The organism is Streptomyces sp. CA2R106 (assembly GCF_037034245.1).
GTDB lineage: Bacteria > Actinomycetota > Actinomycetes > Streptomycetales > Streptomycetaceae > Actinacidiphila.
The window spans coordinates 170505-228175 of sequence record NZ_JBAGKC010000006.1; the positions used below are offsets into that span (position 1 = coordinate 170505).

A 57671-nucleotide genomic window follows, 5' to 3' on the forward strand; every position below is an offset into this window, starting at 1 on the left:
CATGACGACTTCCGCGTTGGACGACACGCGAACGGACGACGACCGCACCCCGCGCGCCGGTTCCGAGATCGTGCCGAGCAAGCCGTTCACCTGGCTGCTGCTGATCTCCGGCGCACTCGGCCTGCTCGCCTCCTTCGTGATCACCAACGACAAGTTCGTCCTGCTGCAGAACACCGTGGACGGCAAGCCGACGCACTTCTCGTGCAGCCTCAACCCGGTCATCGCCTGCGGCAGCGTGATGGAGAGCAAGCAGGCCCACGCCTTCGGCTTCCAGAACCCGATCATCGGCCTGGTCGCCTACGGCGTGGTGATCTGCGTGGCCATGGGCGTCTTCGCCGGCGGGCGCTACAAGCCGTGGTTCTGGTACGGGCTCCAGGCCGGCGGCCTCTTCGGCGTCTGCTTCATCTCCTGGCTCCAGTACCAGACGATCTACAACATCCACGCGGTCTGCCTGTGGTGCTGCCTGGCCTGGGTCGTCACGATCCTGATCTTCTGGTACACCGCCGTGCACAACATCCGCAACGGCCTGATCAAGCTCCCCCGCCCGGTCCGCTCGGCCGTGCTGGAGTTCCACTGGGTGGTGCCGGTGATGTGGTACGCGGTGATCGGCCTGCTGATCCTCACCCACTTCTGGTACTACTGGAAGACCGTCATCTGACCTCGTGATCCGGGGTGTGTCACAGCGGTGGCATACCCTTCACGAGTGGAGCCAGATCTGTTCAGTGCGGCCGCGGAGGAGCGGCAGGAGCGGGACCCGGGAAACAGCCCGCTCGCCGTCCGGATGCGGCCGCGCACCCTTGAGGAAGTGGTCGGCCAGCAGCACCTGCTGCGCAAGGGGTCCCCGCTGCGGCGGCTGGTGGGGGAGGGCGGCACCGGACCCGCGGGCGCCTCCTCGGTGATTCTGTGGGGCCCGCCCGGCACCGGGAAGACCACCCTCGCCTACGTCGTCAGCAAGGCCACCAACAAGCGGTTCGTGGAGCTGTCGGCGATCACCGCGGGCGTCAAGGAGGTCCGCGCGGTCATCGAGTCCGCCAAGCGCCAAGCCGGCGGGTATGACCGCGAGACCGTCCTGTTCCTCGACGAGATCCACCGCTTCAGCAAGGCCCAGCAGGACTCGCTGCTGCCCGCGGTCGAGAACCGCTGGGTGACCCTGATCGCGGCGACCACCGAGAACCCGTACTTCTCGGTAATCTCACCGCTGCTGTCCCGCTCCCTGCTGCTCACCCTCGAATCGCTCACCGACGACGACATCCGCGGGGTGCTGCACCGCGCGCTCACCGAGGAGCGCGGGCTCGGCGGCGCCGTCACCCTCCAGCCCGACGCCGAGGAGCACCTGCTGCGGATCGCCGGCGGTGACGCCCGCCGCGCGCTCACCGCGCTGGAGGCGGGCGCCGGCTCCGCGCTCGCCAAGGGCGAGGAGACCATCACGCTGGCCACCGTCGAGGAGGCCGTCGACCGCGCCGCGGTCGCCTACGACCGCGACGGCGACCAGCACTACGACGTGGCCAGCGCCCTGATCAAGTCGATCCGCGGCTCCGACGTCGACGCCGCGCTGCACTACCTGGCCCGGATGATCGTGGCGGGGGAGGACCCGCGCTTCATCGCCCGCCGCCTGATGATCTCCGCGAGCGAGGACATCGGGCTCGCCGACCCCACCGCGCTGCCCACCGCGGTCGCCGCGGCCCAGGCGGTGGCGATGATCGGCTTCCCCGAGGCGTCGCTCATCCTCAGCCACGCCACCATCGCGCTCGCCCTCGCGCCGAAGTCCAACGCGGCGACCACCGCGATCGGTGCCGCCCTCGCCGACGTCCGGGCCGGCAAGGCCGGCCCGGTCCCCGCGCACCTGCGCGACGGCCACTACAAGGGCGCCGCCAAGCTCGGCCACGCGCAGGGCTACGTCTACCCCCACGACGTGCCCGGCGCCATCGCCGCCCAGCGCTACCTCCCGGACGACCTCGCCGACCGCCGCTACTACGAACCCACCCGCTACGGAGCCGAGGCCCGCTACGCGGATGTGCTCGACCGCGTCAGAAGCCGCCTCGCCGGCGACAGCTGAGGTACGGGCCCCGGAGGGTCACGCCCGCGCGGAAGCGAAAAGGTGCCGAAGGGCGCGCCGGGCAGCCGCGGGACCCTCCACCGGCGCCGGAAAGTCGAAGCGGGCGTCGTACGTCCCGGCCGCGCCGGTGAAGCGGACCCGCAGCCCGAACCGGTCCAGCGCCAGCGGCACCGCCTGCGTGGCGCCTGCGACGCACGGTTCGCCGACGAGCCCGCACAGGAGGGCCACCTCCTCCGGGTGCGACCCGGCCAGGTGCTGGAGCACATCCGTCTCGAAGGGCGCGAGCGGATCGGGCCCGGCCGCGGCGAACTCGTCGGGCTCCACGAGCGCCGCACCCCACAGGTCGTCCACGGAGATCTCCCCGGGCTCCAGCCGCAGCAGCTCCGCGTCGGCCTCGAACCCGCCGCCGGGCACGTGGGTCAGCCACCCGGCCACCCAGGCGCGGCCGCGGATGCGGTGCGGCACCGCGACCGGCGCGACATCGGTGACTTCCAGCACAGCGGGCACCTCGTCGTCGCTGGCGTGCCGTGCCGCCCGCACCGCGGGCGCCGCGCGCGGGAAGAGCAGGAAGACGTCCCCGTCGGGCCCGACGGAGCAGCGCAGCGGCACCATCGGTTCGGCCGGTGCGGGGCGCAGCGCGGGAATGGCCAGTGCGAGGGACGGGTTACTCTCGACGAGAGTGCGCGCGCGTTCGGCGGCCGAGGGCTGCCGGGGCGCTTCTTCCTCTTCGGGACGCGGCTGACCGTTCTCCTGCTGCCACGACGGCCGTTCGGGTGCGGGGTTCCCGGGTCGAATCATGCGTACTCCTCAGCTAAGGTAAGCCTTACCTAATCTACACGGAGGTTCGACGCACGTGAATCAGTCGCGTCCCAAGGTCAAGAAGTCGCGGGCGCTCGGCATCGCGCTCACCCCGAAGGCGGTCAAGTACTTCGAGGCCCGCCCCTACCCGCCGGGTGAGCACGGCCGTGGTCGCAAGCAGAACAGCGACTACAAGACCCGGCTGCTGGAGAAGCAGCGGCTGCGCGCGCAGTACGACATCAGCGAGCGGCAGATGCAGCGCGCGTACGACCGCGCGAAGAAGGTCGAGGGCAAGACCGGCGAGGCGCTGATCGTCGAGCTGGAGCGCCGACTTGACGCGCTGGTGCTCCGGTCCGGGCTGGCCCGCACCATCTACCAGGCCCGCCAGATGGTCGTGCACGGCCACATCGAGGTCAACGGCCGCAAGGTCGACAAGCCGTCCTTCCGGGTCCGCCCCGACGACGTCGTGCAGGTCCGGGAGCGCTCGCGGGAGAAGACCCCGTTCCTGGTCGCCCGCGAAGGCGGCTGGGCGCCCGACGGCGAGACCCCCCGCTACCTCCAGGTCAACCTCCAGGCCCTCGCGTTCCGCCTCGACCGCGACCCCAACCGCCGCGAGATCCCGGTGATCTGCGACGAGCAGCTCGTCGTCGAGTACTACGCCCGCTGAGCGGTAGAAGGGTGCGCAGTTCCCCGCACTGAGGGTTCCAAGGGACGCGGGGAACTGCGCGGCACGCCCACCACCGGCAGCCGCTCCCGGGGCCGACAGGACGGGGCGGCCTGGAGGGTCCGGCCCGCGGAGCGCGATAAGCTCGCCTGTGTTCGTGGTCGGGTGGGAGCAAGAGGGGTGCGGCAGCGTGTCCGGTGGAGAGGTGGCGGGCCTCATCGTCGCCGTGTTCTGGGCGATCCTCGTCTCGTTCCTGGCCGTGGCCCTCGCCCGGCTCGCGCAGACCCTGCGCCGCACCACGGAGTTGGTCGCCAGCGTCACCGAACAGGCCGTACCGCTGCTCGGTGAGGCCTCGGACGCGCTGCGCAACGCGAACACCCAGCTGGACCGGGTCGACACCATCACCTCCGACGTCGCCGAGGTGACCGCCAACGCGTCCGCGCTGTCCTCCACGGTGGCTTCGACGTTCGGCGGACCGCTGGTGAAGGTCGCCGCCTTCGGCTACGGCGTGCGGCGCGCGGTCGGCATGCAGGCCGGCGACTCCGGCAAGGCCCGGGCCCGTACCCTCACCGGCCGGGTGCTGCCCACCTCGCGCCGGGACCGCCGCGACCGCCGCACTAAGGACTGAGGCCATGTTCCGCCGTCTGTTCTGGTTCTTCACCGGCGCCGCCACCGGCGCGTGGGCCACCGTCAAGGTGGGACGCGCGGTGCGCCGCCTCAACCCCGACAGCCTCGCGGTGACCGCCGCGGACCGCGCGCTGGAGACCGGCGCGCGGCTGCGGCTGTTCGCCCAGGACGTACGGGTCGGCATGGCCCAGCGCGAGACCGAACTGCACGACGCCCTGGGCCTGCGTACCCAGAGCGCCCCCGACGCACCCCAGCCGCTGCCCGCACCGCGCGCCACCCTGCCCGGGACCACCGCGGACAGCGGCTCCGCCCTGCCCACCCGGGCCGGGCGCGGGGACCGCAAGCACAAGAACCGGAAGGACGAACACTGATGGAGTCGGCAGAAATCCGCCGCCGCTGGCTGCGCTTCTTCGAGGAGCGCGGGCACACCGTGGTGCCGTCGGCCTCCCTCATCGCGGACGACCCGACGCTGCTGCTCATCCCGGCCGGCATGGTCCCCTTCAAGCCGTACTTCCTCGGCGAGGTCAAGCCGCCCTTCGACCGCGCGACCAGTGTGCAGAAGTGCGTGCGCACCCCGGACATCGAAGAGGTCGGCAAGACCACCCGGCACGGCACGTTCTTCCAGATGTGCGGCAACTTCTCCTTCGGCGACTACTTCAAGGAAGGCGCCATCAAGTACGCCTGGGAGCTGCTGACCAGCTCGCAGGCCGACGGCGGCTTCGGCCTGGAGCCGGAGAAGCTGTGGATCACCGTCTACGAGAAGGACGACGAGGCCGAGCGGATCTGGCGCGACGTCGTCGGCGTGCCCGCCGAACGCATCCAACGCCTCGGCATGGGCCCCAACTTCTGGTCCATGGGCGTGCCCGGCCCCTGCGGCCCCTGCTCCGAGATCAACTACGACCGCGGCCCCGAGTTCGGCGAGGAGGGCGGCCCCGCGGTCAACGACGAGCGCTACGTGGAGATCTGGAACCTGGTCTTCATGCAGTACGAGCGCGGCCCGGGCCAGGGCAAGGACGGCTTCCAGATCCTCGGCGACCTGCCCGCCCAGAACATCGACACCGGCCTCGGCCTCGAACGCCTTGCGATGATCCTCCAGGGCGTGCACAACATGTACGAGACCGACACCCTGCGCGTGGTCATCGACACCGCCACCGCGCTGACCGGCGTGCACTACGGCGCCGCCGACGCGTCCGACGTGTCGCTGCGGGTCGTCGCCGACCACATGCGCACCGCCGTCATGCTCATCGGCGACGGCGTCACCCCCGGCAACGAGGGCCGCGGCTACGTCCTGCGCCGCATCATGCGCCGCGCCATCCGCAACATGCGGATGCTGGGCGCGGACCGCCCCGTCGTCGCCGAGCTGGTGGACGTCGTCATCGGCACCATGGGCGAGCAGTACCCGGAGCTGATCACCGACCGCAAGCGGATCGAGTCCGTCGCCCTCGCGGAGGAGTCCCGCTTCCTCAAGACCCTCTCGGCCGGCACCAACATCCTCGACACCGCGGTCACCGAGACCAAGGCCGCCGGCGGCCGGGTGCTCCCCGGCGAGCAGGCGTTCCTGCTCCACGACACCTGGGGCTTCCCGATCGACCTCACCCTGGAGATGGCCTCCGAACAGGGCCTGAGCGTCGACGAGGACGGCTTCCGCCGGCTGATGAAGGAGCAGCGCGACCGGGCCAAGGCCGACGCGCAGAAGAAGAAGACCGGCCACGCGGACCTGTCGGCCTACCGCGAGGTCGCCGACCGCTCCGGCGCCACCGAGTTCACCGGCTACGTCCTCGACCACGGCGAGGCCACCGTCGTCGGGCTGCTGGTCGACGGCGTGCCCTCGCCCGCCGCCACCGAGGGCGACGAGGTCGAGGTCGTCCTCGACCGCACCCCCTTCTACGCCGAGGGCGGCGGCCAGCTCGCCGACACCGGCCGCATCCGGCTGGACAGCGGCGCCGTCATCGAGGTCCGCGACGTGCAGCGCCCGGTGCCCGGCGTCAGCGTGCACAAGGGCGTCGTCCAGGTCGGCGAGGTCACCGTGGGCGCCGCCGCCCACGCCCAGATCGACCTGACCCGGCGCCGCGCCATCGCCCGCGCGCACAGCGCCACCCACCTCACCCACCAGGCGCTGCGCGACGCGCTCGGCCCCACCGCGGCGCAGGCCGGCTCGGAGAACTCGCCCGGCCGCTTCCGCTTCGACTTCGGCTCCCCGGCGGCGGTGCCCGGCACCGTGCTCTCCGACGTCGAGCAGAAGATCAACGAAGTGCTGGCCCGCGAACTCGACGTCACCGCCGAGGTGATGCCCATCGCGGAGGCCAAACGGCAGGGCGCCATCGCGGAGTTCGGCGAGAAGTACGGTGAGCACGTCCGCGTGGTGACCATCGGCGACTTCTCCAAGGAGCTGTGCGGCGGCACCCATGTGGGCAACACCGCCCAACTCGGCCTGGTCAAGCTGCTCGGCGAGTCCTCGATCGGCTCGGGGGTGCGCCGTGTCGAGGCGCTGGTCGGCGTCGACGCGTACAACTTCCTGGCCCGCGAGCACACCGTGGTCGCCCAGCTCACCGAACTGGTCAAGGGCCGCCCGGAGGAGCTGCCCGACCGGATCTCGGGGATGCTCGCCAAGCTCAAGGACGCCGAGAAGGAGATCGAGCGCTTCCGCGCCGAGAAGGTGCTCCAAGCCGCGGCCGGGCTCGCCGCCGGCGCCGAGGACGTCAAGGGCGTCGCTCTGGTCACCGGCACGGTGCCGGACGGCACCGGCGCGGACGACCTGCGCAAGCTGGTGCTCGACGTGCGGCAGCGGATCGGCGGCGGCCGGCCCGCGGTCGTCGCGCTCTTCACCGTGGCGGGCGGCCGCCCGCTGACGGTCATCGCGACCAATGACGCCGGGCGCGACCGCGGCCTGAAGGCCGGCGAGCTGGTCCGCACCGCGGCCAAGACGCTCGGCGGCGGGGGCGGCGGCAAGGACGACGTCGCCCAGGGCGGCGGCCAGAACCCGGCCGCGGTGCCCGAGGCGATCGAGGCCGTGCGGCGGCTCGTCGGCGAGAAGGCGTGACATGACCGAGCGGCGGCGGGGCGCGGAGCGCGGCCGGGAGCGGCCGCGGGCCCGGCGCTCCGCCGCGGGCCGGGGCGCGGCGCGGCCCGGCGCCTTCGGCGCGGACGGCCCGGGCAGCGGGGGCTCCGCAGACGGTACGGGCGGTACGGGCGGTCCGGGCAGCTCGGCGGGCAGCGGCACCGGCGGTGCGGGCGGCACTGGTGGCTCCGGCGGGATCAGGCGCGGCCGCCGGCTCGCCGTGGACGTCGGCGACGCCCGGATCGGCGTGGCCTCCTGCGACCCCGACGGCATCCTCGCCACCCCCGTGGAGACCGTGCCCGGCCGCGACGTGCCCGCCGCGCAGCGCCGGCTGGCGGCCCTCGTCGGCGAGTACGAACCGATCGAGGTCGTCGTCGGCCTGCCCACCTCGCTGAACGGAACAGAAGGCCCGGCCGCCGTCAAGGTCCGCGCCTTTGCGTTCGCTGTGGCGAAAATCATCGCGCCGGTGCCGGTCCGCCTCGTGGACGAGCGGATGAGCACCGTCACGGCGACCCAGGGACTGCGCGCGTCGGGTGTCCGGGCGAAAAAGGGACGCTCCGTGGTCGACCAGGCGGCGGCTGTCGTTATCCTGCAAAGCGCCCTGGAAGCCGAGCGGGTGTCCGGCATCCCTCCGGGCGAGAACGTCGAAGTGGTCATCTGATCGCGATACGGTAACGTTCCGCGCGACACGGCGGTGCCTTCGGGCGCCGCCCGTTTCGCAAGGTCGGTGGACCTGATGCCGACCGCGTACCGACGGGACCGAGGGCCTACGCCCGAGCAGCCGTGGCGGACGACCGGGCACCGGTCCTCCGCAGTGGGTGCGAGCAGGAAGACCGACTGATGGATGCCGATGACTGACTACGGCCGGGGTTCCGGCTCAGAACCGTGGCACCCCGAGGACCCCCTCTTCGGCGACGTGTACGACCAGGGGTACCCCCAGCAGCAGCCCCAGCACTTCCCGCAGCAGGGCGACTGGCAGGACCCGTACGCCACCGGTCAGCAGCACCAGCAGTACCCGCAGCAGCCCCAGCAGCCCCAGCAGGGCGGCTACCCGCAGCAGTACGACCAGCAGCAGTACCAGCAGTACCCGCAGCAGGGGCACGTCCAGCACGGCTACCCGCAGCAGACCGGGTACGCCGGCTACGACGCGTACGAGGGCTACGACACCGGCTCCTACCAACCCGGCCAGGCCGACGGCTACGTCCAGGACCCGTACGGCGGCCACCCGGCCCAGGACCCGTACGGGCAGCAGCAGCCGCAGCCCGGCTACTACGGCCAGCCGCAGCAACAGCCGCAGCAGCCCCAGCAGCAGGGCTACCCCCAGCAGGCCCCGTACCAGGGACAGCCCCAGCAGCAGCAGCCCGAGCAGCCCCACCAGCAGCAACCACCCCAGCCCCAGCAGCCTCAACCGCAGCAGGGCGGCGCCGGCCGGCCGGGCCAACCGGCGCAGCCCGCCGCCCGTACCGCACCGGCCGAGACCGACTGGGACGCCGACACCGCGGACGACCCGCGCGACCACGCCTTCTTCGCCGACCACCGCGACGACGACGAGGACGACGACCGGCATGCGCCCGAGCAGAACCGGTCCGGCGGCCGCAGGTCCGGCCGTACCCAGGGCCAGCCCGCCAAGAAGCGCCGCAGCGGCTGCGCCTGCGTGGTGGTGCTCGCCGTCCTGGTCGGCGGTGTCGGCGGAGTCGGCTACGTCGGCTACAACATGTACGAGAGCCGGTTCGGGCCGCCGCCGGACTTCTCGGGCAACGGCAGCGGGGACGTCCAGGTGAACATCCCCGCCGGCTCCACGACGACGACCATGGGGAACATCCTCAAGCAGGCCGGTGTCGTCAAGAGCGTCGGCGCCTTCACCAAGGCCGCGAACAAGGACCCCAAGGGCAACTTCATCCAGGCCGGCGTCTATGACCTGCACAAGCAGATGTCCGGTACCGCGGCCGTCACGATGATGCTCGACCCCAAGTCGCAGAACACCCTGATCATCGCCGAGGGCATGCGCGACAAGCAGATCTACGCGGCCATCGACGCCAAGCTGAAGCTGGCCGCGGGCACCACCGAGAAGACCGCGCACTCCCAGGCGAAGCAGCTCGGGCTGCCGTCCTGGGCGGACACCGACCCCGACATCTCCGACCCGCTGGAGGGCTTCCTCTTCCCCTCCCGCTACAGCATCGCCAAGGGCGAGAAGCCCGAGGTGCTGCTGAAGCAGATGATCGACGAGGCGACCAAGCAGTACGCCCAGTTCGACATGGCCGCGGAGGCGAAGAAGCAGGGCCTGAAGAACCCGCTCGAACTCGTCACGGTCGCCAGCCTCGTCCAGGCCGAGGGCAAGACCGACGAGGACTTCAAGAAGATGGCCAAGGTCGTCTACAACCGGATGGTGCCGAACAACCCGGAGACGCAGGGGCTGCTGCAGTTCGACTCGACGTACAACTACGTCAAGAACACCAGCAAGACGAACATCTCGACCGCCGAGGTCAACTCGCTGGACAGCCCCTACAACACCTACAAGCACCAGGGCCTGCCCCCCGGCCCGATCGGCAACCCCGGCGTCGACGCCCTCAAGGCGGCGATGGCGCCGGACAGCGGCGACTGGTGGTACTTCATCTCCCTGGACGGCAAGACCACCGACTTCACCCAGACCAAGGCCCAGTTCGACAAGCTCTACGACCAGTACAACTCCCAGTAGCAGGGCACTCTCCTTGGACCGCACCGCACGGCCGCACGACGGCGCCCCGCGCGCCGCCGTGCTCGGTTCCCCGATCGCGCACTCCCTCTCCCCGGTGCTGCACCGCGCCGCGTACGCCGCCCTGGGACTTTCCGAGCGGCGCTACGACCGCTTCGAGGTCGACGAGGTGGCGCTGCCCGGCTTCGTGGCCGGCCTCGACCCGGCGCAGTGGGCCGGGCTGTCGCTGACGATGCCGCTCAAGCGCGCGGTCATCCCGCTGCTCGACGCGGTCAGCGACACCGCCGCCTCGGTGGAGGCGGTCAACACCGTCGTGTTCGGCGCCGACGGGCGGCGGCACGGCGACAACACCGACATCCCCGGCATGGTCGCGGCCCTCGCCGAGCACGGCGTCACCTCGGTGCCGTCGGCCGCTGTGCTCGGCGCGGGCGCCACCGCGTCGTCCGCGCTCGCCGCCCTCGCCCGGATCTGCACCGGCGGGGTCACCGCCTACGTACGCGGCCCGGCCCGCGCCAAGGAGATGATCCGCTGGGGCGAGCGGCTCGGGGTGGACGTGCGCACCGCCGACTGGAGCGCCGCCGCCGACGCGCTGGCCGCGCCGCTGGTCATCGCCACCACCCCCGCGGGCGCCGCCGACCACCTGGCCGCCGCGGTCCCGGCCGCCCCCGGCACCCTCTTCGAGGTGCTCTACGAGCCGTGGCCGACGCCGCTGGCGGCCGCGTGGTCCGCCCGCGGCGGGCAGGTCGCCTCCGGCCTGGACCTGCTGGTCCACCAGGCCGTCCTCCAGGTCGAGCAGCACACCGGCCGCGCGCCCGCCCCGCTCGCGGCGATGCGGGCCGCGGGCGAGGCGGCGCTGGCCGCCCGCGGCGGTCCGCTCCCCGGACAGGCGTCCTGACCCGCGGACGAAACGTGGGAGGATCGGCCCACAGGCACGGCCGTTTTCCAGGGAGCACCGTTGAGCAGATTGCGCTGGCTGACCGCGGGGGAGTCGCACGGACCCGCACTCGTCGCGACGCTGGAAGGACTGCCCGCCGGGGTGCCCGTCACCACCGCGATGGTGGCGGACGCGCTGGCCCGGCGCCGGCTCGGCTACGGCCGCGGCGCCCGGATGAAGTTCGAGCAGGACCAGGTCACCTTCCTCGGCGGCGTACGGCACGGCCGGACCATGGGCAGCCCCGTCGCGATCATGGTCGGCAACACCGAGTGGCCCAAGTGGGAGCAGGTGATGGCCGCCGACCCGGTCGACCCGGAGATCCTGGCCGGCCTGGCCCGCAACGCGCCGCTGACCCGCCCCCGCCCCGGCCACGCCGACCTGGCCGGCATGCAGAAGTACGACCTCGACGAGGCCCGCCCGGTGCTGGAGCGCGCCAGCGCCCGCGAGACCGCGGCCCGGGTCGCGCTCGGCGCCGTCGCCCGCTCCTACCTCAAGGAGACCGCGGGCATCGAGATCGTCTCCCACGTCGTCGAACTGGCCGCGGCGAAGGCCCCGTACGGGGTCGTGCCGGTGCCCGCGGACGAGGCGCGGCTGGACGCCGACCCGGTGCGCTGCCTGGACGCCGACGCGAGCAAGGCGATGGTCGCCGAGATCGACCAGGCCCACAAGGACGGCGACACCCTCGGCGGCGTCGTCGAGGTGCTGGTCTACGGCGCCCCGGTCGGCCTCGGCTCCCATGTGCACTGGGACCGGCGGCTGGACGCCCGCCTGGCCGGCGCGCTCATGGGCATCCAGGCCATCAAGGGCGTCGAGGTCGGCGACGGCTTCGACCTCGCCCGGGTGCCCGGGTCCAAGGCGCACGACGAGATCGTGCCCGGCCCCGACGGCATCCGCCGCGCCAGCGGCCGGTCCGGCGGCACCGAGGGCGGCATGAGCACCGGCGAGGTGCTGCGGGTGCGCGCCGCGATGAAGCCGATCGCCACGGTGCCGCGCGCCCTGGCCACCGTGGACGTCGTCACCGGCGAGCCCGCGCAGGCCCACCACCAGCGCTCCGACGTGTGCGCGGTGCCCGCCGCCGGGATCGTCGCCGAGGCGATGGTCGCGCTGGTGCTCGCCGACGCCGTCGCGGAGAAGTTCGGCGGGGACTCCGTCGCGCAGACGCGGCGCAACGTGCGGGACTTCCTCGACCACCTGGCCATCCGGTGACCGCGCCCGTCGTCGTGCTGGTCGGCCCCCCCGGGGCGGGCAAGACCACCGTCGGCCGCGCCGTGGCCGCGCTGCTCGGCGTCGCCTACCGCGACACGGACGAGGACGTCGTCCAGGCCGCGGGCAAGCCGATCGCGGACATCTTCGTCGACGACGGGGAGCCGCACTTCCGCGCGCTGGAGCGGGCCGCCGTCGCCGCCGCGCTCTCCGAACACGACGGGGTGCTCTCCCTCGGCGGCGGCGCCGTGATGGACGACGGCACCCGCGCGCTGCTCGCCGGGCGGCCCGTCGTCTTCCTCGACGTCAGCCTGCACGACGCGGTGCGACGGGTCGGCCTGGACGCCCCCCGCCCGCTGCTCGCGATCAACCCGCGGCAGCGCTGGCGCGAACTGATGGAACAGCGCCGCCCGCTGTACACCGAGGTGGCCCGCGCGGTGGTCGACACCGCGGACCGCGGCACCGACGAGGTGGCGGCGGCGGTATTGGACGCACTGGAACTGAAGGACGCATGAGTCACGACGAAGCGCGCGAGACCAACGGCGGGGGCGACCAGGAGTGGAGCGGCGCGACACCACCCACCCGTATCCAGGTCGGCGGCACCGCCGGCACCGAACCGTACGAGGTACTGGTCGGCCACCAGCTGCTCGGCGAACTGCCCGGGCTGATCGGGCCGAAGGCGCTGCGCGTGGCGGTGCTGCACCCCGAGGCGCTCGCCGGCACCGGTGAGGCGATCCGGCAGGACCTGGCCGAGCAGGGCTACCAGGCCGTCGCGATCCAGCTGCCGAACGCCGAGGAGGCCAAGACCGCCGAGGTCGCGGCGTACTGCTGGAAGGCGCTCGGCCAGACCGGGTTCACCCGCAGCGACGTGGTGGTGGGCGTCGGCGGCGGCGCCACCACCGACCTCGCCGGGTTCGTCGCCGCGACCTGGCTGCGCGGGGTGCGCTGGATCGCGGTGCCCACCACGGTGCTCGGCATGGTGGACGCGGCCGTGGGCGGCAAGACCGGCATCAACACCGCCGAGGGCAAGAACCTCGTCGGCGCCTTCCACCCGCCGGCCGGCGTGCTGTGCGACCTGTCCGCGCTGACCTCGCTGCCGCGCAACGACTACGTCAGCGGCCTCGCCGAGGTGATCAAGGCCGGCTTCATCGCCGACCCGGCCATCCTCGACCTGGTGGAGTCCGACCCGCAGGCCGCGAGCGACCCGGCCGGCCCGCACACCGCCGAACTCGTCGAGCGCGCCATCCGCGTCAAGGCCGAGGTGGTCTCCGCGGACCTGAAGGAGTCCGGGCTGCGCGAGATCCTCAACTACGGCCACACCCTCGCCCACGCCATCGAGAAGAACGAGCGCTACAACTGGCGGCACGGCGCCGCGGTCTCCGTCGGCATGGTCTTCGCCGCCGAACTCGGCCGCCTGGCCGGGCGGTTGGACGACGCGACCGCCGACCGGCACCGCGCCGTGCTCGGCTCCGTCGGGCTGCCGCTGACCTACCGCGGCGACCAGTGGCCGCGGCTGCTGGAGACCATGAAACTCGACAAGAAGTCCCGCGGCGACCTGCTGCGCTTCATCGTCCTGGACGGCCTGGCCAAGCCCACCGTCCTGGAGGGCCCCGACCCCGCGGTCCTGCTCGCCGCCTACGGTGAGGTGACCGCGTGACCGCCCGCCCCGTGCTGGTGCTCAACGGCCCCAACCTCGGCCGCCTCGGCTCCCGCGAGCCCGACGTCTACGGCTCCACCTCGTACGCCGGCCTCGTCGAGACCTGCCGGCAGCTCGGCGCGGAACTCGGCCTGGACGTCGAGGTCCGCGAGACCAACGACGAGGCCGAACTCATCGGCTGGCTGCACGAAGCGGCCGACGGCAAGGTGCCCGTCGTCATCAACCCGGGCGCGTTCACGCACTACTCGTACGCGATGCGCGACGCCGCGGCGCAGCGCACCGCGCCCCTGATCGAGGTGCACATCTCCAACCCGCACACGCGGGAGGAGTTCCGGCACACGTCGGTGCTCTCCGCGGTCGCCTCCGGGGTCGTCGCCGGGTTCGGCATCGGTTCCTACCGGCTGGCGCTGCGCGCGGTGGCCGAGGAAGCGGCGGGCTGACCGCCCGGGCGGCACCCCCGTCCAGGGGTGCCGCCCCATGAAGGGTTCCCTTGCGGGCAGGGGTGGTTGGGCGAGAGCCGGGGCGCACGGTACCGTTCAAGCGCGGCGCGCCGTGGTCACACAGAGCGAACCGCACAGACCTCGGGTACGGGATGGAGTGGCCGACATGCAGCACGCCGTGGGGGCGCCCCAGCCGCCCGGCCCGGGTCAGGGCCCCCCGCCCCCGCCGGGCCCTGCGCCCGCACCGAGCCAGACCGGCAGCACCGGTCACTTTCCGATGCCGCCGCCCGCCCCCGTGCAGGCGCCCACCGCCCCCGCGGGCGGCTCGCTGCCCGGGGCCGCGCACGGCCCCATAGCGGTGCTGCTCATCGGCGCGGCCGGCGCGGGCAAGACCACGATCGCCCGGCACTGGGCCGACCACCGCGGCGTCCCCACCGCCCACATCAGCCTCGACGACGTACGGGAGTGGGTCCGCTCCGGTTTCGCCGACCCGCAGGCCGGGTGGAACGAGAACTCCGAGGCGCAGTACCGCCTCGCCCGCCGCACCTGCGGCTTCGCCGCGCGCAACTTCCTCGCCAACGGGGTGTCCTGCATCATCGACGACGCGGTCTTCCCCGACCGGCCCACCGTCGGACTCGGCGGCTGGAAGCGGCACGTGGGGCCCGGGCTGCTGCCCGTCGTCCTCCTGCCCGGCCTCGACATCGTTCTCACCCGCAACGCCGAACGCTCCGGCAACCGCCGGCTCTCCGACGAGGAGGTCGCCCGTATCCACGGGCGCATGGCCGGCTGGTACGGCTCCGGCCTCCCCATCATCGACAACTCCCACCTCGACGTCGAAGCGGCCTCCGCGGCCCTCGACCGCGTAGTAACCCGCAGCCTCCAAGGCCCCCCCATCTGGTAACACGGCCCCCCTCCCGGCACGCACTTGCCCCCGGGCCCCTTACGGTGCGTGCCTGTCTGCGGGTGCGCTGTGGTTGTTCGCGCCCCTGGGCATGTGCGGCCTGCACCCGGCGACGGCGAGCAACCGCAACAAGGGGCGCGGGGAACTGCGCGCCCAGCCCACCACCGCCCGGCGCCCGGCGGCCAAGCAGAAACCCCCGCGGCGGGGGCCGGGGACCGTCCCCCCAAGAGAAGGTCCCGGGGGGAGGGGTGGGGCTGGGCGGGGGGTCCTGTTACCCCCGGAGGGACTCGTGGGGAGGCCAAGCCGCGAACCGCGTCGTAGGCTCGCGACATGGCGGAGGTGCATACGGTACGCAGAGCACGACTGCGGGAGCGCTGCGCCGCGGCAGACGCGGCCGCCGCGCTGGTGACGCTGCCCGCGAACGTGCGGTACCTGACCGGCTGCGCCCCGCCCGGCGCGGCCCTCCTGGTCGGCCCGGGCGCCGACGACACCCTCGTCCACCTGCGCCCCCCACCGGACGACACCACGCAGCCCACGGACGATCTGCGCAACGTCGTGCTCCCCTCGCCGGAGGCGGACGCCGCCGTCGCGGCCGCGGACCTCGCCCGCCAGCAGCACGCCGACGGCCTCGCCGTGGAGGAGCACCACCTCACCGTCACCCGCCACCGCGCCCTGCGCTCCGTGGCGCCGCAGGTGCACCTCACCGACCTGGGCGGCGCCGTCGAACAGCTCCGCCTGATCAAGGACGAGCACGAGATCGCCAGCCTGCGCATCGCCGCGGAGATCACCGACCAGGCCCTGGGCGAACTGCTGGAGTCGATCCTGGTCGGCCGCACCGAACGGCACCTCGCGCTGGAGCTGGAGCGCCGCCTCGTCGACCACGGCGCCGACGGCCCGGCCTTCGCCACGTGCATCGGCACCGGCCCGCACTCCGGGGCGGCCCGCCACGTCCCGACCGACCGCCGCGTGGAGGAGGGCGACTTCCTCACCGTACGACTCGGCGCGTGCTACCACGGCTACCGCTGCGAGGTGAGCCGCACCTTCGTGATCGGCAGCGCCCCCGCCTCCTGGCAGATCGAGCTGTACGACCTGGTGTTCGCCGCCCAGCGGGCCGGCCGCGAGGTGCTCGCACCCGGTGTGGCCTGCCGCGACGTGGACCGCGCCACCCGTGATCCGCTGCGCGCGGCGGGCCACGAGGAGGGCCTTGCGGCATGGACCGGACACGGTGTCGGCCTGGAAATCGACGAGGACCCTCAGTTGTCACCCGCGGCCGTGGGTAAACTGGACGCTTGCGTGCCGGTCACCGTCGAACCGGGAGTCCACCTTCCGGGCCGCGGCGGTGTCCGCATCGGCGACACACTCGTCGTACGCCCCACGGCGGACGGCGGACCCGAGCTACTCACCATCACGACCAAGGAACTCCTCGCGCTGTGACCACCCCGTGGTCGGGCCGGGCGGCACGTCCTCGGTCCCGAAGCAGCACTTTCAGGAGATTCCGCAACCGTGGCCACCACGAACGACCTCAAGAACGGCCTCGTGCTCAAGCTCGAGGGCGGCCAGCTCTGGACCGTAGTCGAGTTCCAGCACGTCAAGCCCGGCAAGGGCCCCGCCTTCGTGCGCACCAAGCTGAAGCACGTGCTCTCCGGCAAGGTCGTCGACAAGACCTTCAACGCCGGCCTCAAGGTCGAGACGGCCAACGTCGACAAGCGCGGTATGCAGTTCTCCTACAAGGACGGCGCCGACTTCGTCTTCATGGACACCGAGACGTACGACCAGATCATCGTGAGCCCCGAGGTGGTCGGCGACGCCGCGAACTACCTGCTCGAGGGCTTCGACGCGGTCGTGGCGATGTACGAGGGCTCCGCGCTCTACGTCGAGCTGCCCGCCTCGGTCGAGCTGGTCATCGACTACACCGAGCCCGGTGTGCAGGGCGACCGCTCCACCGGCGGCTCCAAGCCCGCCCGCCTGGAGACCGGCTACGAGATCGCGGTGCCGCTCTTCATCACCACCGGTGAGAAGGTCAAGGTCGACACCCGCACCGGCGACTACCTCGGCCGGGTGAACAGCTAACCGTGGCTGCCCGCAACAAGGCCCGCAAGCGCGCGTTCCAGATCCTCTTCGAGGCCGAGCAGCGGGGCGCGACTCCCACGGTCGTGATGGCGGACTGGATTCGGCTCGCCCGGACCGACGACCGGCAGCCGCCGGTCACCGCGTACACGATGCAGCTCGTCGAGGGCTACACCGCGCACGCCGAGCGGATCGACGAGCTGATCGCCGGGTACGCCGTCGGCTGGACGCTGGACCGGATGCCGACCGTGGACCGCAACGTGCTGCGGCTCGGCACCTACGAGCTGATCTGGGAGGACGACGTGCCCGACGCGGTCGTCCTCGACGAGGCGGTGCAGCTCGCGAAGGAGTTCTCCACGGACGAGTCGCCGTCGTTCGTCAACGGCCTGCTGGGCCGGCTGATGGAGCTGAAGCCCACCCTGAAGCGGTAACCGGACCCGCCGGGGCCGTGCTTTCCGCCGGCTCCGGGACCACCTGCCGGTGGTGGGCCGCCCGCACCGCTCCCCGACGCCCCTCGGGGTGCCGTCCGCCACCTGAGGACGGCACCCCTGAGGGGCGCCGGCGTCTCCCGCGCCCGGAAAACCCGGTGCGGTCGGCGCGACCGCTGCCCTACAGTCGGTCGCGCCAGGAGCCGTTGGAGACGCGAGAGGGGAGCAGGCCGTGCGCCACCGCACTGCTGCCACTGTTCCCCAGGCCGGCCACGAGGTGCTGCTTCTGTCCACCTCCGCCCGGTGCCCGCTGCGCGCCCGGCACCGGAAGTCCGCGACGACGGCCTGACGTCCGTACACCCGACGTCCGCACCACCCCCGGCACCACCCGGCCCGGCCGTGCCGTCCGCGCATCGCGCTGCCCTGTTCAGGACCCGTCCCGAAAGGCCCGACGGCCATGCGCAGCACCCCGCTTCTCCGTACCCCCGTTCCGCGTACGCCTCTTCCCCGCCCCGCCGGCCCCCTCGCCGCCGTACGCAACCTCGGCATCCTCGCCCATGTCGACGCCGGGAAGACCACCGTCACCGAGCGGTTCCTCTTCCTGACCGGCGCCACCCATAGGCGCGGCGAGGTGCACGACGGCACCACCGTCACCGACTTCGACCCGCAGGAACGCGACCGCGGCATCACCATCTTCGCCGCCGCGGCCAGTTGCGACTGGGCCGGCCACCGCATCAACCTGATCGACACCCCCGGGCACGTCGACTTCGCCGACGAGGTCGAACGCTCCCTGCGGGTGCTCGACGGCGCGATCGCGGTGTTCGACGCGGTCGCCGGAGTGGAGCCGCAGAGCGAGTCGGTGTGGCGGCAGGCCGACCGGCACGGCGTGCCGAGGATCGCGTTCGTCAACAAGCTCGACCGGGCCGGCGCCGACCTGGACGCGGCCGTGGCGTCGATCCGGCAGCGGCTGCACCCGGTACCGCTGGCCGTACAGCTGCCGATCGGACGCGAGGACGGCTTCACCGGCGTGGTGGACCTGGTCGCGATGAACGCGCTGACCTGGGACGACGCCGGACGGATGGCCGTGGGCGCGGTACCGGACGGGCTGCTGGTGGAGGCCCGGCGGCGGCGCCGGCTGCTGGAGGAGGCCGTCGCGGAGCTGCACCCGGAAGCGCTGGAGGAGTTCTGCGCGCACACCGCGCTGCGGGACGGGACGCTCGCCGCGGCCCTGCGCGACCTCACCCGCGGGGGCGGGGCCGTGGTGGTGCTGTGCGGCTCGGCGTACCGCAACCGCGGGATCGAGCCGCTGCTCGACGCGGCCGTGGCCTACCTGCCCTCGCCGCTGGACGTACCGCCGGTGCGCGGCACGTCCGCCGGGCGGGGGAGCGCGGCCGGGCCGGAGGGCGCCGAGGAGCGCCCGGCCGACCCCGAAGCGCCGTTCGCGGGACTGGTGTTCAAGGTGAACTCGACCGCCACCGGGCGGCTGACGTTCCTCCGGGTCTACTCGGGCACGCTGCGGAAGGGGGACACGGTGCTGGACGCGGGCGCCGGACGCACCGAGCGGGTCGGGCGCATCCTGCGGGTGCGGGCCGACCGGCACACCGAGTCGGAGCAGGCGGTGGCCGGCGACATCGTGGCCGTCGTCGGCGTGAAGGCCGCGCGCGCCGGGGCGACACTGTGCGCGCCGGCGGCCCCGCTGGTGCTCGAACCGCCCTCGGCGGCCGAGCCGGTGGTGTCCGTCGCGGTCGAGGCATGCCGCAGCGGCGACACCGGGCGGCTGGCGGTGGCGCTGGCCCGGCTGGTCGAGGAGGACCCGTCACTGGTGGTGCGGACCGACCCGGAGAGCGGGCAGACCGTGCTGTCGGGGAGGGGCGAACTCCACCTGGAGGTGGCGGTGGAGAAGATCCGCCGCGCCCAGGGGCTGGAGGTCGCGGTCGGCCGGCCGCAGGTCGCCTACCGGGAGACGGTCGTCCGCGGGGTGACCGGTGTGGTGTACCGGCACGTCAAACAGGACGGCGGCGCCGGGCAGTTCGCCCATGTCGTGCTCGACGTCGAGCCGCTGCGGCCCGCCGCCGGGCAGGGGGAAGGAGAGCAGGACGGTACGCAGGAGGGGTTCGTGTTCGTCTCGACGGTGGTCGGCGGGCGGGTGCCGCGGGAGTACGTGCGCGCGGTGGAAGACGGCTGCCGCGACGCGCTCGCCGAGGGCCCGGTCGGCGGGCACCCGGTCACGGGGGTGCGGGTCACGCTCACCGACGGGGCGACCCATCCCAAGGACTCCTCCGAGACGGCCTTCCGTGCCGCGGGCCGCTTCGCGCTGCGGGCGGCGCTGCGGGCCTCGGCGGCGGTGGTGCTGGAGCCGCTGGTCGAGGTCACGGTGACCGTGCCGGACGACGCGGTCGGCGGTGTGCTCGGCGACTTCGCGGCCCGGCGCGGCCGGGTCACCGGCTCCACCGCCCGCGCGGGCACCTCCGTGGTCACCGCTGCGGTGCCGCTGGCCGAGCTGTTCGGCTACGCGACGCGCTTGCGCAGCCGTACCCGGGGCCGCGGCACCTTCACCACCTGCCCCGCCGGGTACGCCCCGGCCCCGGCAGGCGCGGCGGGTGCCGGGAGCTGACGGTCAGTACACGGCGGCTCCGCCCGGCCGGGAAAGGCCCAGCCGCCCGGGCGGAGCCGCCGGAAACGCCCGCGCCCGGCGCGGCGGCCCGTGAGGGGCGCCGCGCCGGGCGCGGGGACGTTTCTGCAACGGCGATGCCGCTTGAGCGGTCAGCTCTCCTCGTGCTGCACCGCTCGGCGGGCGTCCGCGTCGAGGACGCCCCACGAGATCAGCTGCTCGGTCAGCACCGAGGGCGACTGGTCGTAGATGACCGCGAGGGTGCGCAGGTCGTCCTGGCGGATCGACAGCACCTTGCCGTTGTAGTCGCCGCGCTGGCTCTGGATGGTGGCCGCGTAGCGCTGGAGGGGGCCGGCCTTCTCCGGCGGGACCTGGGACAGCCGCTCCAGGTCGAGCACCAGCTTCGGCGGCGGCTCGGCGGCACCGCCGGGCGTGGTCCCGGGCAGCAGCTCCTGCACCGGGACGCCGTAGAAGTCGGCGAGCTCGGCGAGGCGCTGCACGGTCACGGCGCGGTCGCCGCGCTCGTACGACCCCACGACCACGGCCTTCCAGCGGCCCTGGGACTTCTCCTCGACGCCGTGCAGGGACAGGCCCTGCTGCGTGCGGATGGCACGGAGTTTTGCTCCGAGCTGTTTGGCGTAATCGCTGGACATATGGCTCCCCGGACGGAAACTCGGTGACTCACTGTGAGGTTACGCAGCGTAATCCGGGCTCGTCAAGCGGAAAGCGTCCGACCGGGCCCTGACCTGGGCCGTCCCGGTCGCCTGGTACGGTGGGGGACGTACTTCCAGACGTCCTTTAAGGCCCGTCCCGTGAGGCGGGGAAGGAGGTCCCCGACCCATGGTCGACGACCGCAGCACCACCACGAGCACGGCACCCGGCGGCAGCGCCAGAGCCGAAAGTGCCGGCACCGCCCGCCCCGTGCTCGAAGCCCCGGACATCGCCCGGGTGCTCACCCGCATCGCCCACGAGATCGTCGAACGCGCCAAGGGCGCCGACGACGTGGTGCTCCTCGGCATCCCCACCCGCGGGGTCTTCCTCGCCCGCCGGCTCGCCGACAAGCTCGCCGAGATCACCGGCCGAGCCGCCGCCGTCGGCTCGCTCGACATCACGATGTACCGCGACGACCTGCGGCTGCACCCGCCGCGCGCGCTCGCCCGCACCGACATCCCCGGCGACGGCGTCGACGGCCGCCTGGTGGTCCTCGTCGACGACGTGCTCTTCTCCGGCCGCACCATCCGCGCCGCCCTCGACGCGCTCGGCGACATCGGCCGCCCGCGCGCGGTCCAGCTCGCGGTGCTGGTCGACCGCGGCCACCGCGAGCTGCCGATCCGCGCGGACTACGTCGGCAAGAACCTGCCCACCTCGCTGCGCGAGACGGTCAAGGTGCTGCTCGCGGAGGAGGACGGCCGCGACAGCGTGCTGCTCGGCCAGAAGGACCCGGGCCCGCGCGCGGGCCACACCGCGGACGGCTAGCGCCCTTCGCACGGCGGCCCGCGCCCGCACCCGCCTGCGGCGCCGCCCGCGCCGGAGCCCGCAGCGCACCGCCGCACCCGGCTGCGGCACGCCCCGGCCGCGCCGCCGGACCGCACGCCGCGCCCCGCCCCGCGCGCCCGCCCCTGCCCGTATCGACCGAGCCCGCACGCCCGGCCGACCGCGCCCGGGTGCGAACCCCCACCGCACCCGCCCGCCCGGCCACCCAGCCCCCGGAGCCCCCTGCATGAAGCGCCACCTGATCTCGGCCGCGGACCTCACCCGCGACGACGCCATCCTCGTCCTGGACACCGCCGAGGAGATGGCCCGCGTCGCCGACCGGCCGATCAAGAAGCTGCCCACCCTGCGCGGCCGCACCGTCGTGAACCTCTTCTTCGAGGACTCGACCCGCACCCGCATCTCCTTCGAGGCCGCCGCGAAACGGCTGTCGGCCGACGTCATCAACTTCTCCGCCAAGGGCTCCTCGGTCTCCAAGGGCGAGTCGCTGAAGGACACCGCGCTCACCCTGGAGGCGATGGGCGCCGACGCGGTCGTCATCCGCCACCACTTCTCCGGCGCCCCGCACCGGCTGGCCACCTCCGGCTGGATCAACGCCTCCGTGGTCAACGCCGGCGACGGCACCCACGAGCACCCCACCCAGGCCCTGCTGGACGCGCTGACCATGCGCCGCCACCTCTCGGGCGTCGGCCGCGGCCTCGACGGCCGCCGGATCACCGTCGTCGGCGACGTGCTGCACAGCCGGGTCGCCCGCTCCAACGTGCAGCTGCTGACCACCCTGGGCGCCGAGGTCACCCTGGTCGCGCCGCCGACGCTGCTGCCGATCGGCGTCGAGACCTGGCCCTGCACGGTCTCCTACGACCTGGACGCGGTGCTCGCGACGTCCGACGCGGTGATGATGCTGCGGGTCCAGCGCGAGCGGATGAACGCCGCGTTCTTCCCCACCGAGCGCGAGTACGCCCGCCGCTACGGCCTGGACGGGCTGCGGATGGCGGCGCTGCCCGAGCACGCGATCGTCATGCACCCCGGCCCGATGAACCGCGGCATGGAGATCACCGCCGAGGTCGCCGACTCGCCCCGCTGCACCGCCGTCGAGCAGGTCGCCAACGGCGTCAGCACCCGGATGGCCGTGCTCTACCTGCTGCTCGGCGGCTCGGAGCCGGCGATCGCCCCGGCCCGTACCGAGCCCGCCCCACCCGCCGAGCCCGCCCGGCCCGCCGTCAGCAGCGCGGCCGGCACCGCCACCGAAGCCGCCCGTACCGAGGAGAGCAAGTGACGATGAGCAAGATCCTGATCCGCGGTGCACGGCTGCTCGGCGGCGAGACCCAGGACGTCCTGATCGACGGCGAGAAGGTCGAGGCGGTCGGCGCCGGCCTGTCCGGGGAGGGCGCCGACGTCGTCGATGTCGTCGACGGCACCGGCCGCATCCTGCTGCCCGGCCTGGTCGACCTCCACACCCACCTGCGCGAACCCGGCCGCGAGGACTCCGAGACGGTGCTGACCGGCACCCGCGCCGCGGCCGTCGGCGGCTACACGGCCGTACACGCCATGGCCAACACCTTCCCCGTCGCCGACACCGCGGGCGTCGTGGAGCAGGTCTGGCGGCTCGGCAAGGAGTCCGGGTACTGCGACGTGCAGCCGGTCGGCGCCGTCACCGTGGGCCTGGCCGGCAAGCAGCTCGCCGAGCTGGGCGCGATGGCCGACTCCGCCGCCGGGGTGCGGGTCTTCTCCGACGACGGCAAGTGCGTGGACGACGCGGTGATCATGCGCCGCGCGCTGGAGTACGTGAAGGCGTTCGACGGCGTCGTCGCCCAGCACGCCCAGGAGCCGCGGCTGACCGAGGGCGCCCAGATGAACGAGGGCACCGTCTCCGGCGAGCTCGGCCTGACCGGCTGGCCCGCGGTCGCCGAGGAGTCGATCATCGCCCGGGACGTGCTGCTCGCCGCGCACGTCGGCTCCCGCGTGCACATCTGCCACCTGTCCACGGCCGGCTCGGTCGAGATCGTCCGCTGGGCGAAGTCCAAGGGCTGGGACGTCACCGCCGAGGTCACCCCGCACCACCTGCTGCTCACCGACGAACTGGTGCGCAGCTACGACCCCGTCTACAAGGTCAACCCGCCGCTGCGCACCGAGGCCGACGTGCTGGCGCTGCGCGAGGCGCTCGCCGACGGCACCATCGACTGCGTCGCCACCGACCACGCCCCGCACCCGCACGAGGACAAGGACTGCGAGTGGTCCGCGGCCGCCATGGGCATGGTCGGCCTGGAGACCGCGCTGTCGGTGGTGCAGCACACCATGGTCGACACCGGGCTGCTGGACTGGGCCGGCGTCGCCGACCGCATGTCGGCCCGGCCCGCGGCCATCGGACGGCTCGAAGGACACGGCCGGCCGATCGCCCCCGGCGAGCCCGCCAACCTGGTGCTGCTCGATCCCGCATACCGTGGAACCGTCAACCCCGCGGACTTCGCCTCCCGCAGCCGCAACACCCCCTACGCGGGGCGCGAGCTGCCCGGCCGGGTCATCGCGACCTTCCTGCGGGGCCGTGCGACGGTCATGGACGGGAAGCTCACGTGACGACTCTGACAGCGCTGGCGGCCACCGCCGCCGAGGGCGGCAAGCACTCCGCGAAGGTCACCCACTGGACCGACCGGCTCGGCTGGATCGTCGGCCTGGCCCTGGTGATCGGCCTGGTCTACTGGCTGATGCGGCAGGGCTGGCAGTGGCGCCGCACCCTGCAAGGCGGCCTGCCCGAGTTGCCGCCCGCCCCCGCCGAGGCCGCCGAACTGGGCGCACCGCTGCTGGTCGCCGACGGCCGCTACCACGGCTCGACCACCGCCGGGCAGTGGCTGGACCGGATCGTCGCGCACGGTCTGGGCGTACGCAGCAGGGCCCGTCTCACCCTGACCGCGCGCGGCCTGCTGGTCGAGCGCACCGGTGCCCCCGGCTTCCTGGTGCCGGCTGCCGCCCTGCGCGGCGCCCGGCTGGACCAGGCCATCGCGGGGAAGGTGCTGCCCGAAGGCGGCCTGCTGGTCGTCACCTGGGAGCACGGCGGCACCCTGATCGACTCCGGCTTCCGCGCCGAGCACGCCGCGGACCACCCGGCCTGGGCCCAGGCGATCACCGAGCTGAGCGGCGACCGGGCCGTGACATTCACCACCGAAGCCGTGGCAACGACCACCGAAAAGGAAGGCGCACGATGACGACCTCCACCCGGGCGGCCACCGCGCCCGCCGTACTCGTACTGGAGGACGGCCGCATCTTCCGCGGCCGCGCCTACGGGGCCGTGGGGGAGACCTTCGGCGAGGCCGTGTTCTCCACCGGGATGACCGGCTACCAGGAGACCCTGACCGACCCGTCCTATCACCGCCAGGTCGTCGTCATGACCGCCCCGCACGTGGGCAACACCGGCGTCAACGACGAGGACCCCGAGTCCCGCCGGATCTGGGTCGCCGGCTACGTGGTGCGCGACCCCGCCCGCGTCCCGTCCAACTGGCGCTCCCGGCGCTCCCTGGACGACGAGCTGTCCGCGCAGGGCGTGGTCGGCATCAGCGGCATCGACACCCGCGCCCTCACCCGCCACCTGCGCGAGCGCGGCGCCATGCGGGTCGGCATCTTCTCCGGCCCCGCGCTCCAGACCGGCCCGGCCGACGACCCCGCCCTGGTGGACCGGGTCCGCCAGGCCCCCCAGATGACCGGCGCGGACCTGTCCGCCGAGGTCGCCACCGCCGAGTCCTACGTCGTCCCCGCGATCGGCACCAAGCGCTTCACCGTCGCCGCCCTCGACCTGGGCATCAAGGGCATGACCCCGCACCGCCTGGCCGAGCGCGGCGTCGAGGTGCACGTGCTGCCGGCCACCGCCACCGTCGAGGAGGTCTACGCGACCAACCCCGACGGGGTGTTCCTGTCCAACGGCCCCGGCGACCCCGCCACCGCCGACCTCACCGTCATCAAGGCGGTCCTGGAGCGCGGCACCCCGCTGTTCGGCATCTGCTTCGGCAACCAGCTCCTCGGCCGCGCCCTGGGCTTCGGCACCTACAAGCTCAAGTACGGCCACCGCGGCATCAACCAGCCCGTGCAGGACCGCGCCACCGGCAAGGTCGAGGTCACCGCGCACAACCACGGCTTCGCCGTCGACGCCCCCCTCGACCAGGTCAGCGACACCCCGTACGGGCGCGCCGAGGTCAGCCACGTCTGCCTCAACGACAACGTCGTGGAGGGGCTGCGGCTGCTCGACAAGCCCGCCTTCAGCGTCCAGTACCACCCCGAGGCCGCCGCCGGCCCGCACGACGCCGCCTACCTGTTCGACCGCTTCACCGCTTTGATGAGCACCGTCTCGATGGAGGGCCAGCGTGCCTAAGCGCACCGATATCCAGTCCGTCCTGGTCATCGGCTCCGGCCCGATCGTCATCGGCCAGGCCGCCGAGTTCGACTACTCCGGCACCCAGGCGTGCCGGGTCCTGAAGGCCGAGGGCCTGCGGGTCGTCCTGGTCAACTCCAACCCCGCCACGATCATGACCGACCCGGAGATCGCCGACGCCACCTACGTCGAGCCGATCACCCCGGAGTACGTCGAGAAGATCATCGCCAAGGAGCGGCCCGACGCGCTGCTGCCCACCCTGGGCGGCCAGACCGCGCTGAACACCGCGATCGCCCTGCACGAGAGCGGCGTGCTCGCCGAGCACGGCGTGGAGCTGATCGGCGCCAACGTCGAGGCCATCCACAAGGGCGAGGACCGCGACCTGTTCAAGGGCGTCGTGGAGGCGGTACGGCAGAAGATCGGGCACGGCGAGTCCGCCCGCTCGGTGATCTGCCACTCCATGGACGACGTGCTCGCCGGCGTGGACACCCTCGGCGGCTACCCCGTCGTGGTCCGGCCCTCCTTCACCATGGGCGGCGCCGGCTCCGGCTTCGCCCACGACGAGGCCGAGCTGCGCCGCATCGCCGGCCAGGGCCTGACGCTCTCGCCGACCACCGAGGTGCTCCTGGAGGAGTCCATCCTCGGCTGGAAGGAGTACGAGCTGGAGCTGATGCGCGACAAGCACGACAACGTCGTGGTGGTCTGCTCCATCGAGAACTTCGACCCGATGGGCGTGCACACCGGCGACTCGATCACCGTGGCGCCCGCGATGACCCTCACCGACCGCGAGTACCAGATCCTGCGCGACATCGGCATCGCGGTGATCCGCGAGGTCGGCGTCGACACCGGCGGCTGCAACATCCAGTTCGCGGTGAACCCCGAGGACGGCCGGGTCATCGTCATCGAGATGAACCCCCGCGTCTCCCGCTCCTCCGCGCTCGCCTCCAAGGCCACCGGCTTCCCGATCGCGAAGATCGCCGCGCGCCTCGCCGTCGGCTACACCCTCGACGAGATCCCCAACGACATCACCGAGCAGACCCCGGCGTCCTTCGAACCCACCCTGGACTACGTGGTGGTGAAGGTCCCGCGGTTCGCCTTCGAGAAGTTCCCGGCCGCCGACGCCAGCCTGACCACCACCATGAAGTCGGTGGGCGAGGCGATGGCGATCGGCCGGAACTTCACCGAGGCGCTCAACAAGGCGCTGCGCTCGCTGGAGCGCAAGGGCTCGCAGTTCGACTTCGCCACCCCGGTCGACCCGGCCGCCAAGGACGAGCTGCTGGCGGTCGCGGGCGTGCCCACCGACGGCCGGATCAACGCCGTGATGACCGCGATCCGGGCCGGCGCCACCCCCCAGGAGGTCTTCGACGCCACGCGGATCGACCCGTGGTTCGTCGACCAGCTCTTCCTGGTCAAGGAGATCGCCGACGAGCTGGCCGCCGCCGACCAGCTCGACCCGCAGGTGCTCGCCGAGGCCAAGCGGCACGGCTTCTCCGACGCGCAGATCGCCGCGATCCGCGACCTGCGCGAGGACGTCGTCCGGGAGGTCCGGCACACCCTGGGCCTGCGCCCGGTGTACAAGACCGTCGACACCTGCGCCGCCGAGTTCGCCGCCCGCACGCCGTACTTCTACTCCTCCTACGACGAGGAGACCGAGGTCGCGCCGCGCACCCGCCCGGCGGTGATCATCCTCGGCTCCGGGCCCAACCGGATCGGCCAGGGCATCGAGTTCGACTACTCCTGCGTGCACGCCTCCTTCGCGCTGCACGACGCCGGGTACGAGACCGTGATGGTCAACTGCAACCCCGAGACCGTCTCCACCGACTACGACACCTCCGACCGGCTCTACTTCGAGCCGCTCACCTTGGAGGACGTGCTGGAGATCGTGCACGCCGAGAGCGTCGCCGGCCCGATCGCGGGCGTCATCGTGCAGCTCGGCGGGCAGACCCCGCTCGGCCTGGCGCAGGCGCTGAAGGACAACGGCGTGCCCGTCGTCGGCACCTCGCCCGAGGCGATCCACCTCGCCGAGGACCGCGGCGCGTTCGGCCGGGTGCTCGCCGAGGCGGGCCTGCCCGCGCCCAAGCACGGCACCGCCACCTCCTTCACCGGCGCCAAGGCCATCGCCGACGAGATCGGCTACCCGGTGCTGGTCCGCCCCTCGTACGTGCTCGGCGGCCGCGGCATGGAGATCGTCTACGACGAGACCCGGCTTGCCGCGTACATCGCCGAGTCCACCGAGATCAGCCCGACCCGCCCGGTGCTGGTCGACCGCTTCCTCGACGACGCCATCGAGATCGACGTCGACGCGCTCTACGACGGCCACGAGCTGTACCTCGGCGGCGTCATGGAGCACATCGAGGAGGCCGGCATCCACTCCGGCGACTCCGCGTGCGCGCTGCCGCCGATCACCCTGGGCAGCCATGACATCAAGCGGCTGCGGGCCTCCACCGAGGCGATCGCCGCGGGCGTCGGCGTGCGCGGGCTGATCAACATCCAGTTCGCGCTGGCCGGGGACATCCTCTACGTCCTGGAGGCCAACCCGCGCGCCTCGCGCACCGTGCCCTTCACCTCCAAGGCCACCGCCGTGCCGCTGGCCAAGGCCGCCGCCCGGATCTCGCTGGGCGCGACCGTGGCCGAACTGCGCGCCGAGGGACTGCTGCCGGCCGCCGGCGACGGCGGCACCCTGCCGCTGGACGCGCCGATCTCCGTCAAGGAGGCGGTGCTGCCCTGGAGCCGCTTCCGCGACGCCGCCGGCCGCGGCGTGGACACCATCCTCGGCCCGGAGATGCGCTCCACCGGTGAGGTCATGGGCATCGACGCGGTCTTCGGCACCGCCTACGCCAAGTCGCAGGCCGGCGCCTACGGCGCGCTGCCCACCAAGGGCCGCGCGTTCGTCTCCGTCGCCAACCGCGACAAGCGGGCGCTGATCTTCCCGGCGCGGGCGCTGATCGAGCACGGCTTCGAGCTGCTGGCCACCTCCGGCACCGCGGAGGTGCTGCGCCGCAACGGCATCGAGGCGCGCGTGGTGCGCAAGCAGAGCGAGGGCACCGGACCGGACGGGGAGCCCACCGTGGTCACCCTCATCCACGAGGGCGAGATCGACCTCATCGTCAACACCCCCTTCGGCACCGGCGGCCGCCTGGACGGCTACGACATCCGCACCGCCGCGGTCTCCCGCGGCGTGCCGTGCCTGACCACCGTGCAGGCGCTGGCGGCGGCCGTCCAGGGCATCGACGCGCTCACCCGCGGCGACATCGGCGTGCGGTCCCTCCAGGACCACGCCGCGGCCCTGGAGCAGGCCCGGGCCCGGTAGCCGGCGCCGCGGCCCCGGTAGGCGGGCGCCCCTGTGCGCCTTCGGGGCGCCCCGCACCGGGGCGCCCCCTGACGAACGAAAGCGAGCCATGTACGCCCTGTTCTTCAAGCTGGTCTTCCGCGGGATGGACCCGGAGAAGGCGCACCACCTGGCCTTCCGGTGGATTCGGCTGGCGGCGCGGGTACCGGTGGTGCGCACCTTCGTCGCGGCCGCGCTGGCGCCCCGGTACGCGAGCCTGCGCACCGAGGCGCTGGGCCTGCGCATGCACGGCCCGTTCGGGCTGGCCGCCGGGTTCGACAAGAACGCCGTCGCCATCGACGGGATGGCGATGCTCGGCTTCGACCACGTGGAGGTCGGCACCGTCACCGGCCAGGCGCAGCCGGGCAACCCGAAGAAGCGGATGTTCCGGCTGGTCGCGGACCGCGCGCTGATCAACCGGATGGGCTTCAACAACGAGGGCTCGGCCGCGGTGGCCGCGCGCCTGGCCACCCGCAGGCAGGTCTTCCGGACCACCGTGGGCGTCAACATCGGCAAGACCAAGGCCGTCGCCGAGCAGGACGCGATCGCCGACTACGTCACCTCGACCGAGCGCCTCGCCGAGCACGCGGACTACCTCGTGGTGAACGTGTCCTCGCCCAACACCCCGGGCCTGCGCGACCTCCAGGCGACCGAGGCGCTGCGCCCGCTGCTGGCGGCGGTACGGGCGGCCGCGGACCGCACGGTGACCACCCGCCGGGTGCCGCTGCTGGTGAAGATCGCCCCCGACCTCGCGGACGAGGACGTGGACGCGGTCGCGGACCTGGCCGTCGAACTGGGCCTGGACGGCATCATCGCCACCAACACCACGATCGGCCGGGAGGGCCTGCGCTCGCCCGCGGCGCTGACCGCGGAGGCCGGCGGGCTGTCCGGCGCGCCGCTCAAGGACCGCTCGCTCCAGGTGCTGAGCCGGCTGTACCGGCGGGTCGGCGACCAGGTCACGCTGGTCGGCGTCGGCGGCGTGGAGGACGCCGAGGACGCCTGGCAGCGCATCCTGGCCGGCGCGACCCTGGTGCAGGGGTACACCGCCTTCATCTACCGCGGCCCGTTCTGGATGCGCGGCATGCACAAGGGGCTGGCCGCCCGGCTGGCCGCCAGTCCGTACGCCACCCTCGCCGACGCGGTCGGCGCCCACTCCCGGAAGGTGACCGCATGACCGGCAGCAGCACCCCGCAGCCCGCCCCCAAGACGTCCGTCGCACCGCCCGAGCCGTTCGGCGCGCGGCTGCGCCGGGCGATGGACACCCGCGGGCCGCTGTGCGTCGGCATCGACCCGCACGCGGGCCTGCTCAGCCGCTGGGGGCTGCCCTTCGACCCGTCCGGCCTGGAGCGCTTCGCGCTGACCGTGGTGGAGGCGCTGGGCGAGCACACCGCGGTGTTCAAGCCGCAGTCCGCGTTCTTCGAGCGGTTCGGCTCGCGCGGTGTCGCGGTGCTGGAGAAGACGGTGGCCCGAGCCCGGGAGGCGGGCGCGCTGGTGCTGATGGACGCCAAGCGCGGGGACATCGGCTCCACCATGGACGCGTACGCGGCGACCTATCTCGCCCCGGGTGCCCCGCTGTTCAGCGACGCGCTGACGGTCAGCCCGTTCCTCGGGTTCGGGTCGCTGCGCCCGGCGCTGGACGCGGCGCGGGCGGCGGGCGCGGGGGTGTTCGTCCTGGCGCTGACCTCCAACCCGGAGGGCGGCCAGGTGCAGCGGGCGACCGCGGCCGACGGGCGGTCGGTGGCGCAGGTGATGCTGGACGCCATCGCGGCGGAGAACGAGGGCGCGGCGCCGCTGGGTTCGGTGGGCGCGGTGGTCGGGGCGACGCTGGCCGAGGCGGGCGCGGACCTCGCGGTCAACGGCCCGCTGCTGGCCCCCGGTGTCGGCGCCCAGGGCGCGACGCCGGCGGACCTGCCGGCGCTCTTCGGCGCGGCGCTGCCGAACGTGCTGCCGAGCGTGAGCCGGGACGTGCTGCGGCACGGACCGGACCCGGCGGCTTTGTTGAAATCGGTACGGGAGTATGTGGCGGAGGTACGGGCGGCCGTGGACGGTGCGGCCGCACCGGGCGGTATCGCGGGACGGTCGGCCGGCCGCTGAATCGGACCCTGATTCCGCTGCTCGATCCGCCGCTCGATCCGCCGCTCGATCGGCCGCTGAATCGGCCGGTGAATGGGCTGGGAAAACGGCCGAAAAAAGGGCCGGTTTCAACAACTGGGCTCATTGACGCCGAATCCCGTTCCGGTATGTCCCGTATATCCCCTCGGATCAAGGCTGACCTGGACTTTTCATCTGTTCTCGCTGACTTGGGCCGCTGGGACCGCTAGTCTCCGACAGGAGCGCGCCGCCCAGGTGCGCTGCAGGTCGACCGGTGCCTCCGGTCGGCTCCTACTCCTTATCCGATTGATCTACATCCGAGGTGACGTAGGCGTGGCTCTTCCGCCCCTTACCCCTGAACAGCGCGCTGCCGCGCTCGAAAAGGCCGCCGCGGCTCGCCGGGAGCGCGCCGAGGTCAAGAACCGGCTCAAGCACTCCGGCGCCAGCCTGCACGAGGTCATCAAGCAGGGCCAGGAGAACGATGTCATCGGCAAGATGAAGGTCTCCGCCCTCCTTGAGTCCCTGCCGGGCGTCGGCAAGGTCCGCGCCAAGCAGATCATGGAGCGGCTCGGCATCTCCGAGAGCCGCCGGGTGCGTGGCCTGGGTTCCAACCAGATCGCTTCCCTGGAACGTGAGTTCGGCGGCACCCCCGCCTGAGTCGCGTCTCCGGACGCCGCCGCAGCCCGCCCGCAGGTGGGGCGGCGCCGTCCTCGCGGAGACGAGGCGGTGACACCGGTTCCCGCCGCTCTCGGGAACCGGGGATAATCGCCTCATGAGTTCTCCAGCCTCACCGGGGCCGGCCACGCCCCCCGCCTCGCAGGGGGCTTCCCCGGCCGCTCCGGTCAGACATCCGCGACTGACCGTGCTCTCCGGCCCTTCCGGGGTCGGCAAGAGCACGGTCGTCGCCCATCTGCGCGCGTCCCACCCCGAGGTATGGCTCTCGGTGTCCGCCACCACCCGCAGACCCCGCCCCGGCGAACGCGACGGGGTGCAGTACCACTTCGTCGACGACGACGAGTTCGACAAGCTCGTCGCCAACGGCGAACTGCTGGAGTGGGCGGAGTTCGCGGGCAACCGCTACGGCACCCCGCGCCGCGCCGTACTCGACCGGCTCGCCTCCGGCGCGCCCGTGCTGCTGGAGATCGACCTGCAGGGCGCCCGGCTGGTGCGGACCTCGATGCCCGAGGCGCGGTTGGTCTTCCTCGCCCCGCCGAGCTGGGAGGAGCTGGTCCGCCGGCTCACCGGGCGCGGCACCGAGTCGCCCGAGGTGATCGAGCGGCGGCTCGCGGCGGCGAGGATCGAACTGGCCGCGGAGTCCGAGTTCGACGAGACGCTTGTCAACACCTCCGTCGAGGATGTAGCACGCGAGCTGCTAGCCTTGATGAACATCGGGTGACCTCGCGCTTCCGCGCGGCCGCCCGGCAGCGAGCCCCCGGTCCCGGGGTCCCGTCCCAGAAGTCCTTCCACAAGTAGGGGTAGGTAGAGCGTGTCCTCTTCCATCACCACGCCCGAGGGCATCATCAACCCGCCGATCGACGAGCTGCTCGAAGCCACCGACTCCAAGTACAGCCTGGTGATCTACGCGGCCAAGCGCGCCCGCCAGATCAACGCGTACTACTCCCAGCTCGGTGAGGGCCTGCTGGAGTACGTCGGCCCGCTGGTGGACACCCACGTCCACGAGAAGCCGCTCTCCATCGCGCTGCGCGAGATCAACGCCGGCCTGCTGACCTCCGAGGCCGTCGAGGCACCGCCCACCCAGTGAGGCGGTAGGCACTTCAGCACGGGCCCGGCGGCGCGACCGCCGGGCCCGTGGTGTGTCATGGGGTGGTGTCATCGGGTGACCACGGCGGCGTGACGGCGCGGCGGAGCGGAGCGGGTATGGGCAGGCCACAGGTCGTACTGGGTGTCAGCGGCGGCATCGCCGCCTACAAGGCGTGCGAGGTGCTGCGCCGCTTCACCGAGTCCGGGCACGACGTCCAGGTGGTGCCCACCGACGCCGCCCTGCACTTCGTCGGCGAGGCCACCTGGGCCGCACTGTCCGGCCGGCCGGTCTCCACCCGGGTCTGGGACGGCGTCGAGAACGTGCCGCACGTGCGGATCGGACAGCACGCCGACCTCGTGCTCGTCGCGCCCGCCACCGCCGACCTGCTCGCCAAGGCCGCGCACGGCCTCGCCGACGACCTGCTGACCAACACCCTGCTCACCGCCCGCTGCCCGGTGGTCTTCGCCCCCGCCATGCACACCGAGATGTGGGAGCACCCCGCCACCCGGGAGAACGTCGCCACGCTGCGCCGCCGCGGCGCGGTGGTCATCGAGCCCGCCGTCGGGCGGCTGACCGGCGTGGACACCGGCAAGGGGCGGCTGCCCGACCCGGACGAGATCTTCCAGGTCGGCCGGCGCGTCCTCGCCCGCGGCACCGCCGCCCCCGACCTCGCCGGGCGGCACGTCGTGGTCAGCGCCGGCGGCACCCGCGAACCGCTGGACCCCGTGCGCTACCTCGGCAACCGCTCCTCCGGCAAGCAGGGATACGCCCTGGCGCGTACCGCCGTCGCCCGCGGCGCCCGGGTCACCCTGGTCACCGCCAACACCGACACCCTCGCCGACCCGGCGGGCGCCGACGTGGTGGCCGTGGGCACCGCCGAGGAGCTGCGCGCGGCGGTGCTGGCGGCCGCGGCCGACGCCGACGCGGTGGTGATGGCCGCGGCCGTCGCCGACTTCCGCCCCGCCGCGTACGCCACCAGCAAGATCAAGAAGAGTGACGACGGCGCCGGGCCCGCACCGGTCGAGCTGGTCCGCAACCCCGACGTCCTCGCCGAGCTGTCGGCGCACCGCGCCCGGCCCGGGCAGATCGTCGCCGGGTTCGCCGCCGAGACCGACGACGTGCTGGCCAATGGCCGGGCCAAGCTCGACCGCAAGGGCTGCGACCTGCTGGTCGTCAACGAGGTCGGCGGCGGCAAGGCCTTCGGCACCGACGACAACGAAGCGGTGGTGCTCGGCGCCGACGGCAGCGCCACGCCGGTGCCGCACGGCCCGAAGGAGGCGCTGGCCGACCAGGTCTGGGACCTGGTCGCCGCCCGCCTCTGACGGCGCCGCCACAGGCGGCGCCACCCGCCTGGACCAGGCCCCGACCCGGCCCCGTCACCCCTACGGCCTCGGACGCCCCCTGAGGGCCGCTTCGAAAGCCGCCGCCGGGGGCCGGCGGGGCGTACGGGGCCGGTGGTGGGGGAGTGGCGTGTGGGCCGCCGGTTACGTACCGTCGGCGGCCGGCGGTCTGCCACGCCCGGGCGGCCTGTGAACAACCGGTGAAATCAGGCCAGCCGCCGACCGGCCCGCCGGGCCCGCCCGCCGCAGGGCCCGCGCCCGGCCCGCGCCCGCCGCCACCTGCCGTCTTTCCCGGTCGCCGGGAGAGGTGCGATCGGCTGACGGACGGGTGGCGAGTGGCCGAGTAGTGGACATCGGGGTGCAGGGTGTGGCATATCCAAAGAGCGAGATGCCTGGCCCGTCCCGGGGGCGCTCACGCTAAGCTAGCCGCGGAGCGCCGGGCGCAGCCCTGTGCACTCCACCAGCTAGAGCCAGCAGCCGCTGCAACCCCAGGGAGCGATGTGTCGCGCCGTCTGTTCACCTCGGAGTCCGTGACCGAAGGTCACCCCGACAAGATCGCTGACCAGATCAGCGACACCATTCTCGACGCCCTGCTGACCGCGGACCCGACCTCCCGGGTGGCCGTCGAGACGCTGATCACCACCGGCCAGGTGCACGTCGCGGGCGAGGTCACCACGACCGCCTACGCCGACATCGCCTCGCTGGTGCGCGGGAAGATCCTGGAGATCGGTTACGACTCCTCGAAGAAGGGCTTCGACGGCGCCTCGTGCGGCGTCTCCGTGTCGATCGGCGCCCAGTCGCCGGACATCGCCCAGGGCGTTGACACCGCGTACGAGAAGCGCGTCGAGGGCGGCGCCGCCGACGAGGACGAGCTGAACAAGCAGGGCGCCGGCGACCAGGGCCTGATGTTCGGGTACGCCTCCGACGAGACGCCCGAGCTGATGCCGCTGCCGATCACGCTCGCGCACCGGCTGTCCAAGCGCCTCACCGAGGTCCGCAAGAACGGCACCATCCCCTACCTGCGGCCCGACGGCAAGACCCAGGTCACCATCGAGTACGACGGCGACAAGGCGGTCCGGCTGGACACCGTCGTGGTCTCCTCGCAGCACGCCTCCGACATCGACCTGGAGTCGCTGCTCACCCCCGACATCCGCGAGTTCGTCGTGGAGGTCGAGCTGAAGGCCCTGCTCGACGAGGGCATCAAGCTCGACACCGACGGCTACCGGTTGCTGGTCAACCCGACCGGTCGGTTCGAGATCGGCGGCCCGATGGGCGACGCCGGCCTGACCGGCCGCAAGATCATCATCGACACCTACGGCGGCATGGCCCGGCACGGCGGCGGCGCCTTCTCCGGCAAGGACCCGTCCAAGGTGGACCGCTCCGCGGCGTACGCGATGCGCTGGGTCGCCAAGAACGTGGTGGCCGCGCGGCTCGCCGCCCGCTGCGAGGTCCAGGTCGCCTACGCGATCGGCAAGGCCGAGCCGGTCGGCCTGTTCGTCGAGACCTTCGGCACCGCCAACGTGGAGGTCGAGAAGATCGAGCAGGCCATCGGCGAGGTGTTCGACCTGCGCCCGGCCGCGATCATCCGCGACCTGGACCTGCTGCGGCCGATCTACGCCCAGACCGCCGCCTACGGCCACTTCGGCCGCGAGCTGGACGACTTCACCTGGGAGAAGACCGACCGGGTCGACGCGCTCCGCGCCGCGGTCGGCCTGTAAGCGGCCCGCCCGCCCCGCCACGCGCAGTTCCCCCCCAGGCGAAGCCTCTGGGGGGAGGACTGCGCGTTCGGCTTTCCACCGGCCGGTGGCGACGCCCGCCACGTTCCCGGTCCGGGCCGCGGTGTCGTAGGGGTCTGGTAAGAATCACAAGGTGAGCGGTGACGAGGGACCGAAGCGGGAGGGAGCGGCCGAACCGCCGGAGGCGGGCGGCGGGGAGCAGCTCGCGCTGATCCGCGAGACGGTCCGCAAGGCCAGGCAGCCGCGCGCGAAGCCGCGCACCTGGCGCGGGGCCGCGCTCGCCGAGGGCCTGCCGGTCGCCCGGGTCCTCGTCGACAAGGGCCTGGTCCACCTCGACCAGTTCTTCGACTACGCGGTGCCCGCCGCCATGGACGCCGACGCCCAGCCGGGCGTGCGGGTCCGGGTCCGGTTCGGCGCGCGCGTGGTCAAGGGCCGCCGCGAGGGCGGCACCCTCCACGACGGCTTCGTGGTCGAGCGCCGCGCCGACAGCGACTACGCCGGCCCGCTCGCGCCCCTCGCCCAGGTGCTGTCCACCGAACCGGTGCTCACCGAGCCGCTGCTGCGGCTGTGCCGCCAGGTCGCCGACCGGTACGCGGGCGCGCTCGCCGACGTGGTGCAGCTCGCGGTGCCGCCCCGGATGGCCCGCGCCGAACGCGACCCCTCGCCCGACCCGCTCTCCGACCCGCCGCTGCCGCCGCCCGCGACCTGGTCCCGGTACGCCACCGGCCCCGCCTACCTCCAGGCGCTCGCCCGCGGTGACACCCCCCGCGCGGTGTGGCTCGCGCTGCCCGGACCGCACTGGCCGCAGGAACTGGCCACCGCGCTCGCCACCGCGCGCGCCGCCGGCCGCGGCGCGCTCGCGGTGCTGCCCGACGGGCGCAGCGCCGCCCGCGTGGACGCCGCCCTGACCGGACTGCTCGGCGCCGGACACCACGTCCTGCTCACCGCCGACGCCGGGCCGCAGGAGCGCTACCGGCGCTGGCTCGCGGTCAGCCGCGGCAGCGTCAAGGTCGTCGTCGGCACCCGTGCGGCGATGTTCGCGCCCGTCGCCGACCTCGGGCTGGTCGCCCTGTGGGACGACGGCGACTCCAGCCACGCCGAGCCGCACGCCCCGCAGCCGCACGCCCGCGACGTGCTGCTGCTGCGCGCCCGCGAGGAGCGCACCGCCTTCCTGCTCGGCGGCGTCACCACCACCGTCGAGGGCGCCCAGCTCGTCGACAGCGGGTGGGCGCTGCCGCTGGCCGCGTCCCGCGACGAGGTACGGGCCGCCGCGCCGCTGGTGCGTACGGTCGGCGACCTGGACCAGGCGCGCGACGAGGCGGCCCGCGCGGCCCGGCTGCCGTCTCTGGCCTGGCAGGTCACCCGGGACGCGCTGGTCCGCGGGCCGGTGCTGGTGCAGGTGCCGCGGCGCGGATACGTACCCCGGCTCGGCTGCGACACCTGCCGGGCGCCGGCCCGGTGCGCGGCCTGCGCCGGGCCGCTGGAGGTGCGCGAGGAGGGCGGCACCCCGGCGTGCGGGTGGTGCGCGCGGCCGGCGGCGGACTGGCACTGCCAGGAGTGCGGGGGGTTCCGGCTGCGGGCGCGGGTGGTGGGGGCGCGGCGCACCGCGGAGGAGCTGGGGCGGGCCTTCCCCCGGGTGCCGGTGCGGACGTCGGGGCGCGACACCGTGCTGGCGACGGTCGGGGCCGCCCCCGCGCTGGTGATCGCCACGCCCGGGGCCGAGCCGGTCGCGGAGGAGGGCTACGCGGCCGCGCTGCTGCTGGACGGCTGGGCGCTGCTGGGCCGCCCGGACCTGCGCGCGGCCGAGGAGGCGTTGCGGCGGTGGGCGCTGGCCGCGTCCCTGGTCCGCCCGGCGGGGGCGGGCGGCACCGTGGTGGTGCTGGCCGAGCCGACGCTGCGGCCGGTGCAGGCGCTGGTCCGGTGGGACCCGGCCGGGCACGCCCTGCGGGAGCTGGCCGAGCGGGCCGAGCTGCGCTTCCCGCCGGTGGCCCGGATGGCCGCGGTGTCCGGGCCGCCGTCCGCGGTGGCCGAGTTCGTCGACCTCGCCCGGCTCCCCCCGGACACGGACCTGCTCGGGCCGGTCCCTGTCCGGCGCCCCGCGGGCACCGACCCCTGGGAGCGCATCCTCTTCCGGGTGCCGCCGGGCTCCGGTGCGGCGCTCGCGGCGGCCCTCAAGCAGGCCCGGGTCACCCGTGCCACCCGGACCGGCCCCGCCACGCCCCTCCAGATCCGCATGGACCCGCCCGACATCGGCTGAGCCCTGACCGGGCGGCGGGCTGCGGCGACGGGGCTGCGGCGACGGCTACGGGTTGCGGGGGCTCGGGAAGGCCGGCGCGGGCGGGGGCACCTGCGCGGCCCGCTCCACCTCCATGGAGCGGGCGGCGGGCACGGTCGGCGCGGCGGCCTCCGCAGGGGCCCGCCGGGAGCCGTAGCGGCGGTGCACCGCCTGTTTCGTGACCCCCAGCGCGGAGCCCACCGCGTCCCAGGAGAACCCGAGCGAGCGGTCGAACTCCACCGCCGCCGTCACCAGCGTCTCCACGCTGTCCCGCAACTCCTGGGCCAGCCGCACCGTGGGGGCCGGGGCCCGCCCGTACACCACGAACCCCGCGGAGGGCCCGCCGCGCCGCGGCCGGTAGACGTTTCCGAGCTGGGCGGTCAGCGTGCGCAACGCGTCGACCTGCCGACGGACCCGTTCGATGTCCCGCACCAGCAGGTGCAGGCTGGCCCGTGCCTGGGCATCGGGCGTTGCGTGGTCGGGCATCAACAAGCCTCTCCAACCGACGACGACAAGGATCGGGCCGCACGCTCCAGCCGCGGGCGGGGCCGATTTCGGTCACACTCTCTTGACCAACGCGCCACCGCCCCATCGAGTCACGCCCGACCGGCGCGGCCACCCCCTCGGGGGCGCGCGCCGTCCGCGCGCACTCCCCGTCCGCGTGCACCGTCCGCCCCCCACCCGCCCTAGACTTGACCTCCGCCCGCAGCCTGACCCGCCGCCCGCAGACCCGTAGCCCCGCCCGCGCCCGCGGGCCGTCCGACCGTTCAGGAGCCCCCGCCCGTGTCCGTCAAGCCCATCCGCCTGTTCGGCGACCCGGTGCTGCGCATGACGGCGCAGCCGGTCACCACCTTCGACCTCGAACTGCGCACCCTCGTCAAGGACCTGACCGACACCATGCTCCAGGCCCCCGGCGCGGGCCTGGCCGCCCCCCAACTGGGCGTGTCCCTGCGGGTGTTCACCTACAACGTGGACGGCGAGCTGGGCCACCTGATCAACCCGGAGCTGACCCTCAGCGACGAGCGGCAGGACGGCCCCGAGGGCTGCCTGTCGCTGCCGGGCCTGACCTTCGACTGCGAGCGCGCGTACGGCGTCGTGGCCCGGGGCTTCAACATGTACGGCGACCCGGTCACCCTCGAAGGCACCCAGCGGATGGCCCGCTGCATCCAGCACGAGACCGACCACCTCGACGGCATCATCTTCGTCGACCGGCTCGACGCCGAGGCGCGCAAGGCCGCGATGAAGGCGATCCGCGAGGCCGACTGGGGCGCGCAGGGCGCGCCGCAGGTGAAGGTCTCGCCGCACGACACGTTCGGCCGCGCCCTGTGACCGCCTGCCACCGAGAGGTACTCCCCGCACGATGAAGCTCGTCTTCGCCGGCACCCCCGAGGTCGCCGTGCCCGCACTCGACGCCCTGATCGCCTCCGACCGGCACGAGGTCGTCGCCGTCGTCACCCGGCCCGACGCCGTCGCCGGGCGCGGCCGCAAGCTGGTCGCCAGCCCGGTCGCGCAGCGCGCCGAGGAGGCCGGGATCGAGGTGCTCAAACCGGCCCGGCCGCGCGACGAGGACTTCCTCGCCCGGCTGCGGGAGATCGGCCCGGACTGCTGCCCGGTCGTCGCCTACGGCGCGCTGCTGCCCAAGGTGGCCCTCGACGTGCCCGCGCGCGGCTGGGTCAACCTGCACTTCTCGCTGCTGCCCGCCTGGCGCGGCGCCGCGCCGGTGCAGCACGCCGTGATGGCCGGGGACGAGGTGACCGGCGCGTCCACCTTCCTCATCGAACAGGGCCTGGACTCCGGGCCGGTGTACGGCGTCGTCACCGAGGAGATCCGGCCGAAGGACACCAGCGGCGACCTGCTCGGGCGGCTCGCGCACAGCGGCGCGCGGCTGCTGGTCGCCACGATGGACGGCATCGAGCAGGGCGATCTCGTCGGGCGTCCCCAGCCCGCCGACGGCGTGACCGTCGCGCCCAAGATCACGGTGGAGGACGCGGCCGTCGACTGGAGTGCGCCCGCGCTGCGCGTCGACCGGCTGATCCGCGGCTGCACGCCCGCGCCCGGGGCCTGGACGCTGCTCGGCGGCGAACGGGTCAAGCTCGGGCCCGTCGTGCCCGCCCCCGACGCCGAAGGGCTCGCGCCCGACGCCCAAGGGCTCGCGCCCGGCGAGATCGGGGTGACCAAGAAGGCCGTGTACGTCGGTACCGGAAGCCACCCGGTCCGCCTCGGCGACGTCCAGGCGGTCGGCAAGCGCGCCATGGCCGCCGCCGACTGGGCCCGGGGCACCCGGATCGAACCCGGCACCCGGTTCGGCGGGTGACGCGGGGCCACCCGGCGCCCCCGACCGACCGCGGCTCGTCCCGCCGTACCCTTGGCGGCGAGCCGTACGTTCGTATGAGGAAAACCGGAGCACCTTTGAAGAGCACGCAGGGCAAGCCGTACCGCCGTCCGCAGAAGGACCCGGTGCGGGTGTTGGCGTTCGAGGCGCTGCGGGCGGTGGGGGAGCGGGACGCCTACGCGAACCTGGTGCTGCCGGGCCTGCTGCGCGCCGCGGAGCAGGAAGCGGCGAAGAAGGGCCGCACCTTCGACCGCCGGGACGCGGCCCTGGCGACGGAGCTGGTGTACGGCACCCTGCGCCACCAGGGCACGTACGACGCGGTGATCGCGGCCTGCGTGGACCGGCCGCTGCGGGAGGTGGACCCGCCGGTCCTGGACGTCCTGGCGCTGGGCGCCCACCAGTTGCTGGCCACCCGCATTCCCGCGCACGCCGCGGTCTCGGCGACCGTGGAGCTGGCCCGGGTGGTGCTCGGCGACGGCCGGGCCCGGTTCGTGAACGCGGTGCTGCGCCGGGTCGCCGCGCAGGACCTGGACGCGTGGCTGGCGCAGGTCGCCCCGCCCTACGACGAGGACCCCGAGGACCACCTCGCCGTGGTGTACTCCCACCCGCGCTGGGTGGTCTCCGCGCTGTGGGACGCGCTCGGCGGCGGCCGGGCCGGCATCGAGGAGCTGCTCGCGGCCGACAACGAGCGGCCCGAGGTCACCTTGGTGGCCCGGCCCGGCCGCAGTACGCCCGAGCAGATCGCGCGGTCGCTGCCGCCGGAGGCCACCGCGCCGGGCCGCTGGTCGCCGTACGCGGTGCGGCTCGCCGAGGGCGGCGACCCGGCCGCGGTGCCGGCCGTGCACGACGGCGACGCCGGTGTGCAGGACGAGGGCAGCCAGCTGGTCGCCGCGGCGCTCGCCGCGGCCCCGCTCGAGGGCCCCGACGCGCGCTGGCTGGACGGCTGCGCGGGCCCCGGCGGGAAGGCGGCGCTGCTCGCGGCGCTGGCCGCCGGGCGCGGCGCGTACCTCGTCGCCGCCGAGAAGCAGCCGCACCGGGCCCGGCTGGTGGGCCGCGCCCTGCACGGCAACCCGGGTCCCTACCAGGTGGTGGTCGCCGACGGGACCCGCCCGGTGTGGCGGCCCGGCTCCTTCGACCGGGTGCTGGTCGACGTGCCCTGCACCGGACTCGGCGCGCTGCGGCGCCGCCCGGAGGCGCGCTGGCGGCGCCGCGCGGAGGACGTCGGCGGCTTCGGCCCGCTGCAACGCGCCCTGCTCACCGAGGCGTTGACGGCGGTACGGCCCGGCGGGGTGGTCGGCTACGCGACCTGCTCCCCGCACCTGGCCGAGACCCGCGCGGTCGTCGACGACGTGCTGCGCTCACCGCACGCGCCCGCCGCCGAGCAGATCGACGCCCGCCCGCTGCTGCCGGGCGTGCCCGCGCTCGGCGACGGCCCCGACGTCCAGCTGTGGCCGCACCTGCACGGCACGGACGCGATGTACCTCGCGCTGCTGCGCCGCCGCTGACGGCGCGGTGCCGTACGGCCCCGGGCGGAACCGGGGCCGTACGGCCGGCGGGCGCGGGTCAGAGCAGGCTCCACTGCTGGTTGGCGCCGCCGTTGCAGGTCCACAGCTCCAGCCCGGTGCCGTTGGCGTTGCCCGCGGGCTGGTCGCCGCCGGTGACGTCGAGGCACAGGCCGGACTGGACCCCGGTGACGGTGCCGTCCGCGTTGAGCCGCCACTGCTGGTTGGCGCCGCCGTTGCAGGTCCACAGCTCGACCTTGGTGCCGGCCGCGGTCCGGTTGTCGTAGGCGTCCAGGCACGCGGTCCCGCCGTACAGCCGCAGTTCGCCGGCCGAGGTGAGGGTGACCGCCTGGTTGGCGCCGCCGTCGCAGTCCCAGATCTCGATCGGCGTGCCGTCGGCGGTCTCGTTGTCGTAGGCGTCCAGGCAGCGCTTCGAGGACGCGCCGCGCAGCGGATGGGTGGTGCCGACGCTGCTGCCGCTGCCGGGGGAGACCCGGAACATCACGGTGCCGTGCCCGGGCACGGCGGCCGAGATCGCGCCGCTGGTGGTGCTGACCTCGTTCGTCCACAGGTTCGTCAGCTTGTACGACGACGCGGACGGTGCGGCGACCGCGGCGGCGGTGGTGCTGATGGTGGCGGCCGAGGAGTTCTCGTTGAACAGCGCCACCGACACGTCGCCGCCTGACAGCGGCTTGGTGAGCACGTCGAGGCCGCCGGCGGACGACACCTCGGTGCCCTGCTTGCCCAGCGTGTCCTGGTCGACGGCGATCACCGACGTGTTGCCGTACAGCGACAGCGTGGCCGGGGTGGCCGCGCGCAGGTCGGTGCCGGCGATCAGCGGCGCGGCCATCTCCGCCCACAGGCTGAACTCGCTGCGGTCCTCGGTGAAGGACATGCCGTTGCCGACCTCCAGCATGTCCGGGTCGTTCCAGGCGCCGGGACCCGCGTACTGCGCGAGCTGCACATTGGTGTGGAAGATCGACAGCATCGAGGAGAAGGAGGCGTTGATGTCGCCGGTGGTGCGCCACAGGTTGCCGGTGCCGGCGCCCCACGTCCACACGCTGTCCTCGCCCCACTCGCACATGCTGAAGACGATCGGCCGCCCGGTCGCCGCCAGCGCGTCCCGCATCGCGTCGTAGCGCTGCTGCCAGGGCACGCCCTGGTTGTTGCAGTTGTCGTACTTCAGGTAGTCCACGCCCCAGGACGCGAAGCTCGCCGCGTCCTGCTGCTCGTGGTCGAGGCTGCCGGGGTAGCCCGCGCAGGTGGCGGTGCCGGCGCTCTCGTAGATGCCGAGCCTCAGGCCCTTGGCGTGGACGTACGCGGCGGTGCCGCTGATCCCGTCGGGGAACTTCGCCGGGTCGGGCACGAGGTTGCCGCTCGCGTCGCGGCTCTTGGTCATCCAGCAGTCGTCGATGTTGACGTAGGAGTACCCGTCGTCCTTCAGGCCGGAGGAGACCAGGTAGTCGGCGGTCTGCTCGATCAGCTGCTCGCTGACGTCGCAGCCGAACGCGTTCCAGTCGTTGAAGCCCATCGGGGGCGTGCGGGCCAGGCCGTTGTCCAGGGCGTGCGCGCGGGGCGTCGAGCCGAACAGGACCAGCAAGGAGAGCATCAGCAGCGCCGCGAGGGCCGCGGCCAGCGGCCGGCGGGCCCGGCGGACGGCTCCGGGCGGCGCCGCCGGGAGGTGCGAGGGTGCCGGTGCCGGTAAGGGTGCGGTCGGACGCATCGTGCCGTCTCCTTCGTGGGGGGAGGGGCGCACGGCGCCGCGACGGGGCGCGCAGCGGCCGGCGCCCACCGTCGCGTGTGGCGAATTGGCCGACGGTGTCGGAAGTTGGCACGACGAAGTGTCGGCGTGTGTTGATATCCCGTCAAGAGGCCCGGCGCGAGGCCCGTCAAGCAGCCCGGCGGGTGCGGCACGACCGGGGTTACCGCGAGTAGGGTCGGGCGGCGCGGCGGTACCGCGCGCCGTGCGCGGCGCCGCGGCGGCGGCCCGCCGTACGGGCCGGCGCCGGATCTGGTTTGCTTGGGAACCATGACCGCGCAGATCAACCCCAGTATCCTGTCCGCCGACTTCGCCCGGCTCGCCGAGGCGGCCGACGCGGCCAAGGGCGCCGACTGGCTCCACGTCGACGTGATGGACAACCACTTCGTGCCGAACCTGACGCTGGGCGTGCCGGTGGTCGAAGCGCTGGGCCGCGCCACGGACATCCCGCTCGACTGCCACCTGATGATCGACCAGCCCGACCGCTGGGCGCCCGCCTACGTGGAGGCCGGCGCCGGCTCGGTCACCTTCCACGCGGAGGCCGCCGCCGCGCCGGTCCGGCTGGCCCGCGAGATCCGGGCCAAGGGCGCCCGCGCCTCGATGGCGCTCAAGCCCGCCACCCCGATCGAGCCGTACGAGGACCTGCTGCCCGAACTGGACATGCTGCTGGTGATGACGGTCGAGCCCGGCTTCGGCGGGCAGGCGTTCCTCGACATCATGCTGCCCAAGATCCGCCGCACCCGGGCGCTGATCGACAAGTACGGCCTCCAGATGTGGCTCCAGGTCGACGGCGGGGTCTCACCCGCGACGATCGAGCGCTGCGCCGAGGCCGGCGCCGACGTTTTCGTGGCGGGCTCCGCCGTCTACGGCGCGGACGACCCGGCCGGCGCGATCCGCGCGCTGCGCGAGCAGGCCGACGCGGTCGCCGCGCGCTGACCAGCGCTCCTGCCCGGCGGACCGGCGCGGGTGCCGCTCCGCGACACGCGCGCCGGGCGGGGAACACCGGCCGAACGGCCGCCGAACGGCAGTCGAAGATCGCCGCCGGCCGCCGGATCGCCGGGGCCTGCTTGCCGCCTACGCGCCCGTAACCCCCGAAGTCTGGGAGGATGGCAGCGGAGCTGATCATATGGGTGACTGGGGAGAAGCGACGTGAGCACAGGCCGCGCACAGGTGCGCATGGGCCCGGGCGAGATGGTCCAGGCGGCGGCGATGGCACGTCGCTTCTACCTCGAGGGCAAGTCCAAGATCCAGATCGCCGAGGAGTTCGGGGTCAGCCGGTTCAAGGTGGCCCGGGTGCTGGAGACCGCGCTCGAACGCGACCTGGTGCGGATCGAGATCAGAGTGCCCGCGGAACTGGACGCCGAGCGCTCCGACGCGCTGCGCGCCCACTACGGCCTGCGGCACGCGGTCGTGGTCGAGACCCCCGCGGACCAGGCCGACGCGCCCGACCCGGAGAACCTCGGCGCGGTCGCCGCGGACCTGCTCGGCGAACTCGTCAGCGACGGCGACGTGCTCGGCCTGGCCTGGGGCCGCTCCATCATCACCATGGCCAACGCGCTGGACCGGCTCGCGCCGTGCACCGTCGTGCAGCTCACCGGGGTGTACGACGTCGGCACCGCCGAGCGCGGCTCCGTCGAGGCGGTGCGCACCGCTGCGGCCGTCTCCGGCGGCGAGGCCCACCCGCTGTACGCGCCCATGGTGCTCGCCGACTCCGCCACCGCGTCCGCGCTGCGCGCGCAGAGCCAGATCGCGGCCGCGATGAGCTACTTCGAGAAGGTCACGGTGGCCGTGGTCTCGGTCGGCTCGTGGGAGAGCGGGATCTCCACGGTGTACGACGCCGTGTCCGATGCCGAGCGCGCGCACTACGCCAGCCTCGGGGTGGCCGCGGAGATGTCCTCCCACCTGTTCGACGCCCACGGGCGGCGGGTCGGGCGGGACCTGCGGGAGCGGTGCATCACGATCGACGCGGATCGGCTGCGCCGCATTCCGGAAGTGCTCGCCATCGCCGGGGGGAAGCGGAAGGCCGAGGCGATCAACGCGGTGCTGCGGTCCGGGCTGGTCACGAGCCTGGTGACGGACACGGCCGCGGCGGACCATCTGCTGCATTCCACCGGGCCGATGGTGCGGCCCGCGCTGGATCGGGCCGACCCGGACGGGTCCCTGGCCGGGGGCTGAGCCGCGACGTCGGGCGCCGCCGGCCGCCAGGCCGGTGGCCCCTGCGGGTGCCCGCCGTGGTGGGGGTGCGGTTGTGTGCCGGTCGTCAGGGCGGTGGTCCTGCGGGTGCCCGCCGTGGTGGGGTGCGGTCGTGTGCCGGCCGCCAGGCCGGTGGTGGGCTGGTCGCGCAGTTCCCCGCGCCCCTGGGGCCACGCGCCGTCGGGGCCTTGTCCGCCGCCGGCCGTCGGGCCGGTGGCCTTGCGGGTGCCCGCCGTGGTGGGGGTGCGGTTGTGTGCCGGTCGTCGGGCCGGTGGTGGGCTGGTCGCGCAGTTCCCCGCGCCCCTGCGGGCATGCGCCGTCGGGGCCTTGTCCGCCGCCGGCCGTCGGGCCGGTGGTCCTGCGGCCACGCGCCGTGGTGGTGGGCGGTTGTGTGCCGGCCGTCAGTCGAGGGTGATGGTGAGCTCGGTGTCGGTGTGGCGCCAGAAGAGTTCGGCGTCGTGGAGGATGTCCTTGACGATGCGCCAGTCGCGGGGGAGGCGGTCGGCGAAGTCGTGCCAGTTGCGGACGTGGAGGCGGCGGCCGCCGGGCTCGACCGGCCACCAGGACAGGTCGGTGAGGCAGTCCGCGAGCGCGTCCCAGTTGCGGCCGAACCAGTCGGGCAGCCGGAGGTCCGCGGAGACCCGGTCCATGAACTCCTGCCGGTCGCCGACGCCGGCCAGATCGAGCACGAGCATGCGCCGATGCTGTCACAGCATGTCGCAATGTGCCCGACAAGCCCCCCTGGTCGCGCCGTGTCCCCCGGGCCCTGCCGCTGCGGCCTGTGGCATGTCTGTGACAGGGACGGGACGGTTCGCGGGTCTCGCCGACCCTACGATCTTGGCCATGAAACTCGGGGGACTGACACGCGTGCACGGCCACAGCCATCTCCACCACTACGGCCACGGCAGCGGCGGGGGTTCGGGGAGCCTGCCGATGCCGGTGGTCGTGGTGCTGGTGGTCCTGGTCGTCGTCGTGCTCGTGGTGGTCGCGGTCAAGCGCCGCAGCGGCGACTCGTAACGGGAGCAGGTGATTGGAGGATCATACGAAACGCGGGCGGGGCGGGGTACGCCGAACCGACGAAGAGCGCGCCGAAGGCCGCCGTGACCAGCGGACTTCGGGGAGGATAGGCCGAGGAGCCGCAGCCGGACGCTGATCCGGCCCGCGCCGACTCCCCGCCCGCCCCCAGTTGAACCCGCAGGTGAGAGAGTCGGTATGCGTTTCCTCAACGATGCCCAGCCCCCGTACGACCTGACGTACGACGACGTCTTCATGGTGCCCGGGCGCAGTGCCGTGGGCTCCCGGCAGGCGGTGGACCTCCGCTCGCCCGACGGCAGCGGCACCACGATCCCGCTGGTCGTGGCGAACATGACCGCGATCGCCGGGCGCCGGATGGCGGAGACCGTCGCCCGCCGCGGCGGCCTGGTCGTCATCCCGCAGGACATCCCGATCGACGTGGTCACCGAGGTCATCGGCTGGATCAAGCAGCGCCACCTGGTGCTGGACACCCCGATCACGCTGGCCCCCTCGCAGACCGTCGCCGACGCGCTGTCGCTGCTGCCCAAGCGGGCGCACGGCGCCGGGGTCGTGGTGGCCGACGGCCGCCCGGTCGGCGTGGTCACCGAAGCCGACCTGACCGGCGTGGACCGCTTCACCCAGCTGTCCGAGGTGATGTCCCGCGAGCTGCTGGTGCTCGACGCGGACATGGACCCGCGCGACGCCTTCAACCAGCTGGACGCCGCCCACCGCAGGCTCGCCCCCGCGGTGGACGCCGACGGGCGGCTGGCCGGCATCCTCACCCGTACCGGCGCGCTGCGCGCCACGCTGTACGATCCGGCGGTCGACGCGCGCGGGCGGCTGCGGATCGCCGCGGCCGTCGGCATCAACGGCGACGTGGCGGGCAAGGCGAAGCAGCTGCTCGACGCGGGCGTGGACACGCTCGTGGTCGACACCGCGCACGGCCACCAGGAGTCGATGCTCGCCGCGGTCCGCGCGGTGCGCGCGCTGGACCCGGCGGTGCCGGTGGTGGCGGGCAACGTGGTCGCCGCCGACGGGGTGCGCGACCTGGTCGAGGCCGGCGCGGACATCGTCAAGGTCGGGGTCGGCCCCGGCGCGATGTGCACCACCCGCATGATGACCGGCGTGGGGCGGCCGCAGTTCTCGGCGGTGCTGGAGTGCGCGGCCGAGGCACGGCGGCTGGGCCGGCACGTGTGGGCGGACGGCGGCGTGCGCCACCCGCGGGACGTCGCCATGGCGCTGGCGGCCGGCGCGTCGAACGTGATGATCGGCTCCTGGTTCGCCGGGACCCACGAGTCCCCGGGCGACCTCCAGCAGGCGGCGGACGGCCGGCTGTACAAGGAGTCGTTCGGCATGGCCTCCGCCCGCGCGGTGCGCAACCGCACCAGCGAGGAGTCGGCGTACGACCGGGCGCGCAAGGCACTGTTCGAGGAGGGGATCTCCACCTCGCGGATGTTCCTGGACCCGGTGCGGCCCGGCGTGGAGGACCTGATCGACTCGATCGTGGCCGGGGTGCGCAGCTCCTGCACGTACGCGGGCGCGGCCTCGCTGGCGGAGTTCGCCGAGCGCGCGGTCGTCGGGGTGCAGAGCGCGGCCGGCTACGCGGAGGGCCAGCCGCTGTACGCGAGCTGGTCGTAGCCGTAGCCGTAGCCGTAGCCGTAGCCGTAGCCGTAGCCGTAGCCGTAGCGGGGCTGGGCCGGGCGCCGCGCGTGCGAGACTCCCGCTGTGGCGCTCAATGAGATCGACGAACGGATCGTGCACGCCCTGGCCGAGGACGCGCGGCGCTCGTACGCGGACATCGGGTCGCAGGTGGGCCTGTCCGCGCCCGCGGTCAAGCGGCGGGTGGACCGGCTGCTGGCGGCGGGCGCGATCACCGGCTTCACCGTACGGGTGGACCCCGCGGCGCTCGGCTGGCAGACCGAGGCGCTGGTGGAGCTGTACTGCCGGCACAACACCTCGCCCGCGGACATCCGGCGGGGGCTGGCGCACTACCCGGAGGTGGCGTCCGCGTCGACCGTGACCGGCGACGCGGACGCGGTGGTGCAGGTGTTCGCCTCGGATGTGCGCCACTTCGAGCAGGTGCTGGAGCGGATCGCGGGGGAGCCGTTCGTCAGCCGGACCCGCTCGGTGCTGGTGCTCTCCCCGCTGCTGCGCCGCTACGGTGCGGCGGGCCCGTCGTGACTTCCGACCCGGGCGATATGTCCGGCTTGGGATGAGTAGATATGTTTTGTCGTCCCCAATGGGGTAACGCGGTGAGGTGAGACCGGGAAAAGGGCCCCGGCCGCCCGAGGAGGCGACATGATCACGCGCGAACAGATTCCCCAAGTCGTGGGCCATCCGGTCCATGACGCGCAGGGGAAGAAGATCGGCGATGCCAAGCACATGTACCTGGACGACGCCACCGGCCTGCCGGAGTGGGTGACGGTCAAGACCGGCTTCTTCGGCAACAACGAGACGTTCGTGCCGACCCGCGCCGCGAAGATCGTGCAGGACCATGTCGAGGTGCCGTACGAGAAGGACAAGGTCAAGGGCGCGCCCAACGTGGACGTCGACTCCGGCGGCCACCTGTCGGCCGAGGAGGAACGGCACCTGTACCGCTACTACGGCCTGGATTCGCGTGGCGGCGAGGCGGGCACGCAGGGCGGGATGGGCACCGGCGAGAAGGCGGCGGCGGCCGGTGGCGCGGCCGGGGCGGCCGGCGCCGCGGGCCGGGGCCGACACGCGCGCCGCGACCGCGCGGAGGCGGCGGACCCGTCCGCCAAGGGCACCCAGCCGGAGATGTCCGGCAGCGAGGCAGGCACCGGCACGGCGGCGTACGCGGCCGGCCGCAGCGGTGCGGCCGAGCGGCTGGGCACCGGCGAGTCGAGGGCCGCGGCCGGCGACGAGATGACCCGGTCCGAGGAGGAGATGCACGTCCGGGTCGAGCGCCAGGCGGCCGGCCGGGCCAGGCTGCACAAGGTCGTCGACGTGGAGGAGGTCGAGCAGACCGTCCCGATCGTCCACGAGGAAGTGCGGCTGGAGCGCACGCCGATCACCGACGCGGAGCGCGCCGCCGGGCTGGGCGACATCAGCGAGGCCGAGCGGATCGTCACGCTCCACGAGGACAAGCCCGTGGTCGAGACCGAGGTCGTGGCCAAGGAGCGGGTCCGGATGCGGGTCGAGGAGCACACCGAGCAGCGCAAGGTGCACGGCCGGGTCCGCAAGGAGCGGATCGAGACCGAGATGGCCGGCGAGCCCGGCACCGAGCGGTCGGCCAAGTCCTCCGACGAGGAGGGCCTCGGCTGACCGGCTGACGGTCGCGCTCGACGCGCCGTTCGGGCGCCCACCCCCTGCCCGGGGTGGGCGCCCGCGCACGTTCCCGGCCCCCGCCGCCCGCCGCCGCCCACCCCGCGCAACAGATCGCCGTTTCGGCGCCGAACAACGCAACAGATCGGGGCCACCGGCGCAATGTTCGCGTCTTGTCGCCGCCTGAGGGCGGGACATACCGTCCGGAGAGGGCCTGCTGAGCTGCGGAAAGCCGCGGCGGGCGGGCTCCGGCCGGGCGCGCGGTGCGCCGGGCAAGAGACGACGGACCGGGGAGCGGTGCATGGCCGAAACGCTGCGGATCGGGCTGCTGCAAGGCCCCACCGGGCTGCCCGCGGACCCCGCGGCGAGCCTCGCGGCCCTGGAGCGCGCCGCCGCGCAGGCGGCCGGGCGCGGCGTACGCCTGCTGGTCACCAGCGAGATGTTCCTGACCGGCTACGCCCTCGGCACCACCGTCGCCGCCCTCGCCGAGCCGGCCGACGGGCCCGCCGCCCGGCAGGTCGCCGCGATCGCCGCCCGGCACCGTATCGCCGTCGTGCACGGCTACCCCGAACGGGACGGCGACCGCGTCCACAACGCCGCCCGCCTCACCGGCCGGGACGGCACCGCACTCGCCGACTACCGCAAGACCCACCTCTTCGGCGGCTACGAGCGCTCCGTGTTCACCCCCGGCGACCGCCCGCTGGCGCAGGCCACCCTGGACGGCGTCCGGATCGGCCTGCTGGTCTGCTACGACGTCGAGTTCCCCGAAGCGGTCCGCGCCCACGCCCTGGCCGGCACCGAACTGCTGGTGGTGCCCACCGCGTTGATGCGCCCGTACGAGTTCGTCGCCCGAACACTGCTGCCCGCGCGGGCGTTCGAGAACGGCCTCCACATCGCGTACGTCAACCGCTGCGGCCCGGAAGGGGAGTACGACTTCCTCGGCGGCAGCTGCCTGGCCGGACCCGACGGCGTGGTGCGCGCCCGGGCCGGCACGGGGCCCGAACTCCTCGTCGCCGACGCCGACATGGCACTGCTGCGCACCACCCGCGAGCAGAACCCGTACCTGACCGACCGCCGCCCCGAGCTGTACGGCTCGCTCGCCGCCAGGAGAACCGCCCGATGACGTCCGTGCCCACCGCGATCCCCGACGAAGGACACGACCGCGGCCCGGCCGAACCGCCGCTGACCATGTTCGGCCCCGACTTCCCCTTCCCCTACGACGACTTCCTCGCCCACCCCGCCGGGCTCGGAGCGGTACCGCCCACCGCGCACGGCACCGAGGTCGCCGTGATCGGCGGCGGCCTGTCCGGCCTGGTCACCGCCTACGAGCTGATGCGGATGGGCCTGCGCCCGGTGCTCTACGAGGCCGGCGAGATCGGCGGCCGGCTGCGTACCGTGGCCTTCGACGGACACGGCGCCGTCGGCGAGGAAGGCGCCCTCACCGCGGAGCTGGGCGCGATGCGCTTCCCGCCGTCCTCCACCGCGCTGCGCCACTACATCGACCTGGTCGGGCTGACCACCAGGCCGTTCCCCAACCCGCTGGCGCCCTGCACCCCTTCGACCGTCGTGGACCTCAAGGGCCGCTCGCACTACGCCACTTCCGTCGACGACCTGCCCGAGGTCTACCACCAGGTGATGCGCGCCTGGCAGACCTGCCTGGAGGAGGGCGCCGACTTCACCGCGATGCAGCAGGCGCTGCGCGCCCGGGACGTACCGCGGATCAGGCAGATCTGGTCCGCGCTCGTCGAGCGGCTGGACAACCAGACCTTCTACGGATTCCTGTGCGCCGCACCGGCGTTCGCCTCCTTCCGGCACCGGGAGATCTTCGGCCAGGTCGGCTTCGGCACCGGCGGCTGGGACACCGACTTCCCCAACTCGATCCTGGAGATCCTGCGGGTCGTCTACACCGGCGCCGACGACGACCACCACAGCATCGTCGGCGGCAGCCGCCAACTCCCGCTGCGGCTGTGGGCCCGCGAGCCGGACAAGCTGCTGCACTGGCCGCGCGGCACCTCGCTGCGCTCCCTGCACGGCGGCACCCCGCGCCCGGCGGTCACCGGGCTGCACCGCACCGCGGGCAACCGGATCACCGTCACCGACGCCACCGGCGACATCCGCAGCTACCGCGCCGCGGTGTTCACCGCGCAGAGCTGGATGCTGCTGGCGAAGATCTCCTGCGACGAGTCGCTCTTCCCGATCGACCACTGGACCGCGATCGAGCGCACCCACTACATGGAGTCCAGCAAGCTCTTCGTGCCGGTCGACCGGCCGTTCTGGCGGGACGTGGACCCGCGCACCGGCCGCGACACGATGTCGATGACGCTCACCGACCGGATGACCCGCGGCACCTACCTGCTGGACGACGGCCCGGACCGGCCGGCGGTGATCTGCCTCTCCTACACCTGGTGCGACGACAGTTCCAAGTGGCTGCCGCTGACCGCGCACGAGCGGATGGAGGTCATGCTCAAGTCGCTCGGCGAGATCTACCCCGGCGTCGACATCAGGAAGCACATCACCGGCAACCCGGTCACCGTCTCCTGGGAGGACGAGCCCTACTTCATGGGCGCGTTCAAGGCCAACCTGCCCGGCCACTACCGCTACCAGCGGCGGCTGTTCACGCATTTCATGCAGGACCTGCTGCCCGCGGACCAGCGCGGCATCTTCCTCGCCGGGGACGACGTGTCCTGGACCGCCGGGTGGGCCGAGGGCGCCGTGCAGACCGCGCTCAACGCGGTGTGGGGCGTCATGCACCACCTCGGCGGCGCCACCGACCCGCTCAACCCCGGCCCCGGCGACCGCTACGACGAGATCGCGCCGGTGCCGCTGCCCGAGGACTGAGCCGGCAGACCGCGGGCGGCGCTCGCGGGGAAGGGCGCGAGCACCGCCCGGGCCATCGCGCCGACCGACACGTCCAGCGCCCGGGCGCACTGCTCGTACGCCTCCCGGCGGTCGCGGATCGCCCACAGCAGTCGCGCCGCCGCCCACGCGCCGTCCCGCGCCCGGGCCAGCGACCAGGACGCGACCGCGTGGGTGAGCGGGTCCAGCCGCTCCAGCAGGTCCGGGCCCGGCATCAGCTCCTCCCGGACCCGCGCCTCGATGGCGGTGAGCACCGCGCCCACCGCGACGAAGTCGGGTGCGACCGCGTCGGGCGTGCGGCCGGTGGCCCGGCAGGTGTCGACCACGGCCAGCGCGAGGTCGTGCCCGACATGGGCGGTGATGCCGGCCAGCGCGAACTGGAGCGGGTGGACCGCCGGATCGGCCCGCGCCCGCACCAACGGCTGCCAGCACGCGGGCACCCGGCCGCCCGCGCGGGGTGCGTCCGTGTCGGGTGCGCCGGTGTCGGGCCCGTCCGTGCCGGGTTCGTCCGTGCTGGGTGCGCCGGTGCGGGGTCCGTCCGCGTCGGGGCCGTCCGGGGCCGGCGCGTCCGCGGCCTCGACCGCCGCCAGGTAGCGCCCGGCGAACAGCACGGCCAGCTCCGCCGCCTCCGGGCCGTCGGGGAAGCGGCCGCGGCCCAGCCGCCGGGCGAACTCCTCGGTGACCGACAGGTAGACCCGGTCGAACACCGCGACCCCGTCGGACGGCGGCAGCCGCACCGCCAGCGCCCGCATCCGCCGCACCACGTCCGCCACGCCCGCCGCGCCCCCCGCGTCCCCCGGCGCCGTCCACTGTGCCGTCGTCGTCATCCCCCCAGCTTCCGCACCGCGCGGCCGCGGCCCGCCGCGCCGCGCGGCGAAGTCGCCGTGACGGCCGACCCGCACCGGCCGAAACGATTCGCCACCGGGCCCGGGCGGGCCCGCCCGGGCCTGCCAGGGGCGCTGCGGCTCCCTACAGCGCGCCCGCGTCCCGCGCGGTCCACACCGACGGGTAGATCGGCCGGAACCCCAGCTCGTCGCGGATGCGCGCGGTCGAGACGATGCCGTCCCACGGGTCCTCCACCACCCGCTCGGCGGCCTCGGGCGCGGGCGAAAGGCCGTTCAGCCAGAGCAGCTCGACGGTCGAGACGGGCGCGTCGTCGGCGATGTTGTAGATCCGGCCGCCGATGCCCGGCGCGTACAGCAGGCGCAGCAGCGCCTGCCCGACGTCGGCGTGGTGCACCATCTGGAGCCGCCGGTGCCCGGGCCACTCCCGCGCCCACGGCACCGCGTTCACCAGGTGCGGGTCGCCCTCGCCGTAGACGAACGCGAGCCGCCCGATGCGCAGGTCCAGGCCGTCCAGGGCGAGCAGACCGGTCTCCGCCGCCCACTTGGAGTCGGGGTAGGCGCTGCCCGCCAGGTGGCTGCCGGCCAGCGGCCCGTCGTCCTCCACGGCGGGGCGGCCGCGCCCGGCGCCGTACACCCGGTTCGTGCTGACCTGCACGAAGCGCCGCGCGCCCGCCTCGACCGCGGCCCGGCCGAGGTCGAGCGCCGCGTCGCGGTTGACCGCCCACGCCTCCTCGTCGGGCACACCGCGGAAGGCGGCCGCGACATTGACGACCGCGTCCACCCCGTCCACGGCCCGGCGCAGGTCCGCGCCCTGGCGCAGCTCGCCGACCACGGTCTGCGCGCCCAGCTTCGTGAACGGCTCGGCCCGCGCCTGGTCGCGCACCAGCACCCGTACGGTGTCGCCGCCGCGCCCGGCCCGCTCCAGCAGCCGGGGGACGAACCTGCGGCCGACCTGGCCGGTGGCTCCGGTGACCAGAATCCTCATGACGTGCTCCTCGCGCGTGTCCGTTGCCTGCGCCCGCCGCCACCACGCGGCGCGGCGGGCTGCTTCCCACCGTGCGCGCACCGGCCCGGTCGCGGGAGAGACGAGCCGATCCGGGGACAGCCGCGCCCTGGATCACGGCCCGGGCGTCCCGTGCGGTCCGCGGGCACCGCGCCGCACCGGGACCAGCTTGGTGAGCAGGCGTCAACTCCCTTCCCTGTCAAGGGAGATGGCGCGCGCCTGTGCCATGGCGTGTTCGCGCGCCTGGAATTGCCCGACTGGGGCTCCGACGGACGGTGAGTGCGCGCTAACGTGGAGACACGGTCCGGCGGGTTCGATTCCCCCGTGCGCATCCGCCGGACCGCTTACCTCTCCCACCTGTTCCCCTCCCTCCCGCTTCCTCCCGTCCCGCGGCGCCCGAGCCCGCCGGCGGTCGAGCATCCGGTGCGCAGCGCGGCTTTCCGCGCCCCCGAGGGGCCCCTCGTGTGAGCGAGGGCACAAAACAGGGGTGGAGCGCGGGGACGCCGCCGTGGCAGACTTGGATCAGTAGTGACGTTCGCGCACTCCGGGGTCGGTGCAATTCCGAACCGGCGGTTACAGTCCGCGACCCGGCCGCAGCCAGCGGTCGGTTGACCAGGTGAAATTCCTGGACCGACGGTGAAAGTCCGGATGGGAGGCAGTGCGCGGCGGGCGTTCACTCGGGAAGGCCGCCGTAGGAGCGGGTCCGTGCGCATGACGTACGGTGCCGCGCGTGTGCGACCGGTCGCCCGGCGAGTGGAGCCCGTCAGTTCCCTCGCCCCGGAGTCCGTGCCTGATGAGGCAGGAGGACCCGGTGGCCACCAGTGCAGAAGCCGACGCGATGCGTCGAGCCGTCGCGCTGTCCGCACGCGCCCTCGGCGCGACCGCGCCGAACCCCGTGGTGGGCTGTGTGATCCTCGACGCGGCCGGACAGGTCGCGGGCGAGGGCTGGCACCAGCGCGCCGGCGGGCCGCACGCAGAAGTGCACGCGCTCCTCGCGGCCGGGGAGCGGGCCCGCGGCGGCACCGCCCTGGTCACGCTCGAACCCTGCAACCACACCGGCCGGACCGGCCCCTGCGCCCAGGCGCTGATCGAGGCCGGGATCGCCCGGGTCGTCTACGCGGTCGCCGACCCCAGCCCGGTCGCGGCCGGCGGCGCGCAGACGCTGCGCGCCGCGGGCGTCGACGTCGCGGGCGGCCTGCTCGCCGAGGAGGCCGCGGCGGTCAACGCCGCCTGGCTCACCTCGGTACGCGAGGGCCGGCCGCACGTGCGCTGGAAGTACGCCGCGACGCTCGACGGCCGGATCGCCGCCGCCGACGGCACCAGCCGGTGGATCACCTCGCCCGAGGCCCGCGCCGACGTGCACCGGCTGCGCGCCGCCGCCGACGCCGTCGTGGTCGGTTCCGGCACCCTGGCCGCGGACGACCCGCACCTGGCCGTGCGCGGTATCGACGGCGCCACCCAGCCGCTGCGGGTCGTGGTCGACACCCGCGCCCGGACCACCCCCGGCGCCCGGGTGCTGGACGACGCCGCGCCCACCCTGATCGCCGTCGGCCCGGACGCCGACACCTCCCACCTGGCCGGCGTGGACGTCGTACGGCTGCCGCACGCGCCGCAGGGCCGCGGCCTCGACGTGGCCGCGCTGCTGACCGAACTGCTCGGCCGCGGGGTCCGCTCGGTGCTGCTCGAAGGCGGGCCGACGCTCGCCGGGGCGTTCGTCGCCGCCGGGCACGTCGACGCCGTGACCGCCTACCTCGCCCCGGCGCTGCTCGGCGCCGGGCCCGCCGCGCTCGACGGCGGGGGAATCAGCACGATCGCACAGGCGTTGCGGCTCGACGTGACCGGAGTCGACCGGATCGGACCCGACCTGCGGGTCACCGCCGTGCCCGCCGCCCCGGCCCCCGCGAGCGAAGCCGCCACCGAAGCTGCCACCGAGGCCGCCACCGCACCCTCCGCTGCCGCCGTCGCCAGCGCTGCCGTTCCCACCGCATACCAGGAGAGCTGACGTGTTCACCGGAATCGTGGAAGAGCTGGGCGAGATCACCGCCGTCGAGGACCTGGGCGACGCGTCCCGCTTCACCGTGCGCGGCCCCGTCGTCACCGAAGGCGCGAAACACGGCGACTCGATCGCCGTCAACGGGGTCTGCCTGACCGTGGTGGACCTGCCCGAGGGCGCCTTCACCGCCGACGTGATGGCCGAGACGCTGGGGCGCTCCAGCCTGGGCGCGCTCACCCCCGGCTCCCGGGTCAACCTGGAGCGGCCGATGGCGCTGGGCGGCCGGCTCGGCGGCCACCTGGTGCAGGGCCACGTGGACGGCACCGGCATGGTGCTGGAGCGGGTGCCCGGCGAGCACTGGGAGATCGTCAAG

Annotated in this window: 53 protein-coding genes and 1 riboswitch (1 of these 54 only partly in view); of the genes, 45 read left to right on the top strand and 8 right to left on the bottom strand. The window is 73.8% G+C overall.

The window, feature by feature from the left end:
- The first annotated feature begins 1 nt into the window (after position 1).
- A complete protein-coding gene (locus WA788_RS11825; protein ID WP_335975804.1) occupies positions 2–658 on the top strand; it encodes a vitamin K epoxide reductase family protein in 657 nt (218 codons plus the stop codon).
- A 45-nt stretch (positions 659–703) separates the two neighbouring features.
- Positions 704–2056: a replication-associated recombination protein A gene (locus WA788_RS11830; RefSeq protein ID WP_335975808.1), complete on the top strand. Its 1353-nt coding sequence runs from the start codon at positions 704–706 to the stop codon at positions 2054–2056.
- An 18-nt stretch (positions 2057–2074) separates the two neighbouring features.
- Here WA788_RS11830 and WA788_RS11835 read toward each other — a convergent pair whose 3' ends face one another.
- On the bottom strand, positions 2075–2854 hold the full coding sequence (locus WA788_RS11835) for a DUF2470 domain-containing protein (protein WP_335975810.1): 780 nt from the start codon (positions 2852–2854) through the stop codon (positions 2075–2077).
- 55 nt (positions 2855–2909) lie between these two features.
- On the opposite strand from WA788_RS11835, the gene rpsD reads away from it, so the two are divergent.
- The 16 genes from rpsD to fusA all read left to right on the top strand — a co-directional run bounded on the left by rpsD (position 2910) and on the right by fusA (position 20139).
- Entirely contained in the window at positions 2910–3521 is a 612-nt protein-coding gene (rpsD, locus tag WA788_RS11840) for a 30S ribosomal protein S4 (protein ID WP_202232507.1), read from the top strand.
- A gap of 187 nt (positions 3522–3708) precedes the next feature.
- Complete coding sequence (locus WA788_RS11845; RefSeq protein ID WP_335975818.1) at positions 3709–4146, top strand: DUF948 domain-containing protein; 438 nt, start codon at positions 3709–3711, stop codon at positions 4144–4146.
- Positions 4147–4150: 4 nt separating this feature from the next.
- On the top strand, positions 4151–4516 hold the full coding sequence (locus WA788_RS11850; protein ID WP_335975824.1) for a DUF6167 family protein: 366 nt from the start codon (positions 4151–4153) through the stop codon (positions 4514–4516).
- A complete protein-coding gene (alaS, locus tag WA788_RS11855; protein ID WP_335975827.1) occupies positions 4516–7185 on the top strand; it encodes an alanine--tRNA ligase in 2670 nt (889 codons plus the stop codon). The genes WA788_RS11850 and alaS overlap by 1 nt, the downstream gene beginning before the upstream one ends.
- A 214-nt stretch (positions 7186–7399) precedes the next feature.
- Positions 7400–7864: a Holliday junction resolvase RuvX gene (gene ruvX, locus WA788_RS11860; RefSeq protein ID WP_335976266.1), complete on the top strand. Its 465-nt coding sequence runs from the start codon at positions 7400–7402 to the stop codon at positions 7862–7864.
- Positions 7865–8053: 189 nt separating this feature from the next.
- Positions 8054–9898, top strand: coding sequence for an endolytic transglycosylase MltG (gene mltG, locus WA788_RS11865; protein ID WP_335975829.1), 1845 nt, complete (start codon positions 8054–8056; stop codon positions 9896–9898).
- Positions 9899–9911: 13 nt separating this feature from the next.
- On the top strand, positions 9912–10790 hold the full coding sequence (locus WA788_RS11870) for a shikimate dehydrogenase (protein ID WP_335975832.1): 879 nt from the start codon (positions 9912–9914) through the stop codon (positions 10788–10790).
- A gap of 60 nt (positions 10791–10850) precedes the next feature.
- Positions 10851–12035 carry a chorismate synthase gene (gene aroC / locus WA788_RS11875; protein ID WP_335975837.1) on the top strand — a complete coding sequence of 395 codons (1185 nt, stop codon included), beginning with the start codon at positions 10851–10853 and terminating at the stop codon, positions 12033–12035.
- Positions 12032–12547 (top strand): shikimate kinase, encoded by a 516-nt coding sequence (locus WA788_RS11880; protein WP_335975842.1) that lies wholly within the window; start codon positions 12032–12034, stop codon positions 12545–12547. Before aroC ends, WA788_RS11880 begins: the two co-directional genes overlap by 4 nt.
- A complete protein-coding gene (gene aroB / locus WA788_RS11885) occupies positions 12544–13689 on the top strand; it encodes a 3-dehydroquinate synthase (RefSeq protein WP_335975846.1) in 1146 nt (381 codons plus the stop codon). Before WA788_RS11880 ends, aroB begins: the two co-directional genes overlap by 4 nt.
- A complete protein-coding gene (aroQ, locus tag WA788_RS11890; RefSeq protein ID WP_335975850.1) occupies positions 13686–14129 on the top strand; it encodes a type II 3-dehydroquinate dehydratase in 444 nt (147 codons plus the stop codon). The genes aroB and aroQ overlap by 4 nt, the downstream gene beginning before the upstream one ends.
- Positions 14130–14295: 166 nt before the next feature.
- Positions 14296–15030: an AAA family ATPase gene (locus WA788_RS11895; protein ID WP_335975853.1), complete on the top strand. Its 735-nt coding sequence runs from the start codon at positions 14296–14298 to the stop codon at positions 15028–15030.
- Positions 15031–15360: 330 nt separating this feature from the next.
- A complete protein-coding gene (locus WA788_RS11900) occupies positions 15361–16464 on the top strand; it encodes an aminopeptidase P family protein (protein ID WP_335975856.1) in 1104 nt (367 codons plus the stop codon).
- Between the two features lie 69 nt (positions 16465–16533).
- Positions 16534–17100, top strand: a complete 567-nt coding sequence (efp, locus tag WA788_RS11905) for an elongation factor P (protein ID WP_335975862.1) — start codon at positions 16534–16536, stop codon at positions 17098–17100.
- 2 nt (positions 17101–17102) lie between these two features.
- Positions 17103–17528, top strand: coding sequence for a transcription antitermination factor NusB (gene nusB, locus WA788_RS11910; RefSeq protein WP_335975867.1), 426 nt, complete (start codon positions 17103–17105; stop codon positions 17526–17528).
- Positions 17529–17982: 454 nt separating this feature from the next.
- A complete protein-coding gene (gene fusA, locus WA788_RS11915) occupies positions 17983–20139 on the top strand; it encodes an elongation factor G (RefSeq protein ID WP_335975871.1) in 2157 nt (718 codons plus the stop codon).
- 149 nt (positions 20140–20288) lie between these two features.
- Here fusA and bldD read toward each other — a convergent pair whose 3' ends face one another.
- A complete protein-coding gene (gene bldD / locus WA788_RS11920) occupies positions 20289–20789 on the bottom strand; it encodes a transcriptional regulator BldD (protein ID WP_335975875.1) in 501 nt (166 codons plus the stop codon).
- A gap of 187 nt (positions 20790–20976) precedes the next feature.
- Between bldD and pyrR the strand changes: the two genes are divergently transcribed.
- From pyrR to WA788_RS11990, 14 genes are all read left to right on the top strand, one after another.
- Positions 20977–21612, top strand: coding sequence for a bifunctional pyr operon transcriptional regulator/uracil phosphoribosyltransferase PyrR (gene pyrR / locus WA788_RS11925; RefSeq protein WP_335975878.1), 636 nt, complete (start codon positions 20977–20979; stop codon positions 21610–21612).
- Positions 21613–21856: 244 nt separating this feature from the next.
- On the top strand, positions 21857–22903 hold the full coding sequence (locus tag WA788_RS11930; RefSeq protein WP_335975882.1) for an aspartate carbamoyltransferase catalytic subunit: 1047 nt from the start codon (positions 21857–21859) through the stop codon (positions 22901–22903).
- Between the two features lie 2 nt (positions 22904–22905).
- A complete protein-coding gene (locus tag WA788_RS11935; RefSeq protein ID WP_335975885.1) occupies positions 22906–24201 on the top strand; it encodes a dihydroorotase in 1296 nt (431 codons plus the stop codon).
- Positions 24198–24827 carry a PH-like domain-containing protein gene (locus tag WA788_RS11940; protein WP_335975888.1) on the top strand — a complete coding sequence of 210 codons (630 nt, stop codon included), beginning with the start codon at positions 24198–24200 and terminating at the stop codon, positions 24825–24827. Before WA788_RS11935 ends, WA788_RS11940 begins: the two co-directional genes overlap by 4 nt.
- The gene (carA, locus tag WA788_RS11945; RefSeq protein WP_335975892.1) at positions 24824–25984 is read left to right on the top strand and encodes a glutamine-hydrolyzing carbamoyl-phosphate synthase small subunit; all 1161 of its coding nucleotides are present in this window, start codon (positions 24824–24826) and stop codon (positions 25982–25984) included. Before WA788_RS11940 ends, carA begins: the two co-directional genes overlap by 4 nt.
- The gene (gene carB, locus WA788_RS11950; RefSeq protein ID WP_335975897.1) at positions 25977–29294 is read left to right on the top strand and encodes a carbamoyl-phosphate synthase large subunit; all 3318 of its coding nucleotides are present in this window, start codon (positions 25977–25979) and stop codon (positions 29292–29294) included. Before carA ends, carB begins: the two co-directional genes overlap by 8 nt.
- A gap of 88 nt (positions 29295–29382) precedes the next feature.
- Complete coding sequence (locus WA788_RS11955; RefSeq protein ID WP_335975903.1) at positions 29383–30486, top strand: quinone-dependent dihydroorotate dehydrogenase; 1104 nt, start codon at positions 29383–29385, stop codon at positions 30484–30486.
- Entirely contained in the window at positions 30483–31406 is a 924-nt protein-coding gene (pyrF, locus tag WA788_RS11960) for an orotidine-5'-phosphate decarboxylase (protein WP_335975909.1), read from the top strand. The genes WA788_RS11955 and pyrF overlap by 4 nt, the downstream gene beginning before the upstream one ends.
- Before the next feature lie 330 nt (positions 31407–31736).
- A complete protein-coding gene (locus WA788_RS11965) occupies positions 31737–32060 on the top strand; it encodes an integration host factor (RefSeq protein WP_073502779.1) in 324 nt (107 codons plus the stop codon).
- Between the two features lie 115 nt (positions 32061–32175).
- Positions 32176–32799, top strand: a complete 624-nt coding sequence (gene gmk, locus WA788_RS11970) for a guanylate kinase (RefSeq protein WP_335975914.1) — start codon at positions 32176–32178, stop codon at positions 32797–32799.
- A 90-nt stretch (positions 32800–32889) separates the two neighbouring features.
- Positions 32890–33165 carry a DNA-directed RNA polymerase subunit omega gene (gene rpoZ / locus WA788_RS11975; RefSeq protein WP_103887663.1) on the top strand — a complete coding sequence of 92 codons (276 nt, stop codon included), beginning with the start codon at positions 32890–32892 and terminating at the stop codon, positions 33163–33165.
- 116 nt (positions 33166–33281) lie between these two features.
- Positions 33282–34487, top strand: coding sequence for a bifunctional phosphopantothenoylcysteine decarboxylase/phosphopantothenate--cysteine ligase CoaBC (gene coaBC / locus WA788_RS11980; protein ID WP_335975922.1), 1206 nt, complete (start codon positions 33282–33284; stop codon positions 34485–34487).
- Positions 34488–35005: 518 nt separating this feature from the next.
- Positions 35006–36223 (top strand): methionine adenosyltransferase, encoded by a 1218-nt coding sequence (gene metK, locus WA788_RS11985; protein ID WP_335975927.1) that lies wholly within the window; start codon positions 35006–35008, stop codon positions 36221–36223.
- A gap of 151 nt (positions 36224–36374) precedes the next feature.
- Positions 36375–38498: a primosomal protein N' gene (locus tag WA788_RS11990; RefSeq protein ID WP_335975931.1), complete on the top strand. Its 2124-nt coding sequence runs from the start codon at positions 36375–36377 to the stop codon at positions 38496–38498.
- A gap of 45 nt (positions 38499–38543) precedes the next feature.
- Here WA788_RS11990 and WA788_RS11995 read toward each other — a convergent pair whose 3' ends face one another.
- The gene (locus WA788_RS11995) at positions 38544–39002 is read right to left on the bottom strand and encodes a hypothetical protein (protein WP_335975934.1); all 459 of its coding nucleotides are present in this window, start codon (positions 39000–39002) and stop codon (positions 38544–38546) included.
- Between the two features lie 297 nt (positions 39003–39299).
- Here WA788_RS11995 and def point away from each other — a divergent pair, with 297 nt between their 5' ends.
- From def to WA788_RS12010, 3 genes are all read left to right on the top strand, one after another.
- Entirely contained in the window at positions 39300–39845 is a 546-nt protein-coding gene (gene def / locus WA788_RS12000; RefSeq protein ID WP_335975939.1) for a peptide deformylase, read from the top strand.
- A 31-nt stretch (positions 39846–39876) separates the two neighbouring features.
- Positions 39877–40830, top strand: coding sequence for a methionyl-tRNA formyltransferase (gene fmt / locus WA788_RS12005; RefSeq protein ID WP_335975941.1), 954 nt, complete (start codon positions 39877–39879; stop codon positions 40828–40830).
- Positions 40831–40904: 74 nt separating this feature from the next.
- A complete protein-coding gene (locus WA788_RS12010; protein WP_335975944.1) occupies positions 40905–42353 on the top strand; it encodes an RsmB/NOP family class I SAM-dependent RNA methyltransferase in 1449 nt (482 codons plus the stop codon).
- A 58-nt stretch (positions 42354–42411) separates the two neighbouring features.
- Here WA788_RS12010 and WA788_RS12015 read toward each other — a convergent pair whose 3' ends face one another.
- Positions 42412–43959 (bottom strand): glycoside hydrolase family 27 protein, encoded by a 1548-nt coding sequence (locus WA788_RS12015; RefSeq protein WP_335976268.1) that lies wholly within the window; start codon positions 43957–43959, stop codon positions 42412–42414.
- Positions 43960–44379: 420 nt separating this feature from the next.
- Here WA788_RS12015 and rpe point away from each other — a divergent pair, with 420 nt between their 5' ends.
- Both rpe and WA788_RS12025 read left to right on the top strand, forming a co-directional pair.
- On the top strand, positions 44380–45045 hold the full coding sequence (gene rpe, locus WA788_RS12020) for a ribulose-phosphate 3-epimerase (protein WP_335975947.1): 666 nt from the start codon (positions 44380–44382) through the stop codon (positions 45043–45045).
- A gap of 240 nt (positions 45046–45285) precedes the next feature.
- Positions 45286–46284, top strand: coding sequence for a sugar-binding transcriptional regulator (locus WA788_RS12025; protein ID WP_335976269.1), 999 nt, complete (start codon positions 45286–45288; stop codon positions 46282–46284).
- A gap of 419 nt (positions 46285–46703) precedes the next feature.
- Here the strand turns inward: WA788_RS12025 and WA788_RS12030 are convergent, their stop codons facing one another.
- Positions 46704–46997, bottom strand: a complete 294-nt coding sequence (locus tag WA788_RS12030) for a barstar family protein (RefSeq protein WP_335975951.1) — start codon at positions 46995–46997, stop codon at positions 46704–46706.
- Between the two features lie 148 nt (positions 46998–47145).
- On the opposite strand from WA788_RS12030, the gene WA788_RS12035 reads away from it, so the two are divergent.
- Together WA788_RS12035 and WA788_RS12040 are read left to right on the top strand one after the other, a co-directional pair.
- Positions 47146–47319, top strand: coding sequence for a hypothetical protein (locus WA788_RS12035; RefSeq protein ID WP_335975954.1), 174 nt, complete (start codon positions 47146–47148; stop codon positions 47317–47319).
- A 195-nt stretch (positions 47320–47514) separates the two neighbouring features.
- On the top strand, positions 47515–48954 hold the full coding sequence (locus tag WA788_RS12040; protein ID WP_335975959.1) for a GuaB1 family IMP dehydrogenase-related protein: 1440 nt from the start codon (positions 47515–47517) through the stop codon (positions 48952–48954).
- Here the strand turns inward: WA788_RS12040 and WA788_RS12045 are convergent.
- Positions 48915–49052 (bottom strand): hypothetical protein, encoded by a 138-nt coding sequence (locus WA788_RS12045; protein ID WP_335975962.1) that lies wholly within the window; start codon positions 49050–49052, stop codon positions 48915–48917. The two genes, WA788_RS12040 and WA788_RS12045, sit on opposite strands and share 40 nt — an antisense overlap.
- Here WA788_RS12045 and WA788_RS12050 point away from each other — a divergent pair.
- From WA788_RS12050 to WA788_RS12065, 4 genes are all read left to right on the top strand, one after another.
- Positions 49042–49497 carry an Lrp/AsnC family transcriptional regulator gene (locus tag WA788_RS12050; protein WP_335975965.1) on the top strand — a complete coding sequence of 152 codons (456 nt, stop codon included), beginning with the start codon at positions 49042–49044 and terminating at the stop codon, positions 49495–49497. The two genes, WA788_RS12045 and WA788_RS12050, sit on opposite strands and share 11 nt — an antisense overlap.
- 117 nt (positions 49498–49614) lie before the next feature.
- The gene (locus tag WA788_RS12055) at positions 49615–50601 is read left to right on the top strand and encodes a PRC and DUF2382 domain-containing protein (RefSeq protein ID WP_335975968.1); all 987 of its coding nucleotides are present in this window, start codon (positions 49615–49617) and stop codon (positions 50599–50601) included.
- Between the two features lie 301 nt (positions 50602–50902).
- The gene (locus WA788_RS12060; RefSeq protein ID WP_335975973.1) at positions 50903–51724 is read left to right on the top strand and encodes a carbon-nitrogen hydrolase family protein; all 822 of its coding nucleotides are present in this window, start codon (positions 50903–50905) and stop codon (positions 51722–51724) included.
- On the top strand, positions 51721–53439 hold the full coding sequence (locus WA788_RS12065) for a flavin monoamine oxidase family protein (protein ID WP_335975975.1): 1719 nt from the start codon (positions 51721–51723) through the stop codon (positions 53437–53439). Before WA788_RS12060 ends, WA788_RS12065 begins: the two co-directional genes overlap by 4 nt.
- Here the strand turns inward: WA788_RS12065 and WA788_RS12070 are convergent.
- Both WA788_RS12070 and WA788_RS12075 read right to left on the bottom strand, forming a co-directional pair.
- Positions 53400–54284 carry a DUF5995 family protein gene (locus tag WA788_RS12070; protein ID WP_335975980.1) on the bottom strand — a complete coding sequence of 295 codons (885 nt, stop codon included), beginning with the start codon at positions 54282–54284 and terminating at the stop codon, positions 53400–53402. The genes WA788_RS12065 and WA788_RS12070 overlap by 40 nt on opposite strands.
- 142 nt (positions 54285–54426) lie before the next feature.
- Entirely contained in the window at positions 54427–55287 is an 861-nt protein-coding gene (locus WA788_RS12075; RefSeq protein ID WP_335975984.1) for an NAD-dependent epimerase/dehydratase family protein, read from the bottom strand.
- A 553-nt stretch (positions 55288–55840) separates the two neighbouring features.
- A riboswitch (FMN riboswitch) is annotated at positions 55841–55971 on the top strand.
- A 145-nt stretch (positions 55972–56116) separates the two neighbouring features.
- Between WA788_RS12075 and ribD the strand changes: the two genes are divergently transcribed.
- Both ribD and WA788_RS12085 read left to right on the top strand, forming a co-directional pair.
- Positions 56117–57307: a bifunctional diaminohydroxyphosphoribosylaminopyrimidine deaminase/5-amino-6-(5-phosphoribosylamino)uracil reductase RibD gene (gene ribD, locus WA788_RS12080; protein ID WP_335975989.1), complete on the top strand. Its 1191-nt coding sequence runs from the start codon at positions 56117–56119 to the stop codon at positions 57305–57307.
- 1 nt (position 57308) lies between these two features.
- Positions 57309–57671: the 5' portion of a riboflavin synthase gene (locus WA788_RS12085; RefSeq protein ID WP_335975995.1), read on the top strand. 306 nt of this gene lie beyond the right edge of the window; 363 of the gene's 669 nt are visible here — the first part of the coding sequence; it begins with the start codon at positions 57309–57311; its stop codon lies beyond the right edge, outside the window.

Bases quoted from the DNA above. Each gene is read 5' to 3' on its own strand.
- WA788_RS12035 (WP_335975954.1), top strand. From the start codon at position 47,146: ATGAAACTCGGGGGACTGACACGCGTGCACGGCCACAGCCATCTCCAC.
- WA788_RS12065 (WP_335975975.1), top strand. From the start codon at position 51,721: ATGACGTCCGTGCCCACCGCGATCCCCGACGAAGGACACGACCGCGGC.
- WA788_RS11895 (WP_335975853.1), top strand. From the start codon at position 14,296: ATGCAGCACGCCGTGGGGGCGCCCCAGCCGCCCGGCCCGGGTCAGGGC.
- WA788_RS12060 (WP_335975973.1), top strand. From the start codon at position 50,903: ATGGCCGAAACGCTGCGGATCGGGCTGCTGCAAGGCCCCACCGGGCTG.
- coaBC (WP_335975922.1), top strand. From the start codon at position 33,282: ATGGGCAGGCCACAGGTCGTACTGGGTGTCAGCGGCGGCATCGCCGCC.
- WA788_RS11850 (WP_335975824.1), top strand. From the start codon at position 4,151: ATGTTCCGCCGTCTGTTCTGGTTCTTCACCGGCGCCGCCACCGGCGCG.
- WA788_RS12055 (WP_335975968.1), top strand. From the start codon at position 49,615: ATGATCACGCGCGAACAGATTCCCCAAGTCGTGGGCCATCCGGTCCAT.
- WA788_RS12075 (WP_335975984.1), bottom strand. From the start codon at position 55,287: ATGAGGATTCTGGTCACCGGAGCCACCGGCCAGGTCGGCCGCAGGTTC.
- gmk (WP_335975914.1), top strand. From the start codon at position 32,176: ATGAGTTCTCCAGCCTCACCGGGGCCGGCCACGCCCCCCGCCTCGCAG.
- WA788_RS11930 (WP_335975882.1), top strand. From the start codon at position 21,857: ATGAAGCGCCACCTGATCTCGGCCGCGGACCTCACCCGCGACGACGCC.
- fmt (WP_335975941.1), top strand. From the start codon at position 39,877: ATGAAGCTCGTCTTCGCCGGCACCCCCGAGGTCGCCGTGCCCGCACTC.
- pyrF (WP_335975909.1), top strand. From the start codon at position 30,483: ATGACCGGCAGCAGCACCCCGCAGCCCGCCCCCAAGACGTCCGTCGCA.
- fusA (WP_335975871.1), top strand. From the start codon at position 17,983: ATGCGCAGCACCCCGCTTCTCCGTACCCCCGTTCCGCGTACGCCTCTT.
- WA788_RS11835 (WP_335975810.1), bottom strand. From the start codon at position 2,854: ATGATTCGACCCGGGAACCCCGCACCCGAACGGCCGTCGTGGCAGCAG.
- rpe (WP_335975947.1), top strand. From the start codon at position 44,380: ATGACCGCGCAGATCAACCCCAGTATCCTGTCCGCCGACTTCGCCCGG.
- WA788_RS11825 (WP_335975804.1), top strand. From the start codon at position 2: ATGACGACTTCCGCGTTGGACGACACGCGAACGGACGACGACCGCACC.
- WA788_RS12030 (WP_335975951.1), bottom strand. From the start codon at position 46,997: ATGCTCGTGCTCGATCTGGCCGGCGTCGGCGACCGGCAGGAGTTCATG.
- carA (WP_335975892.1), top strand. From the start codon at position 24,824: ATGACGACCTCCACCCGGGCGGCCACCGCGCCCGCCGTACTCGTACTG.
- alaS (WP_335975827.1), top strand. From the start codon at position 4,516: ATGGAGTCGGCAGAAATCCGCCGCCGCTGGCTGCGCTTCTTCGAGGAG.
- WA788_RS11995 (WP_335975934.1), bottom strand. From the start codon at position 39,002: ATGCCCGACCACGCAACGCCCGATGCCCAGGCACGGGCCAGCCTGCAC.
- aroB (WP_335975846.1), top strand. From the start codon at position 12,544: ATGAGTCACGACGAAGCGCGCGAGACCAACGGCGGGGGCGACCAGGAG.
- WA788_RS12025 (WP_335976269.1), top strand. From the start codon at position 45,286: ATGGGCCCGGGCGAGATGGTCCAGGCGGCGGCGATGGCACGTCGCTTC.
- WA788_RS12040 (WP_335975959.1), top strand. From the start codon at position 47,515: ATGCGTTTCCTCAACGATGCCCAGCCCCCGTACGACCTGACGTACGAC.
- mltG (WP_335975829.1), top strand. From the start codon at position 8,054: ATGACTGACTACGGCCGGGGTTCCGGCTCAGAACCGTGGCACCCCGAG.
- bldD (WP_335975875.1), bottom strand. From the start codon at position 20,789: ATGTCCAGCGATTACGCCAAACAGCTCGGAGCAAAACTCCGTGCCATC.
- WA788_RS11955 (WP_335975903.1), top strand. From the start codon at position 29,383: ATGTACGCCCTGTTCTTCAAGCTGGTCTTCCGCGGGATGGACCCGGAG.
- pyrR (WP_335975878.1), top strand. From the start codon at position 20,977: ATGGTCGACGACCGCAGCACCACCACGAGCACGGCACCCGGCGGCAGC.
- WA788_RS11935 (WP_335975885.1), top strand. From the start codon at position 22,906: ATGAGCAAGATCCTGATCCGCGGTGCACGGCTGCTCGGCGGCGAGACC.
- WA788_RS11900 (WP_335975856.1), top strand. From the start codon at position 15,361: ATGGCGGAGGTGCATACGGTACGCAGAGCACGACTGCGGGAGCGCTGC.
- WA788_RS12070 (WP_335975980.1), bottom strand. From the start codon at position 54,284: ATGACGACGACGGCACAGTGGACGGCGCCGGGGGACGCGGGGGGCGCG.
- WA788_RS12010 (WP_335975944.1), top strand. From the start codon at position 40,905: ATGAGGAAAACCGGAGCACCTTTGAAGAGCACGCAGGGCAAGCCGTAC.
- WA788_RS12015 (WP_335976268.1), bottom strand. From the start codon at position 43,959: ATGCTCTCCTTGCTGGTCCTGTTCGGCTCGACGCCCCGCGCGCACGCC.